The following is a 57671-nucleotide window of genomic DNA, read 5'->3' on the forward strand; positions in this document are numbered from 1 at the left end:
ATCACAGCTCGGTTGACAGCTCCCCGAGGCCTATCGCGGCCTCCCACGTCCTTCATCGGCTCCTGATGCCTAGACATCCACCATGTGCCCTTAAACACTTGTTCACAACAAGATGCTCGCATCCACTATGCAACACTCAACACACAACCACACCCCAACCATGAAACGACCACCACCACACCCACCCACACCAACCGAAGCCGGCGAACAGGGATGCGTTAGACGGTCCAGGCCAGGAGCAGCCAGAGAAACACACCCACGATCAGGTGTCCTCTCAGGACCCAACAGCGTGCCGAACCCGCACACCCCCCGAAAAGGGACACGCGCATCTTGAAGATCTACTTGGTCATTATGTTCCACCCAGCCACAACCCCCCCCCCACCGACAATCCGAAGACCATCCGCCGAGAGCGTGGTTATCGTGAAAGGAGAACCAACCACCTTCAGAGTGGCCGGTCAGCCTCACCACACGGTGAGAACTCCTTAGAAAGGAGGTGATCCAGCCGCACCTTCCGGTACGGCTACCTTGTTACGACTTCGTCCCAATCGCCAGTCCCACCTTCGACAACTCCCTCCCTTACGGGTTAGGCCGTCGGCTTCGGGTGTTACCAACTTTCGTGACGTGACGGGCGGTGTGTACAAGGCCCGGGAACGTATTCACCGCAGCGTTGCTGATCTGCGATTACTAGCGACTCCAACTTCATGGGGTCGAGTTGCAGACCCCAATCCGAACTGAGACCAGCTTTAAGGGATTCGCTCCACCTCACGGTCTCGCAGCCCTCTGTACTGGCCATTGTAGCATGTGTGAAGCCCTGGACATAAGGGGCATGATGACTTGACGTCATCCCCACCTTCCTCCGAGTTGACCCCGGCAGTCTCCCATGAGTCCCCGGCATAACCCGCTGGCAACATGGAACGAGGGTTGCGCTCGTTGCGGGACTTAACCCAACATCTCACGACACGAGCTGACGACAGCCATGCACCACCTGCACACCAGCCACAAGGGAACGCCTATCTCTAGACGCGTCTAGTGCATGTCAAACCCAGGTAAGGTTCTTCGCGTTGCATCGAATTAATCCACATGCTCCGCCGCTTGTGCGGGCCCCCGTCAATTCCTTTGAGTTTTAGCCTTGCGGCCGTACTCCCCAGGCGGGGCGCTTAATGCGTTAGCTGCGGCACAGAGACCGTGGAATGGCCCCCACACCTAGCGCCCACCGTTTACGGCGTGGACTACCAGGGTATCTAATCCTGTTCGCTCCCCACGCTTTCGCTCCTCAGCGTCAGTATCGGCCCAGAGACCCGCCTTCGCCACCGGTGTTCCTCCTGATATCTGCGCATTTCACCGCTACACCAGGAATTCCAGTCTCCCCTGCCGAACTCAAGTCATGCCCGTATCGACCGCAAGCTCAGGGTTAAGCCCCAAGTTTTCACGACCGACGCGACAGACCGCCTACGAGCTCTTTACGCCCAATAATTCCGGACAACGCTCGCACCCTACGTATTACCGCGGCTGCTGGCACGTAGTTGGCCGGTGCTTCTTCTACCCCTACCGTCAACCCGAAGGCCTTCGTCAAGGTCGAAAGAGGTTTACAACCCGAAGGCCGTCATCCCCCACGCGGCGTCGCTGCGTCAGGCTTTCGCCCATTGCGCAATATTCCCCACTGCTGCCTCCCGTAGGAGTCTGGGCCGTGTCTCAGTCCCAGTGTGGCCGGTCGCCCTCTCAGGCCGGCTACCCGTCGTCGCCTTGGTAGGCCATCACCCCACCAACAAGCTGATAGGCCGCGGGCCCATCCCCAGCCGAAAAAACTTTCCACCAACCACCATGCGATGGAAGGTCATATCCGGTATTAGACCCAGTTTCCCGGGCTTATCCCAGAGCTGAGGGCAGGTCACCCACGTGTTACTCACCCGTTCGCCGCTCGTGTACCCCCGAAAGGGCCTTACCGCTCGACTTGCATGTGTTAAGCACGCCGCCAGCGTTCGTCCTGAGCCAGGATCAAACTCTCCAACAAAAAAAGAGGTTGAAAACCCAACCAAAGTACCTGCGACGGGGTCGCAGGAAAAACAAACTGGCATAAAACCAATTCAAGATCGTGCCGTCCGAAGACGACACAGTTCGACACACTGTTGAGTTCTCAAAAGACACCCGCACACCATCGCGATCCTTGCGGACCGGGCCGGGGCAACTTTTCCAAGCTACATGGTCCCGTTCGCGGTGTCAAACTCCCGCTGGGGCCCAACTGCTTGGGACGTGCTGAGCAAGGCTACACCCTGAGGTGGAAGACCTTGCGGATGGCCACCGTTCCGCGGGCTGACTCTGGGCCGAAGATTTCGTCCCGGTCTGTCGTGCTGCCCGCCGTGGCGACGAGGAGAAAGTTACACAGGCCCGATCCGAGGAGTCAAATCGGGGGGTCACTTCCGGCGTTTCCGCAGGTCAGCGGCCCACGAGGCGCACACCGGCCAGATTGCGCTTCCCGCGGCGCACGACCAGCCAGCCGCCGGCGAGGGGGTCGGCGGGGCCGGGTGTCCACGCCTCGTCGAGCACCTTCGCGTTGTTCACGTAGGCACCGCCCTCCCCCACGGCCCGTCGCGCGGCCCCCCGGCTCTCGCTCAGCCCGGTCGCCACGAGCAGGTCGACGATCGTCGGCTCGTCGGTGGGCACGACGTCGGCGTGCGGCACCTCGGCCAGGGCCGCGTCGAGGGTCCCGGCGTCGAGGTCGCGCAGCTCCCCCCGCCCGAACAGCGCGCCGCTCGCCGCCACCACCTGCTCCGTCTGGCGTGCGCCGTGCACCAGAGTGGTGAGCTCGGCGGCCAGTGCGCGCTGTCCGGCGCGCAGATGCGGCCGTTCGGCGACGTCCTTCTCGAGCGCCTCGATCTCGTCGGGCGGCAGGAAGGTGAACAGGCGCAGGTACCGGCCGACGTCGGCGTCCCCGACGTTCACGAAGTACTGGTACCAGGCGTAGGGGGAGGTCATCTCCGGGTCGAGCCAGATGTTGCCGCCGCCGGTGGACTTCCCGAACTTGCGCCCCTCCGCGTCGGTGACCAGCGGGACGGTCAGCGCGTGCACCGCGCCGGACTCCACCCGCCGCACGAGCTCGACCCCGCCGACGATGTTGCCCCACTGGTCGGACCCGCCGATCTGCAACCGGCACCCGTGCCGCCGGTACAGGTGCAGGTAGTCCTGGCTCTGCAGCAGCAGGTAGCTGAACTCCGTGTAGGACATCCCGTCCGCGGCCAGCCGGCGCCTGACCGTCTCGCGGCCGAGCATCACGTTCACCGAGAAGTGCTTGCCCACGTCGCGCAGGAACTCCAGCGCGGTCTGCTCGCCGGTCCAGTCGAGGTTGTTGACGACGAGCGCCCCGGTCGGCGTGTCGTCGAACTCCACGAACCGCTCGAGCTGGCCCCGGATGCGGGTGCCCCAGTCGCGGATCGTCTCGACGCTGTGCATCGACCGCTCACCGACGTCGCGCGGGTCGCCGATCATCCCGGTCGCACCCCCGGCCAGGACGATCGGCCGGGCCCCGGCCTGCTGGAACCGGCGCAGCGTGAGCAGCGGCACCAGGTGGCCGGCGTGCAGGCTCGGGCCGGTCGGGTCGAAGCCCGCGTAGAGCGTCAGCACCCCGTCGGCGAGGTCGCGGCGCAGCGCCTCGCGGTCGGTGCTCTGCGCGATGAGGCCGCGCCACTCCAGGTCGTCCAGGATGTTCGTGCTCACACCCGGATCCTGCCGCAGGACGGAACCGGGTACTCAGCCGCCCACGCGTCGCCGGGGTGTCGACCGCCGGTACGCGCTGACGCTGCGCTCCCCGTCGATCCAGAACCGCCACGGCACGTCGTGCGCCGCGGCGACGCCCACCCGCGGGCCGGTGCGCACCCGCCCCGGGTCGACCGGCGGTCCGGACCGCACCCGGACCGGCGACGTGACGGACGTGACGTCGACCCCGTTCTCCGCCCGCCCCAGACCGAGCAGGTTCGCCAGCCGGGCGGGCCCGCGGGCCAGGTCGGCGTCGCGCCGGGCGGTGGGTCGGCGGTGCCGCGCCACCGCGAGGTCCGACACCACCTCCCCCGCGCGCAGCAGCACCGCGCCGGCCTTGCCGTCGTCGAGGCAGCTGACGTTGGCGCAGAAGTGCATGCCGTAGACGAAGTAGACGTACAGGTGCCCGGCCGGGCCGAACATCACCGCGTTGCGCGGGGTCCGGCCCCGGTAGCTGTGCGACGCCGGGTCGTCGGCCCCCCGGTACGCCTCCACCTCGGTCAGGCGGACGGCGACCGTGCCGTCCGGGGTGTCCGCCTCGACGGTGCACCCCAGCAGCCGCACGGCCGCCGCCACGACGTCGGCGCCGAGCTCCTCGCGGTCGAGCAGCACCCGACCGCTCAGGAGGCCTCGGCCAGGGCCAGGTGCACGCAGACCGCGACCCCCGCCATCGCCTTCTCCACCTCGTCGAGCGGCGGGAACGTCGGCGCGAGCCGGATGATCGCGTCCTGCGGGTCGTCGCCGCCGGGGTGCGTGGCGCCGGCCGGGGTGAGCGCGATGCCGGCCTCCTTGGCCAGCTGCACGATCCGGGTGGCCCGGCCCTCGGGGACGGTCAGCGTGACGAAGTACCCGCCCCTGGGCGTGGACCACGAGACGCCGGGGGTGTCGGCGAAGTTCTCCGTGAGGACCTTCTCCAGCGCGGCGAACTTCGGCGCGATCAGCTCGCGGTGCTTCGCCATGTGCGCAGCGACCCCCGCGGCGTCGCCGAAGAACAGGGCGTGGCGCAGGTGGTTGACCTTGTCGGGGCCGATGGTCCGCTTGCCGGTCAGGGCGAGCCACCACTTGACGTTGGCCGGCGACGCCCCCAGGAACGCGACGCCCGCCCCGGCGAGGGTGATCTTCGACGTGGAGCCGAACACGAACGGGCGGTCGGCGTGCCCCGCCTCGGCCGCGAGCGCGAGGACGTCGGCGACCTCGAGCGCCTCGTCGGTGAGGTGGTGCACCGCGTAGGCGTTGTCCCACATGATCCGGAAGTCGGGGGCCGCGGTGGGCATCGTCGCCAGCCGCCGGGTGACCTCGTCGGAGTAGACGACGCCGTCGGGGTTGGCGTACTTCGGCACGCACCAGATCCCCTTGATCGACGGGTCGGCGGCGACGAGCTGCTCGACCACGTCCATGTCGGGGCCCTCGGGCGTCATCGGGACGGCGACGAGCTCGATGCCGAGCCGGTCGCACACCGCGAAGTGCCGGTCGTAGCCGGGGACCGGGGCGAGGAAGACGACCTTCTCCTCGTCGACCCAGCGCCGCTCGGCCCCGGGCAGCGGGGACAGCAGCGCGTGCACGAGCGTGTCGTGCATGAGCTCCAGGCTGGAGTTGCCGAACGCGATGAGCTGCTCGACCGGCACCTGCAGCGCCGGGGAGAAGATCTCGCGGAGCTCGGTGAGTCCCTGCAGCCCCTGGTAGTTGCGGGTGTCGGTGCCGTCGGCCGCCCGGTACCGGTCGCCGGGGAGGCCGAGGATCGCGTTCGAGAGGTCCAGCTGGGCCGCGGAGGGCTTGCCGCGCGTGAGGTCGAGCTTCATGCCCTGCGCCACGAGGGCGTCGTAGGCCTCCTGGGCGCGGCTGATGACGTCGGTGGTCATGCTGATCCTCCAAGCGAGAGAGCGTCGCGGGCGGCGGCCGCGGCGGCGCGCAGATCGTCGAGCTGCTCGGCGACGCGCTCCCCCGCGGTGCCCCCGCGGGCGTTGCGCGAGGCTATCGAGCCCGCGACGGTGAGCACGTCCCGCACCCCGGGGGTGAGCGCGGGGTGGACGGCGGCGAGCTCGGCGTCGGTCAGGTCGGCCAGGCCGACCCCCCGACCCTCCGCCGCACGGACGCAGCCGCCCGCCGCCTCGTGGGCCACCCGGAACGGGACGCCCTGGCGCACCAGCCACTCGGCGACGTCGGTGGCCAGGGTGAAGCCCTCCGGCGCGAGCGCCGCGAGCCGGTCGGTGTGGAACGTGAGGGTCGCCACCATGCCGGCGACGGCGGGCAGCAGCAGGCCGAGCTGCTCCACGGAGTCGAACAGCGGCTCCTTGTCCTCCTGCAGGTCGCGGTTGTACGCCAGCGGCATGGCCTTGAGCGTGGCCAGCAGCCCGGTGAGGTTGCCGATCAGGCGGCCCGCCTTGCCGCGCGCGAGCTCCGCGACGTCGGGGTTCTTCTTCTGCGGCATGATCGAGCTGCCGGTGGAGAAGGCGTCGTCGAGCGTGACGTAGGAGAACTCCGCCGTGGCCCACACGATCACCTCCTCCGCGATCCGGGAGAGGTCGACCGCGATCATCGCGAGGACGAACGCGGCCTCGGCCGCGAAGTCGCGGGACGCCGTGCCGTCGATGGAGTTGGCACTCGAGGAGTCGAAGCCCAGCTCGCGGGCGACCGCCTCGGGGTCCAGGCCGAGCGAGGAGCCGGCCAGTGCACCCGAGCCATAGGGCGACACCGAGGCGCGGCGGTCCCAGTCGCGGAGGCGGTCGACGTCGCGCAGCAGCGCGTGGGCGTGCGCGGCGAGGTGGTGGCCGAGCAGCACCGGCTGGGCATGCTGCAGGTGGGTGCGGCCGGGCATCGGCGCTCCGGCATGGGCGGTGGCCTGCGCCACGAGCGCGTCGACGACGTCGAGCACTCCCCCGCCGACGCGGACGGCCGCGTCGCGCAGCCACATCCGGAACAGCGTGGCCACCTGGTCGTTGCGGGACCGGCCGGCGCGCAGCTTGCCGCCCAGCTCCGGGCCGGCGCGCTCGATGAGCCCGCGCTCCAGGGCGGAGTGCACGTCCTCGTCGCCCTCGGCCGGGCCGAACGCCCCGGACTCGACGTCGGCACCGAGCTTGGCCAGCGCGTCGAGCATGCCGGTGAGCTCATCGTCGGTGAGCAGGCCCGCCCCGTGCAGGACGCGGGCGTGCGCGACCGACCCGCGCACGTCGTAGGGCGCGAGCCGCCAGTCGAAGTGGGTGGACTTGGACAGGGCGGCGAGGGCGTCGGCCGGGCCGGACGCGAACCGGCCGCCCCACAGCGCGGAGCCGGCCATCAGTCGGTGCCCGCCTCGAGCGCGGCCTCGTCGAGGAACTTCTCGGCGTCGGGCTTCTCGTCGGCCGCCGCGATCCGGTCGAACCCGCCCGAGGGCAGCTCGCCGAACAGGGTGCCGTGCTCGACGAGGACGGTGCCCTGGTCGTGCGGCTGCGCGGCGTAGGCCTCCAGCTTGGCGCGGGAGTCGGCGATGTCGAGGTTGCGCATCGTGAGCTGGCCGATCCGGTCGGTCGGGCCGAACGCGGCGTTCTCCACGCGCTCCATCGACAGCCGCTCGGGGTGGTAGGAGAACCCGCTGCCCTGCGTGTCGAGGATCGAGTAGTCGTCGCCGCGGCGCAGGCGCAGCGTGACGGTGCCGGTGACCAGCGAGGCGATCCAGCGCTGCACGGACTCGCGGACCATCAGCGCCTGGGGGTCGAGCCAGCGGCCCTCGTAGAGCAGGCGGCCGAGCTTGCGGCCCTCGTTGTGGTAGTTCGCGACCGTGTCCTCGTTGTGGATCGCGTTGACCAGCCGCTCGTAGGCGGCGAACAGCAGCGCCATGCCGGGGGCCTCGTAGATCCCGCGCGACTTCGCCTCGATGATCCGGTTCTCGATCTGGTCGGACATCCCCAGCCCGTGCCGGCCGCCGATCCGGTTCGCCGCCAGCACCAGGGCGACCGGGTCGGCGAAGCGCTCGCCGTTGATCGCCACCGGGTACCCGGCCTCGAAGGTGACCGCGACGTCCTCGGTCGCGATCTCGACCGAGGGGTCCCAGAACCGGACGCCCATGATCGGCTCGATCGTCTCCAGGGACACGTCGAGGTGCTCGAGGGTCTTGGCCTCGTGCGTGGCGCCCCAGATGTTGGCGTCGGTGGAGTACGCCTTCTCCGCGGAGTCCTTGTAGGGCAGCCCGCGGGCGGTGAGCCACCGGCTCATCTCGTCGCGGCCGCCGAGCTGCTGGACGAAGTCGGCGTCGAGCCACGGCTTGTAGATGCGCAGCTCGGGGTTGGCCAGCAGGCCGTAGCGGTAGAACCGCTCGATGTCATTGCCCTTGAAGGTGGAGCCGTCGCCCCAGATGTTGACGTCGTCGGCGTGCATCGCGCGGACCAGCAGCGTGCCGGTGACAGCACGACCCAGCGGCGTGGTGTTGAAGTAGGTGCGGCCCCCGGACCGGATGTGGAAGGCGCCGCAGGCCAGCGCGGCCAGGCCCTCCTGCACCAGCTGCGGCCGGATGTCGACCACGCGGGCGATCTCGGCGCCGTACTGCCGGGCGCGGTCGGGCACCCCGGAGACGTCCAGCTCGTCGTACTGGCCGAGGTCGGCGGTGTAGGTGCAGGGGATCCCGCCGCTCTCGCGCATCCACGCGACCGCCACGGAGGTGTCGAGACCCCCGGAGAAGGCGATGCCGATGCGCTCACCCTGCGGGAGGGAGGTCAGGACCTTGCTCAAGAAGTGCTCCTCATCGACAGATCGCGCAGCAGCGCGACGAGTTCGGCACCGGTCAGGGGCTCGCGGGCCACCACCAGGAGGGTGTCGTCGCCGGCGATGGTGCCGACGACGTCGTGCAGTGCGGCGCGGTCCAGCGCGCTGGCCAGGTAGTGCGCGCCGCCGGGCGGCGTGCGCAGGACCGCCAGGTTCCCACTCGCGTCCGCGGACACGAGCAGGTCCCCCAGCAACCGCGTCAGGCGGGCGGTGCCGCCCTCGATCCCGCGCACCGGGCTGCCGTCGTCGGGGATGACGTAGACGGGTGTGCCGCCGTCGGCGCCGCGGAGCTTGACCGCGCCCAGCTCGTCGAGGTCGCGGGACAGGGTGGCCTGCGTGGTGCCGATCCCGTCGGCCTCCAGCAGCGCCAGCAGCTCGCTCTGGCTGTGGACCCGCCGCTGGGCGATCAGCTCGACGATCCGGGCCTGCCGGGCCACCCGGGACGCCGCGGTCATGCCCGGAGCAGCCACGTGAGCAGAGCCTTCTGTGCGTGCAGCCGGTTCTCCGCCTCGTCCCACGCCGCGCTCTGCGGGCCGTCGAGGACCTCGTCGGTGATCTCGTCGCCGCGGTGCGCGGGCAGGCAGTGCAGGACGATCGCGTCGGGGTTCGCCCGGGCCAGCAGCTCGGCGTCGACCTGCAGCGGGCGGAACGGGGCGGCGCGGTCGAGCCCGTCGGACTCCTGGCCCATCGAGACCCAGGTGTCGGTGACGAGCACCTCGGCGCCCGCGACGGCGGCGTGCGGGTCGGCGACCAGGTCGACCCCGCCGCCGGTCTCCGCCGCCCTGGCCTTGGCGTCCCGCAGGATCTCGGCGTCGGGCCGGAAGCCCTCCGGCGCGCAGATCCGGACGTGCATCCCGGCGGTCGCCCCGCCGAGGAGCAGCGAGTGCGCCATGTTGTTGGCGCCGTCGCCGAGGTAGGTGAGCGTGAGGCCGGCGAGGCGGCCGAAGCGCTCGCGGATCGTCTGCAGGTCGGCCAGGACCTGGCAGGGGTGGAACTGGTCGGTGAGCGCGTTGACCACCGGCACCGTGGCCGTCCCGGCCATCTCCTCGATGCGGGACTGGTCGCCGGTGCGCCAGACGATCGCGTCGACGTAGCGGGACAGAACGCGCGCGGTGTCGGCGATGGTCTCGCCGCGCCCGAGCTGGCTGGCCTGCGCGTCGACGATCAGCGGCTGGCCCCCGAGCTGCGCGATCCCGACCTCGAAGGAGATCCGCGTGCGCGTGGACGACTTGTCGAACACCACCGCCACCGGCCGCGGCCCGGCCAGGGGCCGGTGGGCGTACCGGTCGGCCTTCATCGCGTCGGCGAGGTCGAGGATCTCGGCCTGCTCGGCGGGCGACAGGTCGTCGTCGCGCAGGAGGTGCCTAGGCATCCGTCGCCCCGTCCAGGATCGCGGGCAGCGCGGCGACGAACTCGCCCGCCTGCGCCTGCGTGAGCACCAGCGGCGGCGCGAGGCGGATGCGGTCGGGCACGGCGTTGTTGACGAGGAACCCGGCGTCGCGGGCGGCGGTGGCCACCGCGGCGGAGACGGGCTCGCCGAGCAGGATGCCGATGAGCAGCCCGGCCCCGTCGACGCCGCGGACCAGCGGGTGCCCCAGCGCCTCGACGCCCGTGGTGATCGTCTTGCCGACGAGGTTCACGTGCTCGAGCAGCCCGTCGGAGGCGATGGTGTCGAGCACCGCGAGCGCGGCGGCGCAGCACACGGGGTTGCCGCCGAAGGTGGTGCCGTGCTGGCCCGGCTCCAGCAGCCCGCCCGCGGCACCGATGCCGATGCAGGCCCCGATCGGCAGGCCGCCGCCGAGCCCCTTGGCCAGCGTGATGACGTCGGGCACCACGCCCGCCGTCTGGTGGGCGAACCACGCCCCGGTGCGCCCGACGCCGGTCTGCACCTCGTCGAGGACGAGCAGCGCGCCGCGGGCCGCGGTGATCTCGCGGGCGGCCGCCAGGTAGCCCGGCGGCGGGGTGACCGCGCCGGCCTCCCCCATGATCGGTTCGAGGAAGACCGCGGCGGTGTGCTCGTCGACCGCGGCGTCGAGCGCGGCGACGTCGCCGTAGGGCACGTGCGAGACGCCGGGGGTCATCGGTTCGAACGGCGCGCGCTTGGGCGGCTGGCCGGTGAGCGCGAGAGCGCCCATCGTGCGGCCGTGGAAGGCGTTCTCCGCGGCGACGATGTTCGGGCGCCCGGTGCGCCGGGCCATCTTGAACGCGGCCTCGTTGGCCTCGGCGCCGGAGTTGCAGAACAGCACCCGGGCGTCACCGGCGTCGAGCAGCTCCAGCAGCCGCTCGGCCAGGGCCAGCGGCGGCTCGGTGAGGTAGAGGTTGGAGGTGTGGCCCAGCGTCGAGATCTGCCGGGTGACGGCCTCGACGACCGCGGGGTGGGCGTGGCCGAGCGCGTTGACCGCGATCCCGCCGAGGAGGTCGAGGTAGCGGCGGCCGTCGGCGGCCCAGACCTCGGCGCCCGACCCGCGCACCAGCGCGAGCGGCGGGGTGCCGTAGTTGTTCATCATCGCGGCCTGCCACCGCTGCGCGAGGCTCATGGGATCACCATCGTTCCGACTCCGTCGTGGGTGAAGACTTCCAGCAGGACCGAGTGCGGGACCCGGCCGTCGATCACGTGGGCCTGGCCGACCCCGCCGCGCACGGCGCGCAGGCAGGCCTCCATCTTCGGCGCCATGCCCGCCTCCAGGCCGGGGAGCATCGGATCCAGCTCGGCCGCGGTGAGCTCGCTGATCACCGACTCCGGGTCGGGGTAGTCGGCGTAGAGCCCCGCGACGTCGGTGAGCACCACGAGCTTCGCCGCGTCCAGCGCGGCGGCGAGCGCGGCGGCCGCGCTGTCGGCGTTGATGTTGTAGACCTGCCCGTCGACGTCGGGCGCGATGCCCGCGACGACCGGGATCCGCCCCGCACGGACGATGTCGAGGACCGCGTCCGGGCTGACCTCGACGACGTCGCCCACCAGCCCGATGTCGACGACCTCGCCCCCGACCAGCGCGGTGCGCTTCTCCGCGGTGAACAGCCCCGCGTCCTCGCCCGAGAGGCCGACGGCGTACGGCCCGTGCTGGTTGATCAGTCCGACGAGCTCGCGCCCGACCTGCCCGACCAGCACCATCCGCACGACGTCGATCGTCTCGGGGGTGGTGACGCGCAGCCCGCCGCGGAACTCCCCCGGCAGGCCCAGGCGCGTGAGCATCGCGCTGATCTGCGGGCCGCCGCCGTGCACGACGACCGGCAGGATCCCGGCGAGGCGCAGGAACACCATGTCGCGGGCGAAGGCCTGCTTGAGCTCCTCGTCGACCATGGCGTTGCCGCCGTACTTGACGACGACGATCTTCCCGTGGAAGCGCTGCAGCCAGGGCAGGGCCTCGGCGAGGATGCCCGCCTTCTCCCCGGCCCGCTCCAGCCGCTCGCTACGTGGGGTACGCACTGTTCTCCTCCACGTAGGCGTGGGACAGGTCGGTGGTGAGGATCTCGCCCTCGCCGTGGCCGAGGCCGAGCGCGATCGCGACGACGATCTCCGCGCCGGACAGGTCGACCGACGTGCGCCCGCCCGCCGCGACGCCGCCGGTGCACAGCGGGACATCGTTCACGGCGATGTCGAGCCGGTCGGGGTCGACGGCGGCGTCGGAGTAGCCGACGGCCGCGGCGATCCGGCCCCAGTTGGCGTCGGACCCGAACAGCGCGGTCTTGACCAGGCTGTCGCGGGCGACCGTGCGGGCCACGACGACGGCGTCGTCCTCCGAGGCCGCCCCGGTGACCCGGACGGTGATGCGCTTGGTGACGCCCTCGGCGTCGGCCTGCATCTGCCGGGCCAGTGACCGGCAGGTCAGGGTGAGCGCCTCGGTGAACTCCGCCGGGTCGGGCCGCACCCCGGACGCGCCGGAGGCGAGCAGCAGCACGGTGTCGTTGGTGGACATCGAGCCGTCGACGTCGAGCCGGTCGAAGCTGACCCGGACCGCGGCGCGCAGCGCGGTGTCGAGCGCCGCGGCGTCGAGGTCGGCGTCGGTGGTGAGGACCGAGAGCATCGTGGCCATCGAGGGCGCGATCATCCCGGCGCCCTTGGTGGTGCCGCCGATCCCCCAGCCCGCCTCCGAGGTGTACCCGGCCTGCTTCGCGACGGTGTCGGTGGTCATGATCGCGGTGGCCGCGGCGGTACCGGCGGCCTCGTCGGCGCCCAGGCCGGCGTGCGCCTTCTCCACCCCGGCGAGCACGGCGTCGCGCGGGAGCTGGGCGCCGATCAGGCCGGTGGAGCAGATCGCGACCTCGACGGCCCCGCAGCCCAGCAGCTCCGCGGCCCGCTCGGCCGTGGCGTGCGCGGTCTGGAACCCCTCCGGGCCGGTGCACGCGTTGGCCCCACCGGAGTTGAGGACGACCGCGCGCAGCGCCCCGGACGTGAGCACCTGCTGCGACCACAGCACCGGCGCGGCCTTGACCTTGTTGCGGGTGAACACCCCGGCCGCGGCGGACCGCGGCCCGTCGTTGACGACGAGGGCCAGGTCGGGGGCGCCGCTGGACTTCAGTCCCGCGACGACCCCGGCCGCCCGGAACCCCTGGGGGCCGGTGAGACTCACGGTGCCACTCCGTTCGACGGCAGGCCGGTGGTCTCGGGGAGCCCGACGGCCAGGTTCATGCACTGCACGGCGGCGCCGCCGGTGCCCTTGGTGAGGTTGTCGATCGCGGCGACCGCGATCAGCCGGCCGGCGTCGTGGTCGACGGTGACCTGCAGGTGGACGGTGTTGGCGCCGAGCGTGGCCGCCGTCGTCGGCCAGACGCCCTCGGGCAGCAGGTGCACGAACGGCTCGTCGGCGAAGGCCTTCTCGTAGGCCTCGCGCACCTCGCCCGCCGACGCCGACGTGGGCGCCGAGCAGGACGCGAGGATGCCGCGCGGCAGCGGGGCGAGGACGGGGGTGAAGCTCACGTCGACCGTCCTACCGGCCACCCCCGACAGGTTCTGCACGATCTCGGGGGTGTGCCGGTGCACGCCCCCCACCCCGTACGCCGACAGCGAGCCCATCACCTCGGCGCCGAGCAGGTGCGGCTTGAGCGACTTGCCCGCCCCCGAGGTCCCGGTGACGGCGGTGACGACGACCGAGGGCTCCGCCAGGCCCGCGGCCAGCGCGGGGAACAGGGCGAGGCTGATCGCCGTGGGGTAGCAGCCGGGGACGGCGACGCGCTTCGTGCCGCGCAGCGCGTCGCGGGCCCCGGGGAGCTCGGGCAGGCCGTAGGGCCAGCTCCCGGCGTGCTCGCCGCCGTACCAGCGCGACCACGCGGCGGCGTCGACGAGCCGGTGGTCGGCCCCGCAGTCGATCACCACGACGTCGGCGCCGAGCTGCGCCGCGAGCGCGGCCGAGTGGCCGTGCGGCAGCGCGAGGAAGACGACGTCGTGCCCCGCCAGCGTCTCGGGGGTCGTGTCGAGCAGCACCCGGTCGGCCAGTGCGAGCAGGTGCGGCTGGTGCTCGCCCAGCCGCGTCCCCGCGCTCCCCCCGGCCGTGAGGGCCCCGATCTCGACGTCCGGATGGGACAGCAGCAGCCGGAGGACCTCTCCCCCGGCGTACCCGCTGGCTCCTGCGACCGCGATCCGCACCATGCGCATGACTATGCACGACTCCGGAATCTCATGCAAACGAGTTCTGTCGGTGCCCCTGCCTATCGTGGCGGGCATGTCCGATCTGGCCGACGCCGTGCGCGCCGGGCTGGCCGCCCGGGCCGATCCCGAGCAGGCCGGGCCGATGCAGCGCTACATGAAGTCCGCGATGCCGTTCCGGGGCGTGCCGAAGCCGGGACGCGAGGACCTGGTGCGGGAGCTGGTCGCAGCCCGGCCGGTGCCTCCCGCCGACGAGTTCACCGCGGCCGTCACCGACCTGTGGGACGCCGCGGAGTTCCGGGAGGAGCGCTACGTCGCGCTCACCCTCACCGGGCACCGGCGCTGGGCCCCGTCCCAGGACGCGTCCTGGGTGCCGCTGTACCGGCACTGGATCGTCACCGGGGCGTGGTGGGACTTCACCGACGAGATCGCCTCACGACGGATCGGTCCGCTGCTGCGCGCCCACCCCGCGCCACTGACCCCACTGCTGCGCACCTGGGCCACCGACCCCGACCGCTGGCTGCGCCGCACGGCGGTCATCGCCCAGCTCCACGCGGGCGAGGCCGTCGACCTCGCGCTCCTCGTCGACGTCGTCGAGGCCACCCTCGACGACCCGGACTTCTTCCTGCGCAAGGGCATCGGCTGGGCTCTGCGCCAGCACGCCCGCATCGATCCCGACTGGGTCCGCCGGTTCGTCGACGACCACCCCGGGCTCTCCCCGCTGTCGCGCCGGGAGGCCCTCAGGCACCTCGCGTGAGCAGCCCATCCCGGCGAGCGCGTCGTACCAGGCGGGATCGAGCCAGTACTCGCCGTGCCCGCGCAGCGGGAGCAGGCACGCCCGCTGCAGCGTCCGGTCGGCAGGCGGCGGCGGGTCCGCGAGGCGCCAGTCGGGGCCGTACTGCTCGCGGGCGGGCGACGACACCCGGCCGAGGTCCCCGACCCACTGCGGCGCACCCCGGTTCCAGCTGAGCACCGGCCCGGCCAGCGCGTCGGTGTCGCGGTAGAGGTTGCGCCAGTTCCCGCGCAGGTCGGAGTGCAGCGCGGTGACGGCGTCGAGGTTGACGTAGGCCGGGAACCCCCGGGCGAACATCACCTGCAGCTGCGAGCCGAACGTCAGGTACGCGATCCGCTCCAGCAGCGCCCGGTCCGCCGCCGACGCCGCCAGCCGGACGAGCGCGGCGAAGGTCAGCAGGCTGCCCTGGCTGTGCCCGCAGACCGCGAGCCGGGCCGCACCGGCGTCGCGCAGGTGCCACCGGATCCGGTCCTCCAGGTCGGCGACGGCCCGCGCGGAGTACGCGGAGGGCACGAACGGGTGCACGGCCCGCGGCCAGAACGCGATGACGTCCCAGACGACGTTGATCCCGCGCCGGGCCGCCGCCCCGAACAGCGCGGTGCGGGCGAGCAGGATCAGCCCGGTCGCGAGGGCGGTCAGGGTCAGCGTGCCGAACGCGAGCAGGGCGACCTGGAACGCGGGCGCGGCGACACCGGGCCGGGGCCACCAGCTGAGCACGTCGAGCACCCACGGCAGGGCGACCGCGGGCAGCCCGAGCACCGGCGCGAGGTCGATGGCGGCGACCACCGTGAGCACGACGCCGAGGACCCCGAAGGTCGTGAGCACGCAGACCAGGCCGTTCTTCACCCGGGCCGTCCACATCGCGGCGGCGACCGTCCGCGTCCAGCGCCCGGTCAGCCACGGACAGGACACCGCCACCCGCGGGGCCACCGCCGCCACCGCGGCCCGCCGGCGCAGCAGCAGGTACCCGGCGAGCAGCACGACGCCGACGGCGGTGATGCCCCACGCGTAGGCGACGCGGGAGAGCAGCTCCGGCACGACGACCGGCCGCTCCGGCGACGTCAGCGCCGCCGCGACGACCGTCGTGAAGGCACCGGAGTAGCCGACGCCCAGGAACAGGCCGAGCAGCGCCAGGAGCGTGGCCGCCCGCCCGCCGGCGTAGGGGGCGAAGGGACCCTCCGCGCGGTGGGTGCGCGCGAGCAGGGCGTTCGCGACCGCCAGCACCGCGACGGCGAGCACCGCGACCAGCATCACCAGCACGGGGACGACGTCGCTGCCCGGCAGGCCGCCCGGTCCGCCGCCGACCGGCTGCAGCAGCGCCGCACCGACCGTGACCAGCGCGACGGCCCCGCCCAGCACCGCGAGCACCTGGGCGACCAGCTCCCGGTTCCGGCTGCGGCGCCGGGCGGCGGCGACGTCGGCGGGTGCCCACGGGTTCGTCGCGGTGTCGAGGTCGCGCAGCCCGACCGTCACCGTGACCGCGACCAGCCCGAACAGCACCGCGGCCGCCGCCCGGAGCACCTGCGGGAACCCGGCGGACCCGGTCAGCCCCGCACCCACGCCCGCGACGACGGCCAGCCCGCCCGCGACGTGCAGCGCCTGCAGCGACCGGAGGTCCCGGACGCCGACGAAGAAGTCGTGGCGCACCAGCGCGCTGGGCCGCTCGTCGTCCGGGGACGCGGGGCCGTCGGTGCCGGCCGCCTCCCGGACGTCGGGTGCGGGCGGACCGGCCGCCCAGCGGTAGGCGGCGAGCAGCGCGACCGGGGCGAGGAGGGCGAGCGCGTAGGCGCCGCCACCGGTCGCGCGGGCCTGCTGCCAGGCCCACAGGTCGACCGTCATCGTCGCGACGGTGAGGACGAACAGCGCGGTCAGCGCGAGCCCGAGCAGCCGCAGGGCCGCGCCTGCCAGCTCGTGCCACCGCCTCTCCCCCGGCGTGCGCGGCCGCGGCAGCGTGAACTGCGCCGCGTTGACCAGCCCGAACGGCGCCAGCAGCAGCCACAGCGCCTGGCCGAACGACCCCGAGGTGAGCCGGCCCCAGTGGTAGGCCTCCACCACGTGACCGTCGGCCTCGGGGAGCTCGACGCCCCGCCGGTCGGCGCGGCGGAAGACCCGGCCCAGCTCGTCGCCCGCCACCTGCACGACCCGGTCGACGTCGAGCATGTCCTCGGGATCGGTGGCACGGACCCCGTGCACCCTCAGCTCGACCCAGTGCCCGGCCACCCGCCACCTCCCGCGCGGCGGAACCCGCTCCGCCCGTCACCGGACAGAGGGACGGGGGCCCGGTTGCGTACACCGGCCACCGGTTCGGCCGAACGCCCACGGGGAACGGGGTCGCCGGGCTACGGTCGCCGGCGTGCGAGGAGGACGGGCGGCCGCAGCGCCGGGCGTGCTGCTCGCGGCGCTGCTCGTCCTGGGCGCCGCGGCCTGCAGCACGGCCGTCCCGGGCGCGGGCCGGGCGGCCGCGCCGGTCGTCACCGACGCGCCCGTCGTCACCGGCGCACCGGGCACCACCGGCCCGCCGCCGGGCCCGCGCAGCGCGCTGGACGCCGACGTCGTCGACGACGAGTGCCTGCTCGACGCCGTCGCGTTCAGCGCCCTGCTCGGCGAGCCGGTCCTGCCCCCGGAGCAGACCGCGGTGACGCGCGCGGACGGGTCCCGCCCCACGAGCTGCGTCGCCACCTCCACCGGCGGCGAGCCGCTGGCAGCGATCAACGTCTACGCGACCCGCACGGGCACGCCCGCCGACTTCGTCCGGGCCGCCCCGCCGCAGGGCCGCCGCGAGCTGAGCGGGGTCGGCGAGGCCGCATCGCTCGTCGACACCGCGCCGGGCGTCACGCTGCAGCTCGCCGGGCCCCGGTACGTCGTCACGGTCGCGGTCCTCGACGGCGCCCCCTCCGACGACGCCTGGCGGGCCGCGGCGCGGGCGGCGCTCGCCGCACTGCCCGACTAGCGGGGCCGGTCCGCGTCACCGTTGCGCTACCGGATCCCGTCCCACAGCTCCCGCAGGCCGCCGCGCGGGTCCGTCCGCGTCTCCACCACGTCGCCGAAGCGGCGGACGGCCCGGTCCTGCGCGTAGGGCGGCCAGCCCGGGTCGCCGGTGCGGGCGAAGGCCACCCAGGCCGCGTGCATCGCGTCGGCCAGCTCCTGCGGCGGGTCGCCGCCGCCCAGGTCGGAGGCCGCGGCCAGGGTGTCGAAGACGAACCCGATCTCCAGCGCGTGGCAGGAGCCCAGCCGCCCGTCGAGGACGGGGGTGACCCAGTCGAACTCGTAGACGTGCGCGCGGCCGTTCGCCTCGGCCAGACGCACCGCGGGGATGCGGAAGAACCAGTCGCCCATGAGGTCGGCCAGCACGAGCCCGGGCGGGCTGTCGGGGCGCTCGGCCCGGTACGCGTCGACCGCGCCCGCGGGGAGCCGGTACGCCCCGGCGACCAGCGCGACCGCGGCCTCGGTGACCTGGTCGGCCGCCCCCGTCGGGACCAGGAAGAACCGGTGCTCGTCGCGGTTGCTGCCGACCAGGACGTCGACGTCGGCGCTCGCGCCGGCGGCGATCGCCTCGATCGGCAGTGCGGGCAGCACCTCGCCGTCGACGACCGGCTCGAAGACCATCGAGTTGAGCGTGATCTCGCCCCACCTCCCCGGGTCGGGCCGGGTGGCCGACTGCGCGCTGAGGGCCTGCTGCCCGGCGACGAGCCGCGCGGGCTCCGCCCCGGCGAACCCGGCGACGGTCGGCTCGACCCCGACCTCCTCGGCCAGGTAGCCCGCGACCTTCGACGCCGTGGCCGCGCTCAGCGCGTGGTGGGCGGCGCCGCTCTGCAGGATCGCGCGCCGGAACAGCCCCCGCGCCGACGGCATCGCGAGCAGCGCACCCACGCTCATCCCACCGGCCGACTCCCCGAACACCGTGACGGCGTCGGGGTCGCCGCCGAACGCGGCGATGTTGTCGCGGACCCAGCGCAGCGCCGCGACCTGGTCGAGCAGCCCGCGGTTGGCCGGGGCGTCGGGCAGGTGCAGGAAGCCCTCGGCCCCGAGGCGGTAGTTCACCGACACGAGGACGACGCCGTCGCGGGCGAACGCCGAGCCGTCGTAGACGGGGATCGAGTTGGAACCGTTGACGAACGCGCCGCCGTGGATCCAGACCATGACCGGGAGCCCGCTCGCGGCGGGGTCCGGCGTCCACACGTTGAGGTTGAGGATCTCCTCCCCCGGCACCCGGACGACGGGCAGCAGGTCGGAGAACGGGGCCGGGTAGCCGGGCGCGGGGGCGGTCGGGCCGTGCTCCAGCGCGTCCCGGACGCCCTCCCACGGCTCGACGGGCGCGGGCTCGCGGAAGCGCAGCGGCCCGAACGGCGCCGCGGCGTAGGGGATGCCGAGGAACGCGGTGACGCCGGAGGTGGCGTTGCCGCGCACCTCACCGGAGAGGGTCTTCACGACGGAGTGCATGGTCCCGTTCCTACCCCTCGTGCGCGGATCCGGCTGGCCCGGCAGCCGTTCCCGCGCACGGGCGGCGTCAGCCGCGCAGCACCGCCGCGTGCCGCTGCGTGGCGACCGCGACCGCCGCGTCGCGGGCGGCGTTGGCCTCCTCGCTGGTCAGCGTGCGGTCGGGGGCGCGGAAGCGCAGGGTGAACGCCAGCGAGCGCTTGCCCGCCCCGACCTGCTCCCCGGCGTAGACGTCGAAGAGCCGGACGGTCTCCAGCAGCTCCCCGCCGCCGTCGACCAGCGCGTCGGTGAGGTCGGCCACCGGGACGCCCTCGTCGGCGACGAGCGCGACGTCGACCCCGACCGGCGGGTACGGCGACACCCGCGGCGCGGGCCGCAGCTCCTGTACCGGGATCGCGTCGAGGTCGAGCTCCATCGCGCAGGTGCGCGGCGGCAGCCCGAGCGCCTCGACGACCTTCGGGTGCAGCTCGCCGGCGTGCCCGACCGGCCAGTCGCCGACCCGCAGCTGCGCGCAGCGGCCGGGGTGCCACGGCGCGAGGTCGGCGACGACGACGCGCAGCTCGACCCCCGCGGCCTGCCCCACCAGCTCGGCGGCGGCGACGGCGTCGGCCCAGGCCGCCGGGCGACCGGGTCCCCACCAGCCGCGCGCCTCGCGGTCACCGGCGAGCACCGCGGCGACGTGCAGCGGCTGCGCGGGCAGCGCGGCGCGGATCTGGGCGTACTCGGCGTCGGTGGGACGGCGGTCGACGGGTGGGTCCGGCATCTCGACCGGCTGCCGGTGCGGCAGCACGACCTGCCCGATGTGGAACAGCGCGACGTCGGACGCCCCGCGGGACCGGTTGCGGACCAGCATGTCGAGCAGGCCGGGCAGCAGCGTGGTGGTGAGCTCGGCGCGCTCGGCGTCGAGCGGGTTGAGGACGCGGACGGTGCGGCGGCGCACGTCGTCGGCGGGGAGGCCGAACGCGTCCCACACCGCGGGCCCGACGAACGGGAACGGCAGCACCTCGACGTACCCGGACTCGGCCAGCGCGCGCGAGACCGTGCGGCGCCGCGTCTGGGCCGGGGTGAGGCCCCGGCCGCCCGGGGCGGCGGGCAGGACCGAGGGGATCGAGTCGAGGCCCTCCAGCCGCAGGACCTCCTCGACGAGGTCGGCGGGCTGCACGAGGTCGGGCCGCCACGACGGCGGGGTCGCGATGACGCGGGCGCGCCCGTCGTCGCCGGTGACGAGCTCCACCGAGCACCCGACCTGGCCGAGCCGCCGGACCGTCGCCCCGCGCGGGTAGGCGCGGCCCGCGACGCGGTCGGGCTGGTCGAGCGGCATCGTGACGGCGGAGCGCTCGGGGGCGGTCCCGGCGTCGGTGCGGCCGTCGGCGATCGTGCCGCCGCCGTGCTCGACGAGCAGCTGCGCGGCGCGCTCGGCCGCGACCGGGGGCAGCATCGGGTCGACGACCCGCTCGAAGCGCTTGGACGCCTCGCTGGGCAGCTTGTGCCGCCGCGCGGCGCGGGCGATCACTGCCGGGTCGAAGTGCGCGGCCTCGATGAGGACGTCGATCGGGCCGTCGCCGTCGCGGATCTCCGTCGACGCCCCGCCCATGACGCCCGCGAGCCCGATCGGGCCGGAGTCGTCGGTGATGAGCAGGTCGTCGGGGTCGAGCGTCCGGGTGGCGTCGTCGAGGGTGACGAGCCGCTCCCCCGGCGCCGCCCGGCGGACCGAGATCGCGCCGCTGAGCCGGCCGGCGTCGTAGGCGTGCAGCGGCTGGCCGAGCTCGAGCATCACGTAGTTGGTGACGTCGACGATCAGCGAGATCGGCCGCATCCCGGCGGCGAGCAGGCGACGCTGCATCCACCACGGCGCGGGCAGCGCGGGGTCGACGCCGTCGACGCGGCGGGCGACGAACCGGGCGCACCCGGGGTCGTCCAGCGTGACCGGCCAGGCGTCGCCCTCGACCGCCGGAACCGTCACGCGCGAGGCGGGGTCGGTGTAGTCGCTGTCGAGCGCGGCCGACATCTCGCGCGCCAGCCCGCGGATCGAGAAGCAGTAGCCGCTGTCCGGGTTGACGTCGAGCTCGATGACCGCGTCGTCGAGCCCCAGCAGGCCCCGCGCGTCGTCGCCGGGCTCACCGGAGCCGGGGGGCAGCACGAGGATCCCGGCGTGGTCGCTGCCGATCCCCAGCTCGCGGACGGAGGCGATCATGCCGTCGGAGACGTGGCCGTAGGTCTTCCGGGCGGAGATCGCGAACCCGCCGGGCAGGACCGCGCCCGGGAGCGCGACGACGACGAGGTCGCCGACCGCGAAGTTCCGGGCGCCGCAGATGATGCCGTTGGTCTGCTCGGGGCCGACCTGCACCTGGCACCAGCGGATCGGCTTCTTCAGGCCCGTCAGCTCCTCGATCTCGAGGACGCGGGCGACGACGAGCGGCCCGGTCAGCTCGGGTTCGCGGTGGATGTCCTCCACCTCGAACCCGACGCGCACGAAGGCCTCGGCGGTGTCGTCGACGGAGGGGAGGTCGCCGACGAGGTCGGCGAGCCAGGACTGGGGAACGCGCACGGGACTCTCTCCTACACGCCGAAGGCGCGGCTGAAGCGGACGTCGCCCTCGACCATGTCGCGCATGTCGGGGATGCCGTTGCGGAACATCAGCGTGCGCTCCAGGCCCATGCCGAACGCGAAGCCCGAGTACACCTCGGGGTCGACGCCGCAGGCCCGCAGGACGTTGGGGTGCACCATGCCGCAGCCGCCCCACTCGACCCAGCCCGCGCCGCCCTTCTTCTGCGGGAACCACACGTCGGGCTCGGCGGAGGGCTCGGTGAACGGGAAGTAGGACGGGCGCAGCCGGATCTTCGACGTCGTGCCGAACATGGCCCGGGCGAACGCGTCGAGCGTGCCCTTGAGGTGGGCCATCGTGAGGCCCTTGTCGATCGCGATGCCCTCGACCTGGTGGAACACCGGGGTGTGGGTGGCGTCGAGTGCGTCGGTGCGGAACGTCCGGCCGGGGCACACGACGTAGACGGGCAGGTCGCGGTCGAGCAGCGAGCGGATCTGCACCGGCGAGGTGTGCGTGCGCAGCACCTCCCCGACGGTGTCGTCGCCGTTGGCGAGGTAGAACGTGTCCTGCATCGTCCGCGCCGGGTGGTCCTTGCCGAAGTTCAGCGCGTCGAAGTTCAGCCACGACGACTCGACCTCGGGGCCCTCGGCCACCTCCCAGCCCATCGCCACGAACACGTCGGCGATCTGCTCGGAGATCTGCGTCAGCGGGTGCCGGGCGCCGCGGGGGATGCGGTCCCACGGCAGCGTGACGTCGACGGTCTCCTCGGCCAGCACGCGGGCGTCCCGCTCGGCGACGAGCACCTCGCGGCGGGCGTCGAACGCCTCCTGCGCCTCCTGCCGGGCGGCGTTGACGCGCTTGCCGGCGTCGGCCCGGTCGGGGCCGGGCAGCGAGCCGAGCTCGCGGCGCGCCAGCAGCAGCGGCGCGCGGTCGCCCAGGTGTGCGGGCTTCGCCGCCGTCAGCGCGGCGAGGTCGGCGGCGGCGTCGAACGCGGCCCGGGCGGCCGAGACGGCCGCGGCCAGCGACTCCGGGGTCAGCGCGCTCACTACGTCGGTGCTCTCAGTCATGGTGGGGTGATCCTAGGACGGCGCTCCGCGACGCCCGGCACGACGGTGCTCGGCGTCAGCGGCGACCGTCCTCCAGCGTGCGCACGGACCGCGCCCCCAGCACGGCGAGGGCGACAGCATCGGCAGGCTCTGGGCGGCGAGCACCACGGCGAGGTCCGCGACGCGGCCGGAGGCGTCCAGCACGGCGAAGGCGAGCGCGACCGGCGTCATCGCGCTGCCGGTCAGCGAGGCGAGCCGGCCGGCGAAGGACCAGCGGAAGACGCGCAGGCGCAGCGGGCCGGTCCGGGAGCGCACGGGTCATGGTGCGTCCGGCATCTGCCGGAGCACCACCGCCCCAGGGCGACCGGCCGTGGCCGGTCGCCTCACCAGGAGCGGCGCCGCGCCGCGGCCACGCTCGCGTAGAGGCAGACCGCGGCGGCCGTGGCCAGGTTGAGGCTCTCCGCGCGGCCGTGGATCGGCACCCGGACGCGGTGGTCGGCACGGGCCGCGACCGCGTCCGGCACCCCGTGCGCCTCGCCGCCGAACACCCACGCGACCGGGCCGGCGAGCACGGCGTCGGCGGCGGGGTCGTGCAGGTCGAGCTCGCCGTGGCCGTCGGCGACGAGGAGCGTCAGCCCCGCCGCGGAGCAGGCGTCGAGCACGGCCCCGGCGTCGCGGTCGCGGGCCAGGGGCAGGTGGAAGACGCTGCCGGTGGACGCGCGCACGGCCTTGCCGTTGTGCGGGTCGACGGTGTCGCCGGCCAGCAGCACGGCGTCGGCGCCCGCCGCGTCGGCCACGCGGATGACGGTGCCGGCGTTGCCCGGGTCGGCGATGCCCGCGCACACCGCGACCAGCCGTGGGGTGCCGCGCAGCGCGTCGGCGACGGGGACGTCGAGCAGCGAGCAGACGGCGACGATCCCCTGCGGGGTGACGGTGTCGGACAGCGATTCCGCGGCCCGCTCGTCGACGACCGTGATCCGGTCCGGGCCGTCGAGCAGGTCGGGGTGGCGGGCGGCGGCCTCGTCGGTGACGAACAGCTCGTGCACCGCTGCGGAGTCGAGGGCCTCGCGGACGGCCTGCGCCCCCTCCACGAGGAACCGCCCGGCCCGATCGCGCCCGGCGCGCCGCAGCAGCTTGCGGGCTGCGACGACGCGGGGGGTGCGTTCGGTGCCGGGCGGTGTGCCCGTCGGACGGCTCAGGCCGCCGTCTCCTTCTTGCCGTCCTGCGCCGGGACGTGCGCGCGGGCGATCTCGACCAGCGCGGCGAACGCGGCCGGGTCGCTGATGGCGATCTCGGAGAGGATCTTGCGGTCGACCTCGACGCCCGAGAGCGTGATGCCCTGCATGAACCGGTTGTAGGTCATGCCGTTGGCGCGGGCCGCGGCGTTGATGCGGGTGATCCAGAGCTTGCGGAACTCGCCCTTCTTCGCGCGACGGTCGCGGTAGGCGTAGTTCAGCGAGTGGAGCATCTGCTCCTTCGCCTTGCGGTAGAGCCGCGAACGCTGACCGCGGTAACCGCTCGCGAGCTCCAGGGTGCTGCGACGCTTCTTCTGAGCGTTCACCGCGCGCTTCACGCGTGCCATGGTGATTCCTTACGTATGGGGGGTGGGGGAGGTCAGCGGCCGAGCATGGTGTTGACGCGCTTGGTGTCGGCCTTGGCGACCTCGACGACACCGGAGAGGTCGCGCGTCTCCTTGCTCGACTTCACCTCGAGGCGGTGGCGCAGACCGGCCTGCTGGCGCATGAGCTTGCCGCCGCCGGTCACCTTGACCCGCTTGGCGATGCCGCTGTGCGTCTTGTTCTTCGGGTTCTTGCCGTGGTTCCGGGCCTTCTTGGGCATGGTGGTTCCTACTCCAGTGCTGGGGAGCGGGCAGGCCGTCAGGCCTGGTCCGCTTCGGCCTCGGGGGCCTGCTCCGGCTGCTCGGCGGCAGCGGGGCGGGCACGCGGGGCCGGCTTCTTGGTCGGTCCGATCACCATCGTCATGTTGCGACCGTCCTGCTTCGGGGACGCCTCGACCACACCCAGGTCCGCCACGTCCTCCGCGAGGCGCTGCAGCAGCCGGAACCCGAGCTCGGGCCGGGACTGCTCGCGCCCACGGAACATGATCGTGACCTTGACCTTGTTGCCGCCTTCGAGGAAGCGCCGGACGTGCCCGCGCTTCGTCTCGTAGTCGTGCTTGTCGATCTTCGGTCGGAGCTTCTGCTCCTTGATCGTGGTGAGCTGCTGGTTGCGGCGGGACTCCCGGGCCTTCTGCGCGGACTCGTACTTGAACTTGCCGTAGTCCATGAGCTTGCAGACGGGCGGGCGGGCCTGGGCCGCGACCTCGACGAGGTCGAGCTCGGCCTCCTGCGCCAGCCGCAGGGCGTCCTCGATACGCACGATGCCGACCTGTTCCCCGTTCGGCCCGACCAACCGGACCTCGGGAACGCGGATTCGGTCGTTGATGCGCGTCTCTGTGCTGATGGGGTCTCCTCGTATCGACGTCGTGTGGAGCGACGGAGCGGAGACCCGGCAACGATCACGGGCGGACGAGTACGCGACTCGTCGCCGGACCGGACCCGAACACCCTGGGGTGGGCGGGTGGGAGCGGGGCTCCACTTGATCGCCCTGACGCAGGATACGAACGCGCGACAGGGTGGTCGCATTCCGCAGCGTAACAGCCCCTCAACGGGCCGGTCGACCGGCCGTCATCCGGCGGGCCAGGCCCACCGCCGCCCGGTCCCCCAGCGCCGCCCCCCGGGCGTGGGCGGCGTCGGCGCCGGCCCCGAGCGCGGCGCGGGCGGCGTCCTGCACCGCCCGCAGCCGTGCCGCGTCGGCACCGTACTCCGGGCTCGCGCGCGGGCTGGCCCGCGACGCCCCGAGCAGCACCATCGCGTCGTGGTGGCGGTCGCGCCGCGACAGTGTCTCGACCAGGGCGCGGACCGCGCTCCACAGCTGGGTCCAGGCCCCCATCCCGAGCCAGGCGTCGAGCAGCGGCCCGAACCGTTCCGGCGCCGGATCCTCCGTGCGGGCCGCGGTGGTGAGCAGGGTGTGCCGGGCGACGCCCGCGACGAACGCGGCGTCGATCTCCTCGGCCAGGGCCACCGCCCGCTCCAGGTGCGCCGCGGCGCCCGGCAGGCCCGCCTCGGCGAGCCGCTCCCCCTGCGTGTACTCCGCCCAGGCCATGGCCACGACCGAGCCCGACCGCGCGGCCACCGCCGTGCAGGCGTCCGCATGCCGGGCGGCGGCGTCCCGGTCACCGGCGTAGGCGCTGATCACCGCGAGGTCGCAGTACCCCATGACCAGCGTCGGGTCGTCCTCCGCGGCCGTGGCCAGCTCGACGCACCGCTGCGCGTGCCGCAGGGCCACGTCCAGGTCGCCGGTGAACATCACCGCGTTGGCCAGCGCCTCGTGCGCCTCCCGACCCAGCAGCGGGTCGCCGAGGTGGCCCGCGAGGGCCAGCGCGCGTTCGCAGCGCTCGCGGGCGCCGTCGAGGTCGCCGCGCTGCCAGCGCGGGACGGCGGTCAGCGCGAGGAGGCGCGGCACCAGCGGATGGGTGCCGTCCCCGACGGCGTCGAGCGCGTCGTCGGCGAGGCGGACGAGGTCGGCCCGGGCGCGCCGGTGCCCCAGCTCCGCGCAGACCATGGCGAGCCGCAGCAGGTCCTCGGTCGGTCCGGCCGCGCACAGCCACTCGTGCGCCCGGCCGACGTCGGCGAGGTGGGCGTCGAACCGGCGGACGGCGGCGGCCTCGTCGGGGCGGGAACGGGCGGCCAGGGTGTCGACGGCCAGCGCCACCGCCCAGGCGGCGTGCCGCGTCCGCAACGCCGCCCGCTCCGGGTCGGTGGCCAGCCGGGACCGGCCGAAGGCCCGCAGGGTCTCCAGCATCCCGAACGTCACCGGGTCGCCGTCGCGGCGCCGCACCAGCGACCGGTCGACGAGGTCGGGCAGCGCCCGCGCGTCCCCGCACACCGCGCTCACCGCCGCGGGTTCGACGGCACCCGCGAACACCCCCATGCGGACGAACAGCGCGCGCTCCCCGTCGTCGAGCAGGCCGAAGGACCACTCGACGACGTCGCGCAGCGACCGGTGCCGCCGCGGCGCGGTGCGGCGGCCGCGGCCCAGCGCGTCGAGCGGGTCGTCGAGCGCGTCGACGAGACCGGCCAGCCCGACGGCGCGCACGCGGGCCGCGGCCAGCTCCAGGGCCAGCGGCAGGCCGTCGAGCCGGGCGCAGACGACGGCGACCTGTGCCGGATCGGGCACCGCGGACGGGTCGGCCGCGCGGATCCGGTCGGTCAGCAGGGCCGCGGCCGGCGCCGCCGCGAGCGGGACCACCGGCAGGACGTGCTCGCCGTCGGCGCGCAGCGGCTCGCGGCTGGTGACCAGCACCACGATCCCCGGCGCCCCGGCCACCACCTCCTCGACGAGCGCGGCGACGGCGTCGGCCACGTGCTCGGCGTTGTCGAGGACGAGCAGCTGCCTGCGGACCGCCAGCACCTCCACGACCCGGGCCGCCGGCCGGTCGGTCGCGGCCAGCCGCAGCGCCGCCGCGACGACGCCGGTCACCGAGTCCGGGCCGGCCGGGACCAGGTCGACGACGAGCGCGCCGTCGTCGAACCGGTCGGCGGCGGCCGCGGCGACGTGGCGCGCGAGCCGCGTCTTGCCCACCCCGCCCGGCCCGCACAGCGTGACGACGCGGTGCTCGGCCAGCATCGCGGCGGCCTGGGCCAGCTCGGCGTCACGGCCGAGGAAGGCGCTCACCGGCAGCGCCGGACGGGCGGGCGACCCGGCCCGCAGCAGGCGTTCGTGCAGGTGGCCGAGCTCGGTCGCCGGCTCCGTGCCGAGCTGCTCGGCGAGGTCGGCCCGCAGCCGGGCGTAGGCCCGCAACGCCTCCGCGGGACGCCCGGCGGCGGCCAGGGCCCGCATCAGGACGGCGGCCGTGCCCTCCCGCAGCGGGTCCTCGGCCAGCAGCGCCGCGGCGGCCGACGCGGCGTCGTCGGCCCGGCCCGCGGCCAGCCACGCCTCGGCGCGCCGCTGCCGCGCGGCCGCGTGCAGGGCGTCGAGCCGGGCACCCTCGGGGCCGGGGTCGTCGAGCTCGGCGAAGGGCCGTCCCCGCCACAGGGCCAGCGCCTCGTCGAGGGGGCCCGCGGGCGGCCCGTCCCCCGCCAGCAGCCGGGCGAACAGGTCGGCGTCGGTCGGGCCGTCCAGCCGGTAGCTGCGCGCCCCGGTCGAGATGCGGACGCCGGCGGGCAGCACCCGGCGCAGCCGCGCGACCAGGGTCTGCAGCGCCCCGTCCGGGTCGGCGGGCCGGTCGTCGCCCCAGACCAGCTCGGCGAGGGCGTCCACCCCGGCGTCGGCGCCGGCGTGGCGGGCGAGCGCGGTGAGCAGCCGGCGCTGGCGCCCGCTGCCGATCGGGACCGGGCGGCCGTCGGGGTCGCGGACGAGCAGCGGCCCGAGCACCCCGACCACCGTCGCGTCCACGCCGGACATCATGGCCGTCGCGACAGCGCGGTGACAGCCACCCGACAGCACCGCTTCGTAGCGTCCCGCCCATGACGACATCCACCGTGACCACCCCCACCGCCGAGCAGTTCGGCGAGCGCCTCTTCGGAGCGGTGCTCGGCGCCCAGTTCGCCCAGGCCGCCTACCTCGGCGACCGCCTGGGCTGGTACCGCGCGCTGGCCGCCGACGGCCCGCTCACCCCGGCCGAGCTGGCCGCCCGCACCGCCACCGCCGAGCGCTACGCCCGCGAGTGGTGCGAGCACCAGGCCGTGTGCGGTGTGCTGCTGGTCGAGGACGGGCGGTTCACGTTGCCGCCGGGCCCGGCCGAGGTGCTGACCGACGAGCTGAGCACGGCGTTCGTGATGCCGCTGGCCCGCATGGCCGTCGGCTTCGGCCGGCAGGTCGACGCCCTCGTCGCCGCCTACCGCTCGGGCGGCGGCGTGCACTGGGACGACTTCGGCACCGACGCCCGCGAGGGCCAGGCCGCCGCCAACCGTCCGCTGTTCCTGGGCCCGGTCGCGCGCGAGTACCTGCCCTCGGTGCCCGACGTCGCCCGCGTGCTCGACGGCGGCGGGCGGGTCGCCGACATCGGCTGCGGCTACGGGTGGTCGGCGATCGGGCTGGCGCTCGCGCACCCCGGCGTGACCGTCGACGGCTACGACCTCGACGGGCCGTCGGTCGAGGCGGCCCGGCGCAACGCCGTCGAGGCCGGGGTCGCCGACCGCGTGCGCTTCCACCTCGCCGACGCCGGGACCGCGACCGGCACCTACGACGTGGTCGTGGCGTTCGAGTGCATCCACGACCTCCCCGACCCGGTCGGCGTGCTCGCCGCGATGCGGCGCCTGTCCGGCGACCGCGGCGTCGTCGTCGTGATGGACGAGCGGGTGGCCGAGGAGTTCACCGCCCCCGGCGACGAGGTGGAGCAGCTGATGTACGGCTACAGCCTGATGTGCTGCCTGCCCGACGGCATGGCGCACGCGGGATCGGTTGGGACCGGCACCGTGATGCGGCCCGACACGCTGCGCCGCTACGCCCGCGACGCCGGGTTCGACGGCGCCGAGGTCCTGCCGATCGAGGACGCGTTCTTCCGCTTCTACCGGCTGGCGTGACTCAGGCGCCCTCGGCCAGCCAGTGGCGCAGCGCCGCGGTCCCGACCGAGCAGAAGCCGGTCGCGGGCGAGCCGTAGTAGTGGTGCAGGTCCGAGTGCAGGGTGAGCGGCAACCGGCGGTGGCGCAGGTAGGTCAGCACCCGCCGGTCGACCATGCCCACGACGTGGGTGCAGCCGTGCTCGTCGGCCACCCGGGCGGCCACCCCCAGCATCCGCTCGAACAGGCGGCGGTTGCGGAACCGGGAGCGGACGGCCGCGGTGAGCACGTCCAGCAGCACCGCCGGCCCGTCGTCCGCCAGGTCGGCCTCGGGTGTGGCGTCGAACGGGGGCGCGACGGCGTCCTCCAGGCTCAGCGACATCCGCGGCCCGGGCAGCCCGAGCCGCATCATCCCGGCCCAGCCGTCGTCGTGGGCGAGCACGATCTGGGTCTGCGGGCGGTGGTCGGAGTAGTAGGAGCGCAGGTCGTCGGCCGACTCGCCGAACGTGGCGCGGAAGACCCCGGCCTCGATGCGCTCGGCCACCCCCAACGCCTCCGGGAACGGCGGGGCGGTGGCCGGGAAGGCGATGCAGGAGACCGGCCGTCGCACCATGCCCAGACCACCCGTCCAGCGGACCCGGCCGGAACCGGTGCGCCCGCCCCGAACGAGCGCCCCCATTGGTAACACCGTTATCGTGTCCGATCCATCACTGAGCGTGATGTTGCTCCGAACGCCGACCCCCGCCGCGCGAACACTGCGCCGAACGGCCGTACACCGGACGCCGGACGCCGCGGCATGCCTGCTCCCGCGGGCCGGATGGGCCGTCCGGCGTCTGGTCAGCGGGCGGCTGCGGGCCTACGGTCGCCCTCCCCACCCGCGGGGAGCGCGGGACGGAGCGGAGGGCAGGCCGATGGACATCAGGGAGCTCAGCGAACGGGGACAGGACGCCTGAAACGCCCGGGACGAGGAGGGGTTCGTCGCCCTCTACACCGCCGACCACGAGGTGGTGGCGCCAGGCTTCACCGGCAAGGGCCACCAGGGCGTGCGCGACTTCTGGGCGCTGTGGAACGGCGCCTTCCCCGACAACCGGATCGCCTACCGGACGTTGCTGGTGGACGGCACGCAGGCGGCCCAGCTCGCGACGTTCCAGGGCACCCACACCGGGCCGCTGATGGCCCCCGACGGCTCCGCCATCCCGCCGACCGGCCGCGCCGTGACCACCACCTACACGCTGTTCTCGACCATGCAGGACGACAAGGTGGCCCGCTCGGAGTTCGTCTTCGACCAGATGGACCTGCTCGGACAGCTCGGGCTGCTGCCGGGCTGACCGACCCGGCCGCCGTCGCGCGTCTCAGCGCGCGGCGGCGGCCTTCCGGCGCCGGGCCGGCGCCTTGCGGGCCGTCTCCGGCGTGACGAGCCCCTGCAGGAACTGGCCGGTGTAGCTGGTGGGGTGGGCGGCGATCTGCTCCGGGGTGCCCTGCGCCACGACGGTGCCGCCGCCGGAGCCGCCCTCCGGGCCCATGTCGATGACCCAGTCGCTGGTCTTGATGACGTCGAGGTTGTGCTCGATGACCAGCACCGAGTTGCCCTTGTCGACCAGCCCGTTGATGACGAGCAGCAGCTTGCGGATGTCCTCGAAGTGCAGGCCGGTGGTGGGCTCGTCGAGGATGTAGATCGTGCGGCCGTTGGACCGCTTCTGCAGCTCCGAGGCCAGCTTGACGCGCTGCGCCTCGCCGCCGGACAGCGTGGGCGCGGGCTGCCCGAGCCGCACGTACCCGAGCCCGACGTCGACCAGCGTGCGCAGGTAACGGCTGATCGAGGTGATCGGGGCGAAGAACTCCGCGCCCTCCTCGATCGGCATGTCGAGCACGTCGGCCACGGTCTTGCCCTTGTAGTGCACCTCGAGCGTCTCGCGGTTGTAGCGCGCGCCCTTGCAGACCTCGCACGGCACGTAGACGTCGGGCAGGAAGTTCATCTCGATCTTGATCGTGCCGTCGCCGGAGCACGCCTCGCAGCGCCCGCCCTTGACGTTGAACGAGAACCGGCCGGGCTGGTAGCCGCGGACCTTGGCCTCGGTGGTGGAGGCGAACAGCTTGCGCACCTGGTCCCACACGCCGGTGTAGGTGGCGGGGTTGGAGCGCGGGGTGCGGCCGATCGGGCTCTGGTCGACCCGCACGAGCTTGTCGAGCTCGTCGAGCCCGGTGATCCGGGTGTGCCGGCCGGGGACCTGGCGGGCGCCGTTGAGCTTGTTGGCCAGCACCGTGGCGAGGATGTCGTTGACCAGCGTGGACTTGCCCGACCCGGACACCCCGGTGATCGAGACGAGCGCCCCGAGCGGGATGTCGACGTCGATGCCGCGCAGGTTGTGCTCGCGCGCGCCGACGATCGTGAGCTTGCGCTTCGGGTCGATCGCGCGGCGCTCCGCCGGCACCGGGATCGAGCGCCGCCCGGACAGGTACGCGCCGGTGAGCGAGGTGTCGTGCGACTCCAGCCCGTCGACGGGGCCGCTGTAGACGATGTGGCCGCCGTGCTCCCCCGCCCCCGGGCCGATGTCGACGGCCCAGTCCGACGCGCGGATGGTGTCCTCGTCGTGCTCGACGACGATCAGCGTGTTGCCCAGGTCGCGCAGCCGCACCAGGGTCTGGATCAGGCGGCGGTTGTCGCGCTGGTGCAGGCCGATCGACGGCTCGTCGAGGACGTAGAGCACCCCGACCAGGCCGGACCCGATCTGCGTCGCCAGCCGGATGCGCTGCGCCTCGCCGCCGGACAGCGACCCCGCGGCGCGCGAGAGCGAGAGGTAGTGCAGCCCCACGTCGAGCAGGAACCCGAGCCGGGCCTGCACCTCCTTGAGGATGGAGCCCGCGATGATCGTCTGGCGCTGGTCGAGGACCATGCCGCCGAGGAACTCGGAGCACTCGGCCACCGACATCGCGGAGATCTCGGCGATCGAGCGCTCGCCGCGGTCGCGGTGGGTGAGCGTGACGGCGAGGACCTCGGGCCGCAGCCGGGCACCCTTGCAGACCGGGCACGGCACGTCGCGCATGTAGCCCTCGTAGCGCTCGCGCTGCGAGTCGGACTCCGTCTGGTCGAGCCGGCGCTCCAGGAACGGGATGACGCCCTCGTAGCTGGCGTAGTACGAGCGCTCGCGGCCGTAGCGGTTGCGGTAGCGCACGTGCACCTGGTCGTCGCTGCCGTGCAGCACGGCCTTCTGCTCGGCGGCCGACAGCTTGCGCCACGGGGTGTCCATCCGGAACCCGATCGCGCTCGCCAGCCCCTCCAGCAGCCGCCCGAAGTACTCCGCGGACTGCCCGCCCGACCACGGCGCGATGGCCCCGCCGGCGAGGCTCGCGTCGGGGTCGGGGATGACCAGCTCCGGGTCGACCTCCTTCTTGATCCCGATGCCGCTGCACTCCGGGCAGGCGCCGTACGGGGAGTTGAAGGAGAAGGTGCGCGGCTCCAGCTCGTCGAGGGCGAGCGGGTGCCCGTTGGGGCACGACATCCGCTCGGAGAAGCGGACCTCGCGGTGCGGGTCGTTCTCCGGCAGGTCGACGAAGTCGAGCACGATCAGCCCGCCGGCCAGCCGCAGCGCCGTCTCGACGGAGTCGGTGAGCCGCTGCTTGGCCGAGCCCTTGACCGCCAGCCGGTCGACCACGACGGAGATGTCGTGCTTCTCCTGCTTCTTCAGCTTCGGCGGGGCGGTGAGCTGGTGCACCGTGCCGTCGACCAGCACGCGCGAGTAGCCCTGCGTCTGGAGCTGGTCGAACAGGTCGACGAACTCGCCCTTGCGGGTGCGCACGACGGGCGCGAGCACCTGGAACCGCGCGCCCTCCTCCATCGCGAGGACCTGGTCGACGATCTGCTGCGGCGTCTGCTTCTCGATGACGTGCCCGCAGACGGGGCAGTGCGGGACGCCGGCGCGGGCGTAGAGCAGGCGCAGGTAGTCGTAGACCTCGGTGATCGTGCCGACGGTGGAGCGCGGGTTGCGGTTGGTGGACTTCTGGTCGATCGAGACCGCGGGCGAGAGCCCCTCGATGAAGTCGACGTCGGGCTTGTCCATCTGGCCGAGGAACTGGCGCGCATACGCCGAGAGCGACTCGACGTAGCGGCGCTGGCCCTCGGCGAAGATGGTGTCGAACGCCAGGCTGGACTTGCCGGAGCCGGACAGCCCGGTGAACACGACCATGCTGTCGCGCGGCAGGTCGAGGTCGACGCCGCGCAGGTTGTGCTCGCGGGCGCCGCGCACGATCAGTCGATCCGCCACGGAAGGGCCTCCTGTGTGCCGGGGAGGGGCGAAGCGGCGGTGCTCTCGCCGGTCCACCCCATGCTAGGCAGGCCCACCGACAACCACGCGCCGACGCCGAGGATCGCACAGACGTTCGACGGCCGGTGCCGCCGCACCCCGCTCCCCCGCGGAAGCCCAGGTCACCCCGGCCGCGCCCGGCGTCCGGGGTGATCGACACCGGTCGCCCGCCGCCCGGGCCGCCGCAGCACCCGACGCCGACCGGTCGTCGCGCTGCGCCGGACGGCCCACCCGGGGTGTCCACGGACGGGCCGCGGTCAGCGCAGGGCGGGTGCGTCCCACCAGACCACGCCGTCCCCGACGTCCTCCACCTCCAGATCGGTGGCCGCGAGCAGGCGCAGGTACGCCGTCACCCCCGGCGCCAGGACGCGGCGCTGGTCCTCGTCGGGCCCGGCGACCACGATCTGGCCGGTCGTCCCGCCCTCCGCCGGGTCGGTGTCGACGACGAGCACGTTCCCGCCGCCGTCCTCGGCCAGCGGCCACCAGCCGGGCAGCCAGTACTCCTTGCGGACCGGGTCGCCCGGTCGCACCGTGATGTGCTCGGCGTGGTCGGCCATCCCGTCCGGGCCCTCCGCCCGGAGCAGGTCGTCCCATCCGCCCCAGACCACGGCCGCGTCGGCGACCGGGAGGAAGCGGTACTGCGGGAACACCTGCGGCGCCCGCGGGGAGCGGCCCTGGCCGTCGGCGAGGGCGTAGAGCGCGAGCAGGTCGGCCGGGAACCGGATCCCCGTCCGGGACTGCGCCTGCGCGAGCTCGGCGGGATCGGCGGGCGGGCGCAGCTCGGGCGCGGGATCGAACCCGGCGGCGGTGAGGGTGGCGGTCCAGCTGGTCCAGGCGGCGTTGAGGTCGTCCACGCCCCCACCCTCGCGCACCGGCCCGGGAGCCCGCCCGGGCTACCCTGCGCCCGTGGGAGAGCCGAACGTCTGGTCCACCGCCCGTCTCCCCGACGGCGACGGGCGCACCGCCGATCTCGACGTCAACGGGTACGGGCTGAGCTGCGACATCCCGGTCGACGCCGGCGCCGAGCCGGCGGGCGTCACGCCGTTCGGGCTGCTCGCGGCCTCGCTGTCGTCGTGCACGGTGATGTCGGTGCGCAGCTTCCTGGTGCGCTGGCGGGTCCCGCCGGGCGAGGTGCACGTCCGGGTGGCCGTGCAGGGCGGGCCGAGCCCGGTGCTGGTGCGGACGGTCACCGTCGACGCCGTCGTGGAGCCGGACCTGCGCGAGCAGCTCTCCGCCGAGGTCGACAACACCCCGGTCACCCGCCTGCTGCGCGACGCCGTCCCGATCCGCACGGTGCTGCGCACCGGCTGAGTCAGCGCACGTACCCGGCCCGGGTGTCGTCGACGATCAGCGGCCGGTCCAGCGTGGACGGCTCCAGCTCCAGGCGCGGCCGGTCGCGCGGGAACACCGCCGCCGCGGCGAGCCCCGGCCCGTCGAGGAAGCGCAGCGCCGGGGCCCGCGGCGACAGCGCGAGCGGCGGCGGCCCGCCGACCTGGGCGAGCGTGAACCCCCAGTCGCCGAAGCTGGGCACGTGCACGTGGTACGGGGTGACGCCGAGCCCCGCGGACGCGACCGTCGACACCGTCCGCCAGTAGGCCTGCGGCGTGGAGTACGGGCTGCCCGACTGCACCACGAGCTGCCCGCCCGGGGCCAGCACCCGCGCGACGAGCCCGTAGAACTCGGTGGAGTACAGCCGCCCGAGCACGGGGGTGTCGGGGTCGGGCAGGTCGACGATCACGGCGTCGAAGGTGCCGGGCAGTGCCTCGCGCAGCCAGCGGAACCCGTCGTCGACGACGAGCCGGACGCGCGGGTCGTCCAGGGCGTGGTCGTTGAGGTCGGCGAGCCGGGTGCGGGCCAGGTCGAGCACGGCCGGGTCCAGCTCGACCTGCACGACCTCCGTCACCGACGGGTGCCGCAGCAGCTCCCGGGCCGCGAGGCCGTCGCCCCCGCCGAGCACGAGCACCCGTCCCGGGTCGCGGGACAGCACCGGGTGCACGAGCGCCTCAGTGTAGCGGTGCTCGTCGACGCTGGAGAACTGCAGGTCGCCGTCGAGGTACAGGCGCAGGTCGGGACCCCGCTCGGTGAGCACGATCTGCTGGTAGGCCGAGGTCAGGTCGGCGACGACCGGGTCGGCGTAGAGCCGCTGCCGCGACGTCTCGACGATGTCCTGGGCCTGCACCAGCAGCACGGCGAGCCCGGTGGCGGCGAGCAGCAGCGCCGCGGTGGCGACGGCCCGCGACCGCACCCCCAGCCGGTCGCGCAGCACGAACACGGCGACGACCGCCGCGGCCACGAGGTTGACCATCCCGGTGACCGCCGACCCCCGGATCTGCCCGACCAGGGGCAGCAGCACGAACGGCCAGGCCAGCCCGCCGACCAGCGCGCCCGCGTAGTCGGCGGCGTTGAGGTCGGCCACCAGCCGCCCGGCGGAGCGGCCGTCGCCCGCGAGCAGCGTCATCAGCAGCGGCACCTCGGCCCCGACCAGCACGCCGATCACGGCGGTGGCCAGCACCAGCACCGCGCTGCTCGTGCCGTGGAAGGAGAAGGCGACGTAGAGGGCGGTGGCCGAGAGCCCGCCGACCACCCCGAGCACGATCTCGATCGCCACGAACGCCGGGGCCGCGTGCGCCAGCAGCGGCTTGGCCGCCAGCGCCCCGACGCCCAGCGCGGCGACGAACCCGGCCACGATCAGCGAGGTGACCGCGATCCCACCGCCCGCGAGGGTGACGGCGAGGGTGAGCAGGACCAGCTCGTAGACCAGCCCGCACGCCGCGCACACCGCGACCGCGGCGAGGAGCAGCGGCCGGGCCCGGCGCGGTCCCAGCGGCGGCGCGCCGTCGGGGACGGCGAGCACCGGCGGCGCGGTCACGCCGTCACGACAGGGCCGCCGCGTTCACCGCCCCGATCGCGAGCAGGCTCGACCCCACCGCCCAGGCCGCCCCGCTCATCCGCGACTCGGTGACCAGCGCGCGCAGGTGGCCGGGCACGAACGCGTCGAGCAGCCGCAGCGCCACGCCCTGCAGCACCACGCCGAGCAGGCCGTAGACCAGCGAGTCGACCAGGCCCTGGCCCAGCGAGTCGTCGCTGGTCAGGATGGCCGTGACCACGATCAGCGCGAGCGCGAGGTGGTTGGCCGCGAGCAGGATCGCCGCGTTGGGGTTGCGGTCGGTGTAGACCTGCCGGCGCAGGTTGCCGGGCGTCAGCACGTCGAGGGCGACGAAGCCCAGCGCCAGCACGGCGAAGCCGACGACGAAGTACAGCAGGGTGGCGAGGACGCCCTGGCCGAGCAGGCCGGCGTCCACTGATCCGAACTCCATGGCGAAGATCATCCTCACTTCACGTCGTCGTCGTCGTCATCGGTGGCGGCCGGGGAACCGGGGGTGAACCCCTGGCCGAGGTAGGCGTAGGAGCCGTCGCGGTAGGCGCCGTCGAGGTCCTCGACGCGCACGGTGCTGCCGCCGCTCGCCGGGCTGACCACGACGATGTCGTCGTCGTAGCGCAGGTACTCGCTGCCCGCGTCGCTCGCCTGCGCCGCGGGCCGCACGGCGCCGGCGATCTGCGAGGTCGCGGCCGCGACGGGGGCGGCGGCCAGGTAGGTGCTGGTGTCGCCGGACTCGCTCTGCTCGTCGAAGGTGTCGTCGAGGAAGCCGCGCACGTCCGAGCCGGCGCCGCAGCCCGTCAGCAGGGCGAGCGCGACCACCGCCCCGGCGATGCACCGCCGCCTCACGGCGTCCACCTGCTCCGCGTCGTCACGATCACGCCCTCCTCGGGTCCGGGGTAGAGGTGCCAGGTGCGCCAGGTCCAGCCGCCGTCGAGCGCGGACCCGGTGAGTGCGGTGAGCGCCGCCCCGTCCCCGGGGAACGCGCCGCACACCCAGTCGGCGCCGTCGGCACGGGCGCGCAGGTCCGCGGCGGTCGCCGCCAGCTCGGCCGCGGGGACCGTCCGGCTCTCCGACGCCAGCCGGTAGGCCCCGGCCCGGGTGCGGCGCGGCAGGGGCCGCCCCCCGGCGGCGACGGCGTCGCAGGAGACCTGCTCGGTGAGCCGCGCGGGGCCGGCGGTCGCCGTGACGGCGTGCGAGGCCCCGAGCACGCCGAGCACCAGCCGGGCGTCGCCGTGGGTGAGCTCCAGCTCGGCGAGCGTGGGCGGCGCGGGCGCGTCGAGCAGCAGCCCGAGCGCGTCGGCGGCGACGTCGCGCGGCAGCACCCGGAGGCGGTGCAGCGTCATCGGATCCTCCATGATCATGCGGCTCCGGGACCGTACCGGTTGCCGCGGTGATCGTCACCCGTCCGATATCGCCCCGGAACCGTAGTTCCACCACTCCGTGACGGGTGGGAGCACGACCCCCGTCCGGCCTACCGCCCGCCGGCCGCCATGCCGCCCCCGGGGCGGTGATGGTCGTCGGCGGCGCGCTGGTGCTGCTGCTCCCGGCGTCGCTGGTCGACGACCGCGCCCTGGGCATCGACGCGGACGCACCGCGCTGACGGCCCCGCTCAGGCCACCCCGAGCAGCCGCTGCGCGGTGTCCGGGTCGCGCCGGAAGTCGGCGGTCGGGACGCGGTGCACGATCTCGCCGCGGGCCATCACCGCCACCTCGTCGGCGACGCCGAACGCGAGGTGCAGGTCCTGCTCGACGAGCAGCACGGCCACGCCCTCGGCGCGCATCGTCGTGATCACCCCGCCGATCTGCTCGACGATCGCGGGCGCGAGGCCGTCGGACGGCTCGTCGAGCAGCACCAGCCGCGGGTTCGTCAGCAGGGCGCGGGCGACGGCGAGCATCTGCTGCTCCCCGCCGGAGAGCTGCCCGGCGAGCTGCCTGCGCCGCTCCTTCAGCCGGGGCAGGAGGTCGAGGATGCCGTCGACGGTCCAGGTCGCGCTGTGCCGATGTCCGGGCCGCGACCGGGACGACAGCGACAGGTGCTCCCCCACCGTCAGCGTCGACCACACCCGCCGCCCCTGCGCCACGAGCGCCACCCCCGCCTTCGCGATCACGTCGGCGCGGCGCCCCGCGAGCTCCACCCCGTCGACGGTGATCGAGCCCGAGGTGACGGGCACGAGCCCGGCGAGCGTCATGACCAGCGTCGACTTGCCGGCGCCGTTGCGCCCGAGCAGCGCCAGCGTCGCCCCGGCGTCGAGGTCGAGGTCGACGCCGGACAGCACGGTGCTGCGGTCGTAGCCGGACACCAGGTCCCGCACGGAGAGGAACGTCATCGGGTGAACAGCTCCTCGCGGCGACCCGCGCCGAGGTAGGCCTCGCGGACGGCGTCGCTCGCCCGCACGTCGGCCGGGGTGCCCGACAGCAGCACCCGGCCCAGGTGCAGCACGGTGACGGAGTCGGCGAGGGCGAACACCAGGTCCAGGTCGTGCTCGACGAACAGCACGGTGATCTCCGCAGGCAGCCCGGAGAGCAGCTCGACGAGCCGGGACCGCTCGGCGGGCGACATGCCCGCGGCGGGCTCGTCGAGCAGGAGCAGCGACGGCCGGCAGGCCAGCGCGAGCGCGACCTCCAGCTGCTTGCGCTCGCCGTGCGACAGCGACGGCACGCCCGCGTCGCCGCGGCCGGACAGCCCGACGTCGGCGAGCAGCTCCTCGGCCCGCTCGCGCAGCCCCGGCTCGCGGCGCGGCCACGGCCGGATCGCGCCGCCCGGGCCGTGGCGGCGCAGCGCGAGGGTGAGCGTCTCCACCGCCGTCATCGAGGAGAACAGGCTGGAGTGCTGCAGCGTCTGGCTCATCCCCAGCCGGCTGCGCCTCACCTCGGACAGACCGGTGACGTCACGGCCGGCGAGCTCGACCCGGCCGGTCTCGGCCGTCATCGTGCCGGTGACCAGCTTGAACAGCGTCGACTTGCCGGCCCCGTTCGGGCCGATCAGCGCGTGCCGCGCCCCGGGCTCGACCACCAGGTCGACCGCGTCGACGGCCCGCAGCGCACCGAAGGACCGGCCGACCCCGGTGCACGTGAGCGCGCTCATCGCGTCCTCCCCAGCAACCCGGCCGCCCCGCGCGGCAGCAGGTAGACGACGACCACGAACACGATCCCCAGCACCAGCGGGCCGTGCCCGTCCAGCGTCGGCCCCAGCGCGTCGCGGACGACGACCACGAGCGCCGCGCCCAGGCACGCCCCCCACAGCGACCCCGCGCCGCCGATGACCACGGCGAGCAGCATCAGCGAGGAGATGAGGAACCCGACGTCGGCGGTGGACACCAGCCGCTGCTGCGCCACGAGCAGCGACCCCGCCATCCCCGCCACCCCGCCGGCCAGCACGAACACCGCGTACTTGTACAGCGAGGTGGAGTAGCCGAGCGCGCGCATCCGCGGCTCGTTGTCGCGGATGCCGCGCAGCGCGTCGCCGAACGGGGACCGGGCCACGACCCAGACCAGCGCGAAGCCGAGCACGAACACCAGCAGCACGTACCAGTGGGTGAACCCGGCGTTGGCCAGCGGCTCCCCGCCCACCCGCACCGCGGGTACGCCGGTCAGGCCGTTCGCGCCGCCGGTCACCGACTCCCAGGAGTTGGCGACCTGCCCGACCAGCTCGCCGATGGCCAGCGTCAGCATGAGGAAGAAGACCCCGGCCGAGCGGACGGTGATCCAGCCGGTCAGCGCGGCCGCGAGCGCGCCGACGCCCGCACCGACGAGGAGCGGGACCGGGGCCTGCGCGGTGACGTGGATCGACACCCACCCCGCCGCGTACGCCCCGGAGCCGAAGTAGGCGGCGTGCCCGAGCGAGGGCAGCCCGGTGACGCCGACGAGCAGGTCCAGGCTCACCGCGAACAGCGCGAACACCAGCACGCGGCTCAGCGTGGAGGTGGCGAACGGGGCCAGGAACAGCGGTGCCGCGGCCAGCACGACGAGCACGGCGACGGCGACGTACCGGCCGTACGCGCGCCCGGTCCCGCCCGGGGCGGTCGCGGGTGCGGGGGGTCCGGCCGCGCCCGGCTCGGTGCGCGGGGCCTGCTGATCGGCCGTCACCGCGCCACCGCCCGCGTCCCGAACAGCCCCTGCGGCCGCAGCACCAGCACCAGCGCCAGCGCGCCGAACAGCACGAACGAGGCGAAGTCCGGCAGCAGCACGCGCCCGACGGTGTCGATCTGCCCGATCACCAGCGCCCCCACCAGCGCGCCGCGCACCGACCCGAGCCCGCCGATCACGACGACGACCAGCGCGAGGATCAGCACGGTGGCGTCGAGGCCGGGGCGGGCGCCGTAGATCGGCCCGCCCAGCACGCCCGCGACCGTCGCCAGCACCGACCCGACCGCGAACACCGCCCCCTTGACCAGCCGGTTGTCGATCCCGAGCGTCGCCACCATCTCGCGGTCGGCGACGGTGGCCCGGACCAGCGCGCCGACCCGCGTCCGGTCGACGACCAGGTAGACGGCGAGCGCGAGCACCGCCCCGATGACGATGATCAGCAGCCGGTAGGTCGGGTACACCGCGCCGAGCACCGAGACCGAGCCGTCGAGCCCGGGCGGGGCCGCGGCCGACAGCGGGTCGTCGCCGAACACGATGATCAGCAGCTCCGCCGCGATGAGGGCGACGCCGAGCGTGAGCAGCGCCTGGTCGAGGTGCGAGCGCTTGCGCAGCGGCTCGGTCATCAGCGACAGCAGCACGCCGGCGGCCAGCCCGCCGACCGCGGCGAGCCCGAGCGCGCCGAGGAACCCGCCCCAGCTGCCCGCGAGCGTCGCGCCGAGGTAGGCCCCGAGCAGGAACAGCGCGCCGTGGGCGAGGTTGAGGACGTCCATCATCCCGAAGACGAGCGAGAGCCCGACCGCGAGGATGAACAGCAGGAACCCGATCGCGACGCCGTTGAGGATGCTGACCAGCACGCGCTCAGCCCGGCTGGCTCTGCTGGCCGAGGTCCTCGACCACCGCGTTGACCAGCGTGCCGCCCGCGTCCTGGACGCTGCGCAGGTAGATGTTCTGGCGCGGGGTCTGGCCGTCGAACTCCCACGTGCCGCGCGGGCTGTCGTCGACGGCGCCGATGCCGCCGAGCGCGGTGGCCAGTGCGTCGCCGTCCAGGGCGGTGGCGGTGGCGAGCGCGCGGTTGAGCACGTTGGCCGCGTCCCAGGTCTGCACGGAGAAGGTGCTCGGCGCCTCGCCGTAGGCGGCCGTGTAGGACTCGACGAACGCGGTGTTGGCCGGGTTGTCGAGCTGGTCGGTGTAGTGCAGCGTCGTCTGCACGCCGAGGGCGGCCTGGCCCTGCTGCGCGAGGACGTTGCCCTCGGTGAGGAAGCCCGAGCCGTAGAGCGGGATCGACGCCGACAGCCCGAACTGCGCGTACTGCTGCACGAAGGTGATCGCCTCGGCGCCGGAGAAGAAGCAGAACGTGGCCTTCGCGCCGGAGCCCTGGATCGTGGAGAGGAAGGGCTGGTAGTCCGACGTGGTGCCGAACGGGCTCTTCGCCTCGCCCGCGATCGTGCCCCCGCCCGCGGTGTAGGCGGCCTTGAAGCCCTCGATGACCTCGGTGCCCGCCGCGTAGTCGGGGGCGATGAGGAACACGCCCTCGGCGAAGCCGGTCTCGGCGAGGTGCGTGCCCATCGCGGCCGCGATCTGCGCGTTGGTGAACGAGGTGCGCCAGATGTAGGGGGTGCGGTCCGGCCCGGTCAGTGCGCCCGCGCCCGCGTTCGTGACGACGAGCAGCTTCTTCGACTCCGTCAGCAGGTCCTTGACGCCCAGCGCGGTGGCCGAGTTGACCAGGCCCACCACGACGTCCACGCCGTCCTGCTGGATGACCCGCTGCACGGCGGGCACGCCGGTCTGCGGGGTCTCCCCCTCGTCGACGGCGACGGTCTCGACGGTGTAGTCGCCGAACCGCCCGCCGTTGGAGTCGAGCCACAGGTTCCAGCCGCGGGTCATGTCCTCGCCCAGCGCCGCGTAGACGCCGGACTGCGGCACGACGAGGCCGACCTTGATCGCGCCGCCGCCCCCGCCCGCGGCCGGTGCCGAGCCGCCGCCCCCGACGCTGCTGCCGCACGCCGAGAGGACGGGAAGGGCGGCCGCGGCCCCGAACAGGCTGAGCAGGCGGCGGCGGGTGAGCGCGGGGTGCTCCATGTCGGGACTCCTCGGTGAGTGACCGGTGGTGCTGGGACGTTCTACAGATGGGGAGCGAACCGGACGGATCGTGTAGTGCTGGCCCGGGCTTGTCAACGGATCGCGTGACGACCGGAACCCGATCGTGACGACCGGCCCCACCCGCCCCGGGACTCCTCCGTCGGCCCTCCGTCCCCGTTACCCTGCCCGGGTGGACGTCCTCGAGAACTACTCCGGTCACACCGATCCCGGCGGCCCCGCGGCCCGCCGCGAGCTCGACGCGCTGACCATCACGAAGCTCTCCGTCGGCCCGATGGACAACAACGCGTTCCTGCTCGTGTGCCGGGCCACCGGCGAGGCGCTGCTGCTCGACGCGGCCAACGACGCCGAGCGGCTCGCCGACCTCATCGGCTCCGGCGACGACCGGCCCGCCCTGCACACGCTGGTCACCTCCCACCGCCACGCCGACCACTGGCAGGCCCTCGGCGCGGTCGCGGGCATGTTCCAGCCGCACCTGATCGCCCACCCGATCGACGCCCCCGAGCTGCCGATCCCGATGGACGAGCTCGTCGAGCACGGCGACACGATCCGGTTCGGGCGCATCGAGCTGGAGGTCATCCACCTGCGCGGGCACACGCAGGGCTCGATCGCACTGCTCTACCGCGGCGCCGACCACCCGCACCTGTTCAGCGCCGACTCCCTGTTCCCCGGCGGGCCCGGCCGCACCTGGTCCGAGCCCGACTTCTGGTCGCTGGTGGCCGACCTCGAGGCCCGCGTGTTCGACGTCCTGCCCGACGACACCTGGGTCTACCCCGGCCACGGCGACGACACGACGCTCGGCAAGGAGCGCCCGTCGATCCCGGACTGGAAGGCCCGGGGCTGGGTCGACGAGAGCTGAGGCGTCCGGCCCGGCCCGGCGGGCCGTCCCCACCACGAACGGCAACAGGTCGGCAACACCGGCGTCATCCGGACTGCGCAGTCTTCCCTTTCCACGGATCGGGAAGGACCCTGCACGGATGGTCTGGGCACGGATGGGTCGGGCGCGCACGGCGCTGAGCGCGGTGGTCGCGTTCGCGCTGCTGGTCGGGGTGTGGGAGCTGGCCAAGGCGGTGCTGCCGGACGCGGGGGTGAGCATCGGGGACACCCGGGTCCTCCCCCGCACCGACGACGCGGCGATGCCGCACGTCTGGACCGTGCTGACGCGGCTCGGCGAGCCCGAGGTGGCCGGGGCGGCGGCGCAGCGGACGGTCGGCGAGGCCGTCGCGGCCGGCTCGCTGTTCACCCTCGGGCTGGCCATGGGCGGGCTCCTGATCGGCGGGGTGCTCGGCGCGGCGCTGGCGCTGGCGATGGCCCGCTCCGGGCTGCTGGAGCGGGCCCTGCTGCCGTGGATCGTGCTGTCGCAGACCGTGCCGCTGATCGCGATCGCGCCGCTCGTCGCCGGGTGGGGCGGGAAGATCGCGATCTTCGGGCAGCCGTGGCAGCCCTGGACCAGCGTCATGGTCATCTCCTCCTACCTGGCGTTCTTCCCGATCGCGGTCGGGATGCTGCGCGGGCTGACCTCCCCCCGGCGCGCCGATGTCGAGCTGTTCCGGTCACTGGCCGCCGGCTGGTGGACGACGCTGGTGCGGCTGCGGCTGCCCGCGTCGGTGCCGCACCTGCTGCCCGCGGTGCGGCTCGCGGCGGCCGCGGCGGTCGTCGGCGCGATCGTCGCCGAGATCTCCACCGGCACCCGCGGCGGCGTGGGCCGGCTGATCATCGAGTACGCGCAGTCGGCCACCGGCGACCCGTCGCGGATGTACACCGCGATCCTCGGCGCCGCCGTGCTCGGGCTCGTCGCCGCCGCGGCCGTCGGGCTGCTGGACCTCGGGCTGCGCCGCTACCGCGGGAGCACCGCGTGAGCGGGCCCGCCGTCGAGCTGGTCGGCGTCGACAAGGTCTTCGGGCCGGTCCACGCCCTGGACGGCATCGAGCTGACGATCGGCGCGGGCGAGTTCGTGTCGCTGATCGGGCCGTCGGGGTGCGGGAAGTCGACGCTGCTGCGCGTCGTCGCCGACCTGGAGCAGCCGAGCGCAGGGACCGTGCGCGTCAGCGGCAAGCCCGCCGCGCAGGCCCGCCTGGACCAGGACTACGGCATCGCGTTCCAGCAGGCCGGGCTGCTGGAGTGGCGCAGCGTCGCGGAGAACGTCGAGCTGCCGCTGCACGTCCACGGCGTGCCGAAGGCGCAGCGCCGGGCGCGGGCGGCGGAGCTGCTGGAGATGGTGGGGCTCACCGAGTTCGCGCGGTCGCGGCCCGGGGAGCTCTCCGGCGGGATGCAGCAGCGCGTCGCGATCGCCCGCGCGCTCGCGCCGGAGCCGTCGCTGCTGCTCATGGACGAGCCCTTCGGCGCCCTGGACGAGATGACCCGCGAGCGGATGCAGGCCGAGCTGCTGCGGATCGCGGGCGAGACCGGCGCCGCGGTGCTGTTCGTGACGCACTCCATCCCGGAGGCCGTGGTGCTGTCGGACCGGGTGGTGATCATGTCGCCGCGGCCGGGACGGATCACCGGGGTCGTCACCGGGCGGCGCCCCGGCGCGAGCCCCGAGCTGGCCCCCGACGACGTGGAGGACGTGCGCGAGTCGGCCGCGTTCTTCACCGCGATCACCGACGTCCGCGAGGCGCTGCGCAAGGGGCACGAGTGAGGACCCGGCTGTGAGGAACTGGCTGCCGCCGCTCGCCTTCGGCGCGGGCGTGCTCGTGCTGTGGCAGGTGCTCGTCACGGCGCTGGCCGTGCCGTCGTTCCTGCTGCCCTCCCCCACCGCGATCGCGGGGCAGGTCGGCGCGCAGTTCGGCGTGATCGTCCCGACGGCGTCGGTGACGGGCGGCAACGCGCTGGCCGGGCTCGTCGCCGGGTTCGTGCTCGGCGTGGCGCTCGCGGTCCTCGCGGCCCGGTCCCGGCTCGTCCAGGAGCTCGCGACACCGGTCGTGCTCGCCGCGAGCGCGGTGCCCATCGTCGCGCTCGCCCCCGTCTTCACGACCCTGTTCGGCTCGACGACCGAGGTGCCGCGGCAGCTCGTCGTGACCGTCGTCGTCGTGGTGCCGGTGTTCGTCTCGACCGCCCGCGGGCTGCGGCAGGTCCAGCCCGTGCACGCCGACCTCATGACGGCGCTCGCCGCCACCCCGTGGCAGGCGTCGCGGTTCGTGCGGCTGCCCGGCGCCGTCCCGTACATCGTCACCGGCCTGCGCCTGGCCGCCCCGGCCGCGGTGATCGCGTCGATCGTCGCGGAGTACTTCGGCGGCCCGCAGAACGGGCTGGGCAGCCGGATCTCCTCGGCCGCGGCGAACACCGCGTACGCGCGGGCGTGGGCGTTCGTCGTCGCGGCGATCGCGCTCGGCCTGCTGTTCCACGTCGCCGGGCTGCTCCTGGAGCGGCTCGCCACCCGAACCCCCCGGTAGAAGGAGAAACCCGTGTTCCGTCGAAGGTTCCTGGCGGTCGCCGCCGCCGCTCTCGCACTCACGGCCTGCTCGACCGTCGCCGAGCCGGCGGCGCCGGCCGCCGAGGGCGGGCTGACGCCGGTGAAGCTGCAGCTGCAGTGGTTCACCCAGGGGCAGTTCGCGGGCTACCTCGCCGCCGTCGACCAGCGCTTCTACGAGGCGAAGGGCCTCGACGTGGAGATCCTTGAGGGCGGGGTCGACATCGTCCCGCAGACCGTGCTCGCCCAGGGCCAGGCCGACTTCGCGATCGCCTGGGTGCCCAAGGCGCTCGCATCGCGGGAGCAGGGGGCCGGGATCACGAACGTCGCGCAGGTGTTCCAGCGCTCGGGCACCTACCAGGTGTCGTTCGCGGACGCGGGCATCACCTCGCCCGCCGACCTGCGCGGCAAGCGCGTCGGCAACTGGGGCTTCGGCAACGAGTTCGAGCTGTTCGCGGGCATGACCGCGGCCGGGCTCGCCCCGGCCTCCGACGTGAGCCTGGTGCAGCAGCAGTTCGACATGCAGGCCCTGCTCTCGGGCGAGATCGACGCCGCCCAGGCCATGTCCTACAACGAGTACGCGCAGGTCCTGGAGGCGACGAACCCGGCGACGGGCGCGCTCTACCAGCCATCGGACTTCTCGGTGATCAACTGGGAGGACCAGGGCACCGCGATGCTGCAGGACGCGATCTGGGCCAACACCGAGCGCCTCGCCGACCCCGCCTACCAGGACACGACGACGCGGTTCGTCGCCGCGTCGCTGCAGGGCTGGGCGTACTGCCGCGACAACGTCGAGGAGTGCCGCGACATCGTCGTGGCCGCCGGGTCGACGCTCGGCGCGAGCCACCAGCTGTGGCAGATCAACGAGGTCAACAAGCTGATCTGGCCTGCCCCCGCGGGCGCGGGCACGATCGACGCCGCCGCGTGGGCCCGCACCGTCGAGGTGGCCCGCACCGCGGTGAACGCCGACGGCCAGACCGTGATCACGGCCGACCCGGACGCCGACGCCTACACCAACACCTACGTCGAGCAGGCCCTGGAGCAGCTGCGGGGCGAGGGCGTCGACGTGGAGGGCACCTCGTACACGCCGACGGAGGTCACGCTCAACGCCGGCGGCAGCTGACGACCGCCACGACGGGCCGACGGCGTTCACCCACCACTAGGATGGGTGAACGCCGGTCGGGCCGGTCGTGTCCATCCGCTGTCCGCCGCGCGTGATGGCCCGTGCACGGGCGGGTACAGGAACAACGATGAGCCGCCGTCATCTCGGACTCGCACTGCGCGGCGTCGCCGCGCTGGTGTCGCTGGCCGTCCTCGCCACCACCGGGTACGGCTGGTCGGTCTACCGGCAGGTGTCCGACACGCTCGTCACCAGCGAGGCCCTCGGCGACCAGGCCCCCGCCGGGCTGGACTCGGAGTTCACCGCACTGCTGGTGGGGATCGACTCCCGCACCGACGCGTCGGGCGACCCGCTGCCGCCCGCGGTCCTCGCCGAGCTGCGGGCCGGCGAGGACGAGGGCCAGTTCAACACCGACACGATCATCCTGCTGCACGTCCCGGCGGGCTCCGTCGCGAGCGCGTCCGCGGTGTCGATCCCGCGCGACTCCTTCGTCGAGGTCGCGGGCGGGCTGGGCCGGCACAAGGTCAACGCGGCGTACCGGCGCGGGATGGCCGCCGCCGAGGACGCGCTGACGGCGCGGGGGCTGACCGGCCCGGCCCTGGAGCGCGCCACCCGCGAAGCCGGGCGCCGCACGCTCGTCGACACCGTGGAGGCGCTCACCGGCGTCACCGTCGACCACTTCGCCGAGATCAACCTCGCCGGGTTCGTCGAGATCACCGAGGCGATCGGCGGAGTGCCCGTCTGCCTCAACAACGCCGTGAGCGAGCCGCGCTCGGGCGTCGACCTCCCGGCGGGCCCGCAGGTCGTCAGCGGGGGCGACGCCCTCGCGTTCGTCCGCCAGCGCCACGACCTGCCCGACGGCGACCTCGACCGCGTCACCCGCCAGCAGGCCTTCCTGGCCGGGCTCGCGCGCACGGCGCTCGGGACCGGCGCGCTGGCCGACCCGGCACGCGTCGAGGCGCTGGTCGCGACCGTGACCCGCTACGTGGTGCTCGACCGGGGCTGGGACCTCGACCGGCTCGTCGCCCAGCTCCGCCGCGCCTCCGGCGGCGACATCGCCTTCCGCACGATCCCCACCGGGCGGCCCGACCTGGAGACCCCCGTCGACGGGGTGGCCGTCGAGGTCGACCCCGACGCCGTCCGCGCGTTCGTGACCGGCCTGTTCGACCCGGAGACGATCCGCGAGCGGCTGGCCGCACCCCTCGGCGACGACGCCGCCGCCCCCACCACCGTGCGGGGTGTGCCGGTACCGCTGACGACGCAGACGCCCTCCCCCACGACCGCACCCGCGACGACCACCGAGCGCCCGATCACCGCCGCGACCGTGCCCTGCGTGGACTGATTCGACACGCACGACAGACTGTCGCCCGTGGTCGACTCCTTCCCCCGCCGCCAGGCCCGCACCCGCCGCTTCACCCTCGGGGCCCCCCGCGGCCTGACCGTCTCCCCCGACGGCAGGCGCGTCGCGTTCCTGCGCAGCCGCGGCGGCACCGACCCCGTCACCTGCCTGTGGACGCTCGACGCCGCCACCGGCCGGGAGCACCTCGTCGCCGACGCGCGCCTGCTCGGCGAGGACGGCGACCTGCCGCCCGAGGAGCGGGCCCGGCGCGAGCGCAGCCGCGAGCAGGCCGGCGGGATCGTCGGCTACTCCACCGACCGGGCGGTCGCCGTCGCCGCGTTCGCCCTCGCCGGCCAGCTGCACGTCGCCGACCTCGCGGGCGGGGCCCCGCCGCGCGCGCTGCCCTCCCCCGGCGGGGTCATCGACCCGCACCCGGACCCGCTGGGCCGGCGCATCGCCTACGTCAGCGGCGGCGCCCTGCACGTCCACGACCTGGCGTCGGGGTCGACGACGACCGTCGCCCGGCCCGAGGGCCCGGACGTCACCCACGGCCTCGCCGACTTCGTCGCGGCCGAGGAGATGGGCCGGATGCGCGGGTTCTGGTGGTCCCCCGACGGCGACCGGCTCGCCGTCGCGCGCGTCGACAGCACCCCGGTGCAGCGCTGGCACATCGCCGACCCGGAGAACCCCGGCCGCACCCCGGCCGTCGTCGCCTACCCGGCGGCGGGCACGGCCAACGCGGTCGTGACGCTGGAGCTCGTCGGGCTCGACGGCACGCGCGTCCCGGTGCAGCTCGGCGACGACGAGTACCTCGTGCAGGTCTCCTGGAGCGTGCACGGGCTCCTCGTCACCACGGCGCCGCGCGACCAGACCGCGCTGCGGACCGCGCTCGTCGACCCGCTAGGGGGCACCGCGACCCCGCTGCACGAGCAGACCGACCCGGCGTGGGTCGACATCGTCCCCGGCGTGCCCGCGCACACCGCGTCCGGCGCGCTGGTCACCGTCGAGACCCGCGAGGGCGCGCACCGGCTCGTCGTCGACGGGGTGGCGGTGACCCCGCCCGCCGTGCAGGTCCGCGAGGTCGTCGACGTCGACGAGGACGTGGTGCTGTTCCGCGCGAGCACCGACCCGGTGTCGGTGGGCCTGTGGACGTGGGACCGCGACGGGCTCGTCGAGGTCGCGACGGCGCCCGGCGTGCATGCGGGGACCCGCGCCGGCGGCACGACCGTCGTCACGAGCGGTGACCTGAGGTCCGACGGGGCCCGCACCGTCGTCCGCAGCCGGGAGGACGAGTTCACGATCACCTCGTTCGCCGAGGCGCCCGGCCTGGAGCCGGCCGTCGCGCTGTTCGAGGTCGGCGAGCGCAGCCTGCGCACCGCGGTGCTCCTGCCCTCCTGGCACACGCCCGGCACGAAGCTGCCGGTCCTCATGGACCCCTACGGCGGCCCGCACGCCCAGCGCGTCACGGCGCTGCGCGCGGCCCACCTGACCAGCCAGTGGTTCGCCGACCAGGGCTTCGCCGTCGTCGTCGTCGACGGGCGGGGCACGCCGGGTCGCGGGCCGGAGTTCGAACGGGCCGTGCACGGCGACCTCGCGACGCCCGTGCTGGAGGACCAGGTCGACGCCCTGCACGCCGTCGCGGCGTCGCTGCCCGACCTCGACCTCACCCGCGTCGGCATCCGCGGCTGGTCCTTCGGCGGCTACCTCGCCGCGCTGGCGGTGCTGCGCCGCCCCGACGTCTTCCACGCGGCGGTCGCCGGGGCGCCGGTCACCGACTGGGGGCTCTACGACACCCACTACACCGAGCGCTACCTCGGCCACCCCGCCCAGCACCCCGACGCCTACGCGCACTCGTCGCTGATCGCCGACGCGCCGTCGCTCTCGCGCCCGCTGCTCCTGGTGCACGGCCTGGCCGACGACAACGTGGTGGCCGCGCACACGCTGCGGCTGTCCTCCGCGCTGCTGGCCGCGGGGCGGCCGCACACCGTGCTGCCGCTGTCCGGGGTCACCCACATGACCCCGCAGGAGGTCGTCGCCGAGAACCTGCTGCTCCTGCAGGTGCAGTTCCTCCGGACGGCGCTCGGGCTCGACCCGGCGGCCCCGACTCCGCAGAGCTGAACGGTCCGCACGCCGTTCCCCGTAACGGGGGACGCGCGCGGCCCGATGACTCCCCGAGTGCTACGCAGAGTAGGCGGTGCGGGAGGATCCGGGCGTGCGGGACCAACGACAGGATCCGGACTCGACGACCCGTCTCGTCGCGGGCCGGCTCGACACGGCCACGGACAGGCTCCCGGCGCGACGCCCCGCGCCGCCGCGGGAGCCGGACCCCGCACGGGTCCCGGCACCCGCCGACCCGGCCGGTCCCACGGTCGCCGCACCGGTCGTGCCCGCCGGGCGCGCTCCCGTCCCCGCACCCGCCGTGCCGACCGCCCGGGCACCGCAGGTCCCCGCCCCGGCGCGCACCTCCCCGGCGAGCGCCGCGGGTCGGGCCGCCGGACCGCGGGTCGGTGCCCCGCCCGCCCGGTCCGGGGTCCCGGCCGGCGGTCCCCCGGCCCGGCCGGCGGCGGCCCCCGCCGGGCACCCGGCCCGGCCCGAACCCGACCCCGCGGCCCCGGCCCGGCTCCCGGTCCCGGAGATCCCGGCCCAGCGCACCCGCCCGCCCGCGCCGGTGCGGCGCCGACGCCGGCTGCGGCCGGCGCTGCTCGCGGTGGCCGCGGTCGTGGCGGCCGGCGGCGCCACCTGGGGCGTGCTGGCGGTGACCGCGCCCGAGCCGGTGCCCGCCCCCGTCGTCGGGGCACCGGTCGTGCTGGTGCACGCGGCGGCGCTCGACGAGGCCGCGCTGCGCTACCGCGACGTGGTCGTGGCCGAGGCGGACGCGCTGCGCGACCGCACCGCCGAGCTCGTCGCCGCGGTGCGGGCCGGGCGGGTCGCGCTCGCCCAGGACCGCTACCCGCTCGCCCGCGCGCACTGGGAGCGGATCCAGGTCGCGACCGAGGCCGTCACCGGCCCTGACGGCGAGGAGCTCGGCGCCGCGATCGACGGTCAGGGCGTCGGGCTGGAGCCGGGCGAGGAGTTCACCGGGTTCCACCGCCTCGAGCGCGACCTGTGGGCCGACGGCCTGCAGCCCGACACCCGCGCGATCGCCGACCGGCTGCTCGCCGACGTCACCGCGCTCGCCGACGGCGCCCCCGCCCTGCAGCTGACCGGCCACGACCTGTGCACCAGCGCGAAGGAGCTCGTCGACTTCGCCGTGGTCACCGCGCTGTCCGGGCGGGAGAACCGGTTCGCCGGCACCGACGTCGCCGACCTCGCCGCGCGCGTCGAGGGGTCGCGGGCGGCGGTGGAGCCGCTGCGGCCGCTGCTCACCGACGTCGACCCGGCCCTGCTCGCCGCGCTCGACCGCCGCTTCGCCGACGCCGCCGACGTCCTGGACCGCTTCCGCACCGGCGGCACCTACCGCCTGTGGACCGACATGTCGCCCGCCGACCTCAAGGCCGTCGCCGACGTCCTCGACGCGCTCGGCGAACCGGTCAGCCGGGTGGGCGGGACGGTGCTCGTCTGATGCCGCGGATCACCCGACGTACCCTGTTCGGCCTGGCCGGGGCCGGGGCGGCGGCCGCGGCGGGAGCGGGCGCGGTGCTCGCCGCCGACCGGCTCACGCCGCCGGGCTCCGACGCCGTCGTCCCGTTCCGGGGGGCGCGGCAGGCCGGCATCACCACGGCCGCGCAGGACCACCTGTACTTCGTCGCCCTCGACGTCACGACGACCGACCGCGCCGAGCTCGTCGACCTGCTGCAGCGCTGGACGATCGCCGCGGAGCGGCTGACGACCGGGGCCGAGGTCGCGGTCGACGGCGCGATCGGCGGGCACCCCGAGGCCCCGCCGGAGGACACCGGCGAAGCGCTCGGCCTGCCGCCCGCCCACCTGACGCTGACCTTCGGCGTCGGGCCCACCCTGTTCACCCGCGACGGCGTCGACCGCTTCGGGATCGCCGACCGGCGGCCGCCGAAGCTGATCGACCTGCCCCTGTTCGCCGGCGACGCGATCGAGCCGGGCCGCAGCGGCGGCGACCTGTGCATCCAGGCGTGCGCCGACGACCCGCAGGTCGCGGTGCACGCCGTCCGCAACCTCGTCCGGATGGGCTTCGGCACCACTGCGGTGCGCTGGGCCCAGATGGGCTACGGGCGCACCTCGTCGACGGTCGTCGGGCAGGCCACGCCGCGCAACCTGTTCGGCTTCAAGGACGGCACCGCGAACATCACCGCCGAGGACACCGACGGGCTGGCCCGCCACGTCTGGGCGGCCGCCGAGGACGGTCCGGGGTGGATGACCGGCGGCAGCTACCTGGTTGCGCGCCGGATCCGGATGGCGATCGAGCCGTGAGACCGCACGTCGCTGGTCGAGCAGGAGGAGATCGTCGGGCGGCACAAGGGCAGCGGTGCCGCACTGGGCGCCACCGACGAGTTCGCCGAGGTCGACTTCGCCGCGCTGCGCCCCGACGGCGAGCCGGTGGTCGGGATCGACTCGCACGTCCGGCTCGCCCACTCCTCCACCCTGGGCGGGGTGCGGATCCTGCGCCGCGGCTACAACTTCGTCGACGGCGTCGACGCCGAGGGCCACCTCGACGCCGGGCTGTTCTTCATCTGCTTCGTCCGCGACCCCGGGGCCCAGTTCGTGCCGATGCAGCAGGCGCTCTCGACGCGCGACGTGATGATGGAGTACCTGGTGCACACCAGCTCCGCGCTGTTCGCCTGCCCGCCCGGGGTCGGCACCGGCGACCACTGGGGCCGGGGCCTGTTCGCCCGGCCGTGACGGGCGGCCGGCCCGCTCAGTGGTGGTGGGCCGCGATCACGTGGTCGGGGGCGCCCGGGTCCGGCCCGCCGACGCCGTCGGCGGAGCGCCGGTCGCGGCGCCACTCCACGACCGCCACCGCGAGCGCCGCGGCCACCGCGGCCGCCGCCGTGGCGATCGCCGCCGCCACGGCCGCCTGCTGGTCCTGCCCGGACCCGGCGAGCACGGCGTAGAACAGCCCGGCCAGCCCCGCGGTGCCCAGGGCCGAGCCGATGCGCTGCCCGGTCTGCAGCGCGCCCCCGGCCGACCCGGCCATGGTGACGGGCACCGACCGCAGCGTCATCGTGGTGTTCGGGGAGATCACCCAGCCGCCGCCGACGCCCGCGAGCAGCAGCGGGGCGGAGACCGCGATCCCGGCGACCGACGGGTCGACCAGCAGCAGCACCAACGCCGTCGCCCCCAGCCCCGTGACGACCAGGCTCAGCCCGATCACCGTCAGCAGCCGGCCCAGCCGGGCGACGAGCCGTCCGCCGATCACCGCCGACACCGCCGACCCGAGCGCGAACGGCGTGACGGCGAGCCCGGACTGCAGCGGCGTGTAGCCCAGCCCGCTCTGGAAGAACACGGCGAGCACGAGCCAGATCCCGCTGAACCCGACGAAGTAGACGGTGCCGAGCGTCGCCCCGGTGGCGTAGCCCGGGGTGTCGGTGAGCAGCCGCAGGTTGAGCAGCGGCTCGCGGCCGTGCCGCAGCACCCGCCGCTCCCACAGCACGAACCCGGTGACGAGCGCGGCCCCCAGCGGGAACAGCCACCAGAGCCGCTGCAGCCCCCCGGACTCCGCCTCGACCAGCGGCAGCATCAGGGCGAGCACCCCGCCGCCGAGCAGGGCCACGCCGACGAGGTCGATGTGCTCGCGCGGCCCGGGGTCGGTCCGCGGGATGAGGCGGGCGGCGAGCACGAGCGCGACGACCCCGATCGGCAGGTTGACGAAGAAGATCCACCGCCAGCCCTCGGCCTCCCCGGCCAGCGCCAGGATCACACCGCCGACGACCGGCCCCACCGCCGTCGAGATGCCGACGGTGGCGCCGAAGAACCCGAACGCCCGCCCGCGCTCGGCCCCGCGGAACAGCTGCTGGATCAGCGCGGAGTTCTGCGGGGCCAGCGCACCGGCCGCGAGGCCCTGCAGGAGCCGCGCGACGATCAGCAGCTCCGTGGTGGGCGCGGCCCCGGCCAGGCCGCTGAACAGCACGAACGCCGCGAGCGCCCCGAGGAACATGCGACGGCGGCCGAGCGCGTCCCCGAGCCGCCCGGCCGGCACGAGCGCCAGCCCGAACGCGAGCGCGTATCCCGACACGACCCACTGCACGCCCGCCGGGTCGGTGCCCAGCCCGCGCTGGATCGACGGCAGCGCCACCGACACGATGCTCACGTCGAGCAGGCTCATGAACCCGGCGACGAGCGTCACCGAGAGCGCCTTCCAGCGCCGGGGGTCGGGCTGCGGTTCGGTCACCCGCCCTGTCTACCGCCCCACCGGGGCTCTGGCAGGCTGACCGCGCCCACATCACTCCGCACGACTCCGCACGCTCGACACGAGAGGACCACCGTGGCCCAGCAGAAGCCCGAGGTCGACCCGCACGACGGGCCCGCGCCCACCGACCTCCTCATCACCGACCTCGTCGTCGGCGACGGCGCCGAGGCGCGCGCCGGACAGAACGTCGAGGTGCACTACGTCGGCGTCGCCCACAGCTCCGGCGAGGAGTTCGACGCCTCCTGGAACCGCGGCTCCACGTTCCGCTTCCCGCTCGGCGCCGGCCGCGTCATCGGGGGCTGGGACCAGGGCGTCGTGGGGATGAAGGTCGGCGGCCGCCGCCGCCTCGTCATCCCGCCGCACCTCGGCTACGGCGACCGCGGCGCGGGCGGGGCCATCAAGGGCGGGGAGACGCTGATCTTCGTCGTCGACCTGCTGGGCACGTCCTGAACCTGCTGATCCTCAGCGACACCCACATCCCGGCGCGGGCGCGCGACCTGCCCGCGCCGGTGTGGGCGGCCGTCGACGCGGCCGACGTGGTGATCCACGCCGGCGACTGGATCTCCGTCGCCGCCCTCGACGCGCTGCAGGCCCGCGCGGCCCGTCTCGTCGGCGTGTTCGGCAACAACGACGGCGACGAGCTGCGCGCCCGGCTGCCCGAGGTGGCCCGCGTCGAGCTCTCCGGCGTCCGGTTCGCCGTCGTGCACGAGACCGGGTCGTCGAAGGGCCGGGAGAAGCGCTGCTCCGCGGCGTACCCGGACACCGACGTGCTCGTGTTCGGGCACAGCCACATCCCGTGGGACTCCACGACGGTCACCGGGCTGCGCCTGCTCAACCCCGGCTCCCCCACCGACCGCCGCAGGCAGCCCACCCACACCTGGATGACGGCCGAGATCACCGCGGGCGCGCTGGGCCCGGTCACCCTGCACCACCTCTGAGCCGCGGGTGCTGGTCAGGCCGGGCCGTCCGTGGTGGGGTGGCGCGGTGGCAGCCGCGAAGGAGAGTCGTGAGGGCGTCGAGCTGAGCAGTCTCGACGGCCCGTTGTTCGACGGGTCCGACGCCACCAAGCGCGACCTCGTCGACTACCTCGACGGCGTCTCGTCCCGGATCCTGCCCGGCCTCGTACAGCGGGCGCTGTCGGTGGTGCGCGTCCGGCCGGGGCAGGAGCCGTTCATGCAGAAGAACCTCCCGAAGTACGCCCCGGACTGGATCGCCTCGACGACGGCGTGGTCGCACGCCTCCCAGCGCGACGTCCACTACGCCCTGTGCGACGACCGGCGGACGCTGCTGTGGTTCGCCAACCAGCGCGCGGTCGAGTACCACCCCGCGCTCCTGCGCGACGGCGAGACGGTCGCCCGGCAGCTGGTCATCGACCTCGACCCCCCGGTCGACGACGACTTCGCGCACGTCGTGGCGGCCGCCGCGTGCGTGCGGCAGGCGCTGGCCGACTCCGGGCTCGCCGGCGCGGTGAAGACGAGCGGGGCGAAGGGCGTGCACGTCGTGGTGCCGCTGGAACCGTCGGCGATCGACGACACCGCCGCCGCGACCCGTGCCCTCGCCGCCCGGGCCGAGGCGGTCGACCCGTCCGTCGCCACGACCGCGTACATCAAGGAGGACCGGGAGGGGAAGGTCTTCGTCGACTCCACCCGCGCGGGCGGCGCCACGATCGTCGCCGCCTACAGCCCGCGGGTCCGGCCCGGCGCGCCGGTGTCGTTCCCCGTCGCCTGGGACGACCTGGCCGGGGTCCACCCGCGCGACTTCACGATCCGCACCGCGCTCGGGCTCCTCGGCGACGCCGACCCGTGGGCCGACGCCCTGCCCGCCCCGCAGGCGCTGCCCGCCGACCTCGTCGAGCAGGGGCACGCGATCCCCGTCGCCCGCGTGGTCGCGATGCACGAGGGCAAGCGGCGCAAGCGGGCCCGGGCCGCGGAGTGACACGTGCGACGATGAGCGCATGATCACCGAGATCGCCGACTTCGCCGTCCTCCCCGACAAGCAGGAGGAGTTCGCCGACGCCGTCCGCGAGGGCCTCGCGCTCGTCGGGGGCACCCCCGGCTTCCGCCGCGCCCGGCTCACCCGCAGCATCGAGACGCCCACCCGGTTCGTGCTGCTCATCGAGTGGGACGACGTCGAGGCGCACACCGTCGGCTTCCGCGAGTCCGAGGCGTTCCCGAAGTGGCGTGCGATCGTCGGGCCGTTCTTCGACGGCGCCCCGACCGTGGAGCACGTCGAGGACCTCCTCGCGCACCCCTGAGGTCGCCGGCCCGGCGGCCACGGCCAGTCGGGCGCTGAGAACCGGCTGAGGGCCCGTCGGCGGCCGTCGCCTAGCGTCGTGCTGTGCCCCGCCTCCCGCGCGTGCTGCTGCTCGCGCTCGTCCTGCTCACGGTCCTCCCGGCCACGGCGTACGCGTCGACGCCGGGCGCGGCCGTCACCGAGGAGCGGGTCGACGTTCCCGGCGCGACCCTCGACACCACGCTCTACCTGCCCGCGACGACGCCCGCGCCCGCCGTGCTCGTCGCGCACGGCTTCGGCGGCAGCAAGGACTCGGTCGACGCCGACGCCCGCGCGCTGGCCGAGCGCGGCTTCGTCGTGCTGGCCTGGTCGGCGCGCGGGTTCGGGGCGAGCACCGGGCAGATCGGGCTGAACGCGCCCGACGCCGAGGTCGCCGACGC

Annotated in this window: 51 protein-coding genes, 2 rRNA genes and 2 pseudogenes (2 of these 55 only partly in view); 20 read left to right on the plus strand and 35 right to left on the minus strand. The window is 74.5% G+C overall.

What is annotated here, in order from left to right; all coding sequences use genetic code 11:
- The 13 genes from H6H00_RS25480 to argC all read right to left on the minus strand — a co-directional run.
- Window positions 1–104: ribosomal RNA gene (locus H6H00_RS25480) — 23S ribosomal RNA — on the minus strand (it extends 3012 nt beyond the left edge of the window).
- 382 nt (window positions 105–486) lie between these two features.
- Window positions 487–2011: ribosomal RNA gene (locus H6H00_RS25485) — 16S ribosomal RNA — on the minus strand.
- Together the 16S and 23S rRNA genes form the textbook arrangement of a ribosomal RNA operon.
- Before the next feature lie 422 nt (window positions 2012–2433).
- A complete protein-coding gene (tyrS, locus tag H6H00_RS25490; protein ID WP_185718202.1) occupies window positions 2434–3711 on the minus strand; it encodes a tyrosine--tRNA ligase in 1278 nt (425 codons plus the stop codon).
- Window positions 3712–3744: 33 nt separating this feature from the next.
- Window positions 3745–4359: a DNA-3-methyladenine glycosylase gene (locus H6H00_RS25495; protein ID WP_255425877.1), complete on the minus strand. Its 615-nt coding sequence runs from the start codon at window positions 4357–4359 to the stop codon at window positions 3745–3747.
- An 11-nt stretch (window positions 4360–4370) separates the two neighbouring features.
- Window positions 4371–5609 carry an aspartate aminotransferase type Ic gene (locus tag H6H00_RS25500; protein ID WP_185718203.1) on the minus strand — a complete coding sequence of 413 codons (1239 nt, stop codon included), beginning with the start codon at window positions 5607–5609 and terminating at the stop codon, window positions 4371–4373.
- Window positions 5606–7024 (minus strand): argininosuccinate lyase, encoded by a 1419-nt coding sequence (gene argH, locus H6H00_RS25505; RefSeq protein ID WP_185718204.1) that lies wholly within the window; start codon window positions 7022–7024, stop codon window positions 5606–5608. Before argH ends, H6H00_RS25500 begins: the two co-directional genes overlap by 4 nt.
- A complete protein-coding gene (argG, locus tag H6H00_RS25510) occupies window positions 7024–8451 on the minus strand; it encodes an argininosuccinate synthase (protein WP_185718205.1) in 1428 nt (475 codons plus the stop codon). Before argG ends, argH begins: the two co-directional genes overlap by 1 nt.
- Window positions 8448–8939 carry an arginine repressor gene (locus tag H6H00_RS25515; RefSeq protein ID WP_185718206.1) on the minus strand — a complete coding sequence of 164 codons (492 nt, stop codon included), beginning with the start codon at window positions 8937–8939 and terminating at the stop codon, window positions 8448–8450. Before H6H00_RS25515 ends, argG begins: the two co-directional genes overlap by 4 nt.
- Window positions 8936–9856, minus strand: coding sequence for an ornithine carbamoyltransferase (argF, locus tag H6H00_RS25520; protein WP_185718207.1), 921 nt, complete (start codon window positions 9854–9856; stop codon window positions 8936–8938). Before argF ends, H6H00_RS25515 begins: the two co-directional genes overlap by 4 nt.
- On the minus strand, window positions 9849–11021 hold the full coding sequence (locus H6H00_RS25525; protein ID WP_185718208.1) for an acetylornithine transaminase: 1173 nt from the start codon (window positions 11019–11021) through the stop codon (window positions 9849–9851). The genes argF and H6H00_RS25525 overlap by 8 nt, the downstream gene beginning before the upstream one ends.
- Window positions 11018–11908 carry an acetylglutamate kinase gene (gene argB, locus H6H00_RS25530; RefSeq protein WP_185718209.1) on the minus strand — a complete coding sequence of 297 codons (891 nt, stop codon included), beginning with the start codon at window positions 11906–11908 and terminating at the stop codon, window positions 11018–11020. The genes H6H00_RS25525 and argB overlap by 4 nt, the downstream gene beginning before the upstream one ends.
- Window positions 11892–13052: a bifunctional glutamate N-acetyltransferase/amino-acid acetyltransferase ArgJ gene (gene argJ / locus H6H00_RS25535; RefSeq protein WP_185718210.1), complete on the minus strand. Its 1161-nt coding sequence runs from the start codon at window positions 13050–13052 to the stop codon at window positions 11892–11894. Before argJ ends, argB begins: the two co-directional genes overlap by 17 nt.
- The gene (argC, locus tag H6H00_RS25540; protein WP_185718211.1) at window positions 13049–14074 is read right to left on the minus strand and encodes an N-acetyl-gamma-glutamyl-phosphate reductase; all 1026 of its coding nucleotides are present in this window, start codon (window positions 14072–14074) and stop codon (window positions 13049–13051) included. Before argC ends, argJ begins: the two co-directional genes overlap by 4 nt.
- 58 nt (window positions 14075–14132) lie before the next feature.
- Here argC and H6H00_RS25545 point away from each other — a divergent pair, with 58 nt between their 5' ends.
- Entirely contained in the window at window positions 14133–14822 is a 690-nt protein-coding gene (locus tag H6H00_RS25545) for a DNA alkylation repair protein (RefSeq protein ID WP_425566817.1), read from the plus strand.
- Between the two features lie 2389 nt (window positions 14823–17211).
- The gene (locus H6H00_RS25550; protein ID WP_185718213.1) at window positions 17212–17808 is read left to right on the plus strand and encodes a hypothetical protein; all 597 of its coding nucleotides are present in this window, start codon (window positions 17212–17214) and stop codon (window positions 17806–17808) included.
- A 26-nt stretch (window positions 17809–17834) separates the two neighbouring features.
- On the opposite strand, the gene H6H00_RS25555 is transcribed toward H6H00_RS25550, so the two are convergent.
- The 9 genes from H6H00_RS25555 to H6H00_RS25595 all read right to left on the minus strand — a co-directional run bounded on the left by H6H00_RS25555 (window position 17835) and on the right by H6H00_RS25595 (window position 28342).
- Window positions 17835–19298: a carboxylesterase/lipase family protein gene (locus H6H00_RS25555; protein ID WP_185718214.1), complete on the minus strand. Its 1464-nt coding sequence runs from the start codon at window positions 19296–19298 to the stop codon at window positions 17835–17837.
- 67 nt (window positions 19299–19365) lie between these two features.
- Entirely contained in the window at window positions 19366–21843 is a 2478-nt protein-coding gene (pheT, locus tag H6H00_RS25560; RefSeq protein ID WP_185718215.1) for a phenylalanine--tRNA ligase subunit beta, read from the minus strand.
- 11 nt (window positions 21844–21854) lie between these two features.
- Window positions 21855–22907, minus strand: coding sequence for a phenylalanine--tRNA ligase subunit alpha (gene pheS / locus H6H00_RS25565; protein ID WP_185718216.1), 1053 nt, complete (start codon window positions 22905–22907; stop codon window positions 21855–21857).
- Window positions 22908–22919: 12 nt separating this feature from the next.
- A complete protein-coding gene (locus H6H00_RS25570) occupies window positions 22920–23201 on the minus strand; it encodes an MFS transporter (protein WP_185718217.1) in 282 nt (93 codons plus the stop codon).
- 68 nt (window positions 23202–23269) lie between these two features.
- Window positions 23270–24085: a TrmH family RNA methyltransferase gene (locus H6H00_RS25575; RefSeq protein WP_185722777.1), complete on the minus strand. Its 816-nt coding sequence runs from the start codon at window positions 24083–24085 to the stop codon at window positions 23270–23272.
- Window positions 24082–24468 (minus strand): 50S ribosomal protein L20, encoded by a 387-nt coding sequence (rplT, locus tag H6H00_RS25580; RefSeq protein WP_185718218.1) that lies wholly within the window; start codon window positions 24466–24468, stop codon window positions 24082–24084. The genes H6H00_RS25575 and rplT overlap by 4 nt, the downstream gene beginning before the upstream one ends.
- A gap of 32 nt (window positions 24469–24500) precedes the next feature.
- Window positions 24501–24725 carry a 50S ribosomal protein L35 gene (gene rpmI / locus H6H00_RS25585; protein WP_141282502.1) on the minus strand — a complete coding sequence of 75 codons (225 nt, stop codon included), beginning with the start codon at window positions 24723–24725 and terminating at the stop codon, window positions 24501–24503.
- A 38-nt stretch (window positions 24726–24763) separates the two neighbouring features.
- Entirely contained in the window at window positions 24764–25363 is a 600-nt protein-coding gene (gene infC / locus H6H00_RS25590) for a translation initiation factor IF-3 (protein WP_221776026.1), read from the minus strand.
- A gap of 186 nt (window positions 25364–25549) precedes the next feature.
- Window positions 25550–28342, minus strand: a complete 2793-nt coding sequence (locus H6H00_RS25595; protein ID WP_185718220.1) for an AfsR/SARP family transcriptional regulator — start codon at window positions 28340–28342, stop codon at window positions 25550–25552.
- A 71-nt stretch (window positions 28343–28413) separates the two neighbouring features.
- Between H6H00_RS25595 and H6H00_RS25600 the strand changes: the two genes are divergently transcribed.
- Entirely contained in the window at window positions 28414–29472 is a 1059-nt protein-coding gene (locus tag H6H00_RS25600; protein ID WP_185718221.1) for a class I SAM-dependent methyltransferase, read from the plus strand.
- A 1-nt stretch (window position 29473) separates the two neighbouring features.
- Here H6H00_RS25600 and H6H00_RS25605 read toward each other — a convergent pair whose 3' ends face one another.
- A complete protein-coding gene (locus H6H00_RS25605; RefSeq protein ID WP_185718222.1) occupies window positions 29474–30061 on the minus strand; it encodes a hypothetical protein in 588 nt (195 codons plus the stop codon).
- Between the two features lie 352 nt (window positions 30062–30413).
- Between H6H00_RS25605 and H6H00_RS25610 the strand changes: the two are divergent.
- A pseudogene (locus H6H00_RS25610) lies at window positions 30414–30776 on the plus strand (ester cyclase); the annotation flags it as partial.
- Between the two features lie 24 nt (window positions 30777–30800).
- On the opposite strand, the gene uvrA reads toward H6H00_RS25610, so the two are convergent.
- Together uvrA and H6H00_RS25620 are read right to left on the minus strand one after the other, a co-directional pair.
- Window positions 30801–33710: an excinuclease ABC subunit UvrA gene (uvrA, locus tag H6H00_RS25615; RefSeq protein ID WP_185718223.1), complete on the minus strand. Its 2910-nt coding sequence runs from the start codon at window positions 33708–33710 to the stop codon at window positions 30801–30803.
- 296 nt (window positions 33711–34006) lie between these two features.
- Window positions 34007–34603, minus strand: coding sequence for an SMI1/KNR4 family protein (locus tag H6H00_RS25620; protein ID WP_185718224.1), 597 nt, complete (start codon window positions 34601–34603; stop codon window positions 34007–34009).
- A gap of 52 nt (window positions 34604–34655) precedes the next feature.
- Between H6H00_RS25620 and H6H00_RS25625 the strand changes: the two genes are divergently transcribed.
- Window positions 34656–35060 carry an OsmC family protein gene (locus H6H00_RS25625; RefSeq protein WP_185718225.1) on the plus strand — a complete coding sequence of 135 codons (405 nt, stop codon included), beginning with the start codon at window positions 34656–34658 and terminating at the stop codon, window positions 35058–35060.
- Window position 35061: 1 nt separating this feature from the next.
- Here the strand turns inward: H6H00_RS25625 and H6H00_RS25630 are convergent, their stop codons facing one another.
- Genes H6H00_RS25630 through H6H00_RS25645 form a run of 4 tightly spaced genes read right to left on the minus strand, consistent with a single transcriptional unit; the run spans window position 35062 to window position 37973 of the window.
- Complete coding sequence (locus tag H6H00_RS25630; protein WP_185718226.1) at window positions 35062–36618, minus strand: polyamine aminopropyltransferase; 1557 nt, start codon at window positions 36616–36618, stop codon at window positions 35062–35064.
- A 4-nt stretch (window positions 36619–36622) separates the two neighbouring features.
- Window positions 36623–37066, minus strand: a complete 444-nt coding sequence (locus H6H00_RS25635; RefSeq protein ID WP_185718227.1) for a DUF350 domain-containing protein — start codon at window positions 37064–37066, stop codon at window positions 36623–36625.
- A 14-nt stretch (window positions 37067–37080) separates the two neighbouring features.
- The gene (locus H6H00_RS25640; protein WP_221775666.1) at window positions 37081–37476 is read right to left on the minus strand and encodes a DUF4247 domain-containing protein; all 396 of its coding nucleotides are present in this window, start codon (window positions 37474–37476) and stop codon (window positions 37081–37083) included.
- Window positions 37473–37973, minus strand: coding sequence for a DUF2617 family protein (locus tag H6H00_RS25645; protein WP_185718228.1), 501 nt, complete (start codon window positions 37971–37973; stop codon window positions 37473–37475). Before H6H00_RS25645 ends, H6H00_RS25640 begins: the two co-directional genes overlap by 4 nt.
- 104 nt (window positions 37974–38077) lie before the next feature.
- Here H6H00_RS25645 and H6H00_RS25650 point away from each other — a divergent pair, with 104 nt between their 5' ends.
- Entirely contained in the window at window positions 38078–38230 is a 153-nt protein-coding gene (locus H6H00_RS25650; RefSeq protein ID WP_185718229.1) for a hypothetical protein, read from the plus strand.
- 9 nt (window positions 38231–38239) lie between these two features.
- On the opposite strand, the gene H6H00_RS25655 is transcribed toward H6H00_RS25650, so the two are convergent.
- The 5 genes from H6H00_RS25655 to H6H00_RS25675 are packed head-to-tail and all read right to left on the minus strand — an operon-like array spanning window position 38240 to window position 42794.
- On the minus strand, window positions 38240–38956 hold the full coding sequence (locus H6H00_RS25655; protein ID WP_185718230.1) for an ABC transporter ATP-binding protein: 717 nt from the start codon (window positions 38954–38956) through the stop codon (window positions 38240–38242).
- Window positions 38953–39714: an ABC transporter ATP-binding protein gene (locus H6H00_RS25660; RefSeq protein WP_185718231.1), complete on the minus strand. Its 762-nt coding sequence runs from the start codon at window positions 39712–39714 to the stop codon at window positions 38953–38955. The genes H6H00_RS25655 and H6H00_RS25660 overlap by 4 nt, the downstream gene beginning before the upstream one ends.
- Entirely contained in the window at window positions 39711–40715 is a 1005-nt protein-coding gene (locus H6H00_RS25665) for a branched-chain amino acid ABC transporter permease (protein ID WP_185718232.1), read from the minus strand. Before H6H00_RS25665 ends, H6H00_RS25660 begins: the two co-directional genes overlap by 4 nt.
- Window positions 40712–41569 (minus strand): branched-chain amino acid ABC transporter permease, encoded by an 858-nt coding sequence (locus H6H00_RS25670; RefSeq protein ID WP_185718233.1) that lies wholly within the window; start codon window positions 41567–41569, stop codon window positions 40712–40714. The genes H6H00_RS25665 and H6H00_RS25670 overlap by 4 nt, the downstream gene beginning before the upstream one ends.
- Before the next feature lie 4 nt (window positions 41570–41573).
- Window positions 41574–42794, minus strand: coding sequence for an ABC transporter substrate-binding protein (locus H6H00_RS25675; protein ID WP_185718234.1), 1221 nt, complete (start codon window positions 42792–42794; stop codon window positions 41574–41576).
- Window positions 42795–42984: 190 nt separating this feature from the next.
- Here H6H00_RS25675 and H6H00_RS25680 point away from each other — a divergent pair, with 190 nt between their 5' ends.
- The 9 genes and pseudogenes from H6H00_RS25680 (at window position 42985) to efeB (ending at window position 53492) form a co-directional block, all read left to right on the plus strand.
- Window positions 42985–43671 (plus strand): MBL fold metallo-hydrolase, encoded by a 687-nt coding sequence (locus H6H00_RS25680; protein ID WP_185718235.1) that lies wholly within the window; start codon window positions 42985–42987, stop codon window positions 43669–43671.
- Between the two features lie 118 nt (window positions 43672–43789).
- Complete coding sequence (locus H6H00_RS25685; protein ID WP_221775667.1) at window positions 43790–44671, plus strand: ABC transporter permease; 882 nt, start codon at window positions 43790–43792, stop codon at window positions 44669–44671.
- A complete protein-coding gene (locus H6H00_RS25690) occupies window positions 44668–45450 on the plus strand; it encodes an ABC transporter ATP-binding protein (RefSeq protein WP_185718236.1) in 783 nt (260 codons plus the stop codon). Before H6H00_RS25685 ends, H6H00_RS25690 begins: the two co-directional genes overlap by 4 nt.
- A gap of 10 nt (window positions 45451–45460) precedes the next feature.
- Complete coding sequence (locus H6H00_RS25695) at window positions 45461–46204, plus strand: ABC transporter permease (protein ID WP_185718237.1); 744 nt, start codon at window positions 45461–45463, stop codon at window positions 46202–46204.
- A 12-nt stretch (window positions 46205–46216) separates the two neighbouring features.
- Complete coding sequence (locus H6H00_RS25700; protein WP_185718238.1) at window positions 46217–47344, plus strand: ABC transporter substrate-binding protein; 1128 nt, start codon at window positions 46217–46219, stop codon at window positions 47342–47344.
- A gap of 127 nt (window positions 47345–47471) precedes the next feature.
- Complete coding sequence (locus H6H00_RS25705; protein ID WP_185718239.1) at window positions 47472–48683, plus strand: LCP family protein; 1212 nt, start codon at window positions 47472–47474, stop codon at window positions 48681–48683.
- Between the two features lie 27 nt (window positions 48684–48710).
- Window positions 48711–50798, plus strand: a complete 2088-nt coding sequence (locus tag H6H00_RS25710; protein ID WP_185718240.1) for a S9 family peptidase — start codon at window positions 48711–48713, stop codon at window positions 50796–50798.
- Window positions 50799–51099: 301 nt separating this feature from the next.
- Window positions 51100–52242 carry an EfeM/EfeO family lipoprotein gene (locus H6H00_RS25715; protein ID WP_185718241.1) on the plus strand — a complete coding sequence of 381 codons (1143 nt, stop codon included), beginning with the start codon at window positions 51100–51102 and terminating at the stop codon, window positions 52240–52242.
- Window positions 52242–53492: pseudogene (gene efeB, locus H6H00_RS25720) on the plus strand (iron uptake transporter deferrochelatase/peroxidase subunit). Before H6H00_RS25715 ends, efeB begins: the two are co-directional and overlap by 1 nt.
- A gap of 16 nt (window positions 53493–53508) precedes the next feature.
- Here the strand turns inward: efeB and H6H00_RS25725 are convergent.
- Window positions 53509–54915 (minus strand): MFS transporter, encoded by a 1407-nt coding sequence (locus H6H00_RS25725; protein ID WP_185722780.1) that lies wholly within the window; start codon window positions 54913–54915, stop codon window positions 53509–53511.
- A gap of 159 nt (window positions 54916–55074) precedes the next feature.
- On the opposite strand from H6H00_RS25725, the gene H6H00_RS25730 reads away from it, so the two are divergent.
- The 5 genes from H6H00_RS25730 to H6H00_RS25750 all read left to right on the plus strand — a co-directional run.
- Window positions 55075–55449, plus strand: a complete 375-nt coding sequence (locus tag H6H00_RS25730; RefSeq protein ID WP_185718242.1) for an FKBP-type peptidyl-prolyl cis-trans isomerase — start codon at window positions 55075–55077, stop codon at window positions 55447–55449.
- On the plus strand, window positions 55446–55937 hold the full coding sequence (locus H6H00_RS25735; RefSeq protein WP_185722781.1) for a metallophosphoesterase family protein: 492 nt from the start codon (window positions 55446–55448) through the stop codon (window positions 55935–55937). Before H6H00_RS25730 ends, H6H00_RS25735 begins: the two co-directional genes overlap by 4 nt.
- Window positions 55938–55983: 46 nt before the next feature.
- Window positions 55984–56934 (plus strand): DNA polymerase domain-containing protein, encoded by a 951-nt coding sequence (locus H6H00_RS25740; RefSeq protein WP_185718243.1) that lies wholly within the window; start codon window positions 55984–55986, stop codon window positions 56932–56934.
- 19 nt (window positions 56935–56953) lie between these two features.
- Window positions 56954–57253 carry an antibiotic biosynthesis monooxygenase family protein gene (locus tag H6H00_RS25745; RefSeq protein ID WP_185718244.1) on the plus strand — a complete coding sequence of 100 codons (300 nt, stop codon included), beginning with the start codon at window positions 56954–56956 and terminating at the stop codon, window positions 57251–57253.
- Window positions 57254–57336: 83 nt separating this feature from the next.
- Window positions 57337–57671, plus strand: partial view of an alpha/beta fold hydrolase gene (locus tag H6H00_RS25750; protein ID WP_185718245.1) — the 5' end (the start) only. Its footprint extends 2464 nt past the window's final position; 335 of the gene's 2799 nt are visible here — the first part of the coding sequence; its start codon is at window positions 57337–57339; its stop codon lies off the right edge, out of view.

Origin of the sequence: Pseudonocardia petroleophila (assembly GCF_014235185.1) — a bacterium.
Lineage (GTDB): Bacteria > Actinomycetota > Actinomycetes > Mycobacteriales > Pseudonocardiaceae > Pseudonocardia > Pseudonocardia petroleophila.

Coding starts and splice junctions, on each gene's coding strand:
- H6H00_RS25500 (WP_185718203.1), bottom strand. CDS start 5,609: ATGACCACCGACGTCATCAGCCGCGCCCAGGAGGCCTACGACGCCCTC.
- argH (WP_185718204.1), bottom strand. CDS start 7,024: ATGGCCGGCTCCGCGCTGTGGGGCGGCCGGTTCGCGTCCGGCCCGGCC.
- H6H00_RS25515 (WP_185718206.1), bottom strand. CDS start 8,939: ATGACCGCGGCGTCCCGGGTGGCCCGGCAGGCCCGGATCGTCGAGCTG.
- argF (WP_185718207.1), bottom strand. CDS start 9,856: ATGCCTAGGCACCTCCTGCGCGACGACGACCTGTCGCCCGCCGAGCAG.
- H6H00_RS25525 (WP_185718208.1), bottom strand. CDS start 11,021: ATGAGCCTCGCGCAGCGGTGGCAGGCCGCGATGATGAACAACTACGGC.
- argC (WP_185718211.1), bottom strand. CDS start 14,074: ATGCGCATGGTGCGGATCGCGGTCGCAGGAGCCAGCGGGTACGCCGGG.
- H6H00_RS25555 (WP_185718214.1), bottom strand. CDS start 19,298: ATGCACTCCGTCGTGAAGACCCTCTCCGGTGAGGTGCGCGGCAACGCC.
- pheS (WP_185718216.1), bottom strand. CDS start 22,907: ATGACTGAGAGCACCGACGTAGTGAGCGCGCTGACCCCGGAGTCGCTG.
- rplT (WP_185718218.1), bottom strand. CDS start 24,468: ATGGCACGCGTGAAGCGCGCGGTGAACGCTCAGAAGAAGCGTCGCAGC.
- rpmI (WP_141282502.1), bottom strand. CDS start 24,725: ATGCCCAAGAAGGCCCGGAACCACGGCAAGAACCCGAAGAACAAGACG.
- H6H00_RS25600 (WP_185718221.1), top strand. CDS start 28,414: ATGACGACATCCACCGTGACCACCCCCACCGCCGAGCAGTTCGGCGAG.
- H6H00_RS25605 (WP_185718222.1), bottom strand. CDS start 30,061: ATGGTGCGACGGCCGGTCTCCTGCATCGCCTTCCCGGCCACCGCCCCG.
- H6H00_RS25635 (WP_185718227.1), bottom strand. CDS start 37,066: ATGGAGTTCGGATCAGTGGACGCCGGCCTGCTCGGCCAGGGCGTCCTC.
- H6H00_RS25645 (WP_185718228.1), bottom strand. CDS start 37,973: ATGACGCTGCACCGCCTCCGGGTGCTGCCGCGCGACGTCGCCGCCGAC.
- H6H00_RS25655 (WP_185718230.1), bottom strand. CDS start 38,956: ATGACGTTCCTCTCCGTGCGGGACCTGGTGTCCGGCTACGACCGCAGC.
- H6H00_RS25660 (WP_185718231.1), bottom strand. CDS start 39,714: ATGAGCGCGCTCACGTGCACCGGGGTCGGCCGGTCCTTCGGTGCGCTG.
- H6H00_RS25675 (WP_185718234.1), bottom strand. CDS start 42,794: ATGGAGCACCCCGCGCTCACCCGCCGCCGCCTGCTCAGCCTGTTCGGG.
- H6H00_RS25685 (WP_221775667.1), top strand. CDS start 43,790: ATGGTCTGGGCACGGATGGGTCGGGCGCGCACGGCGCTGAGCGCGGTG.
- H6H00_RS25705 (WP_185718239.1), top strand. CDS start 47,472: ATGAGCCGCCGTCATCTCGGACTCGCACTGCGCGGCGTCGCCGCGCTG.
- H6H00_RS25725 (WP_185722780.1), bottom strand. CDS start 54,915: ATGAGCCTGCTCGACGTGAGCATCGTGTCGGTGGCGCTGCCGTCGATC.
- H6H00_RS25745 (WP_185718244.1), top strand. CDS start 56,954: ATGATCACCGAGATCGCCGACTTCGCCGTCCTCCCCGACAAGCAGGAG.